Raw genomic sequence first — 57,671 nt, forward strand, 5'->3', positions numbered from 1 at the left:
ACCTATGAAATAAACCCATATTATTAGCTTAATAAATACTGAATTTTTCTTCTTTCAAATATTTCTATCAAAAGAAATTTCGTTACTTAAATTTTTAATTCTATGTGAATTCAAATCATCCTCTTTGTCAGTAATAGTGTAAAGAAAAAGAGTTGTCGCACTAAATGATTTTTAACTACTAGTTCGACAACCCTTTTTTTATCAAATTATTATATTGACTGTGCTCCATTATTTATATCAATTGTTTCTCCATTAATGTATTCTGGGCTTTCTATTGCTAACCACAATATGGTCTTGGCTACTTCTATTGGTTTTGCAATTCTTTTTAGATACGACCTCTCCTTTATCCTTTCAAATCTCTCATTGTGACCTGAATTGAGAATCATCTCAGTTTCCACTGGCCCTGGGGCAATTGCATTAATAACAATTCCTTTGGGCCCTAATAGATTTGCAAAACTTCTTGTAACATTCACTAACCCAGCCTTTGTTATTCCGTACCATATATCTGGATGTCCTACTTCAGCTGCTTGAGACGCAACATTTACAATCCGACCCTTTCCTTTTGCTAAAAATCCCTTTGAGATTTCTCTAATAAATGCAACTGGAGCTTCAATATTTATTTTTAAAATTCTATCAACTTGCTCCTGTGAATAATTCTCATAGTCTACCTTATTACTTATTCCTGCATTGTTCACTAATATATCAATGTCTCCTAATTTTTCTATTAAGGTTGGGATTTCATTTATATTACTTACATCAAACTGAACTTTTTCTACATTTTCGTTATTATTAAATTTAAAATTAGTAAAATCTCTTCCAATAACAATAACCTTATACCCTTCATTTAAAAAAAGTTCCGTAGTAGCTAGTCCTATTCCTTTATTCCCACCAGTTATCAATACTGTTTTTGACAAATCAAATTCCCCCTTATATTTGTTATTTAAAATTTAGAAGCTTTATTTTCTTTCTTATGATTTTTTATTCAACTAAAAAGTTGTAAATTAAACAAATTTTCATCCCAAACTTCTATGTTCATTGCAATATATTGATATCCTATAAAACTTCGGTTTATGTTCAAAGCTTACTTCTTGAATTACATGTTGATTTTCAGTTAAATAATATTTGTCATCATTTGAGATTATTGAAAACTTAGACTCTGGGTTCCAATAAATAGGGCTATATCTTCCACTTGATTTAAAACGGAATCCCGCTAGTATTTTTGACTCTACATATGTATCGAAATTCCAATCAAAGCAATCTCTAATCTGTTCTGAATAAGTATTTTCATAGCCATCTAATCTGGGCAATCCCTTTTCCTGTTAATCAGATTCTCTATTTGATATAACGCAGAATGCACCGTTTTCCTTATAGCCTATTACTCCTTTTACGGATGTATCCTCAACCACTCCTATAGGTTCTGATCCATCAACTCTAAAATTCTTTAAATCAATCTTCTCTATTGCTCTTTCATCCTGCTTTTCTAATTGTGGAATCCAATCATATGGGACTCTATAAGCCCTATAAACCATATTCATACTTGGTAGCTTTTTTTCATCCTTATATGGATTTATATACTCCCAGACGATTTCATGTTCTACTGTCACTTCAAAAATACGACCATCTGAGCCTTCTGTTATTAATGTGTTCCCATTTGGTAATCTTTGAACACTACTTACAAATGGACTATAAAATCTGCTAGAATCGAGTGGTTCAAGTAAACCTGCTTCCTTAGGTGTATATTGCCACACTATTTCTAATGTAACCGGATTAACTTCTAAAACCCTCGAATAATCCCTATGGGCATTCTGGCGTCCAGTTGGTGATACAGGATTAGTACTTCCATATCCAGCCCATCCACCATTATCAAAGATCAATATATTTCCTTCTCCTGGTAGTCCTTTTGGTATCAAATGTACATGGTGTTGGCCAATTATCCATCCTAACTTCTTAAGTTCTTCACTGTGGTCATAATTGGGTCCAAGCTTCCAAACAATTTTTCCACTCTTCTTTTCTACAATTGCTATAATATTAGCTTCTCGGCTATCCCAGATAATATTCTCTGGATTGAAGCGTTCATCACCTTCATCATACCATTTATTCGGTCCAAGTAATGATAAGGAATTTATATGGAGCCAATCTCCCATTCCGCCACCAGCAGGCCTCATGTTTGGATCTCTATAAAGTATATTTTTCGCACTTTCATCAAAACCTAATTCATCAAAACGCTCATTAGGGCTCCATTCCCAAATAATCTTTCCCTCCCAATTTACTTCTATAATTTTATCATCCAACAGTAACTTGTCTGTTATTTTAGTATTTTTTACATTCTCATGGGTAAGTATCAAGGTATTTCCTTTATCTACTAGTGGTTCCGATTCTGGTGCATAATAACCAACGGTACTGCCTTCTCTTTGATAATCATGATGTTGTCTTGCCATCCATTGTGGTATTTCTCCAGGATCAGCTATAAATTCTTTTTGGTCGAATTTCCAAACAATATTTCCATCCCAGTCCACCTGTACTAAGTCCAGCATATCTTGCATTCCATATGCAGTATTTCTTTCCCCTGTACTTCCTAGAACGTATCCACCTGGCAATATTTTATTAGGAAAGCCCTGCAGGTTTCTCCACAGCTTAACTTCCTTTCCATTCATATTTATTAAAAGTGCCCCTAATCCTTTTACTTGAAAAATCGTATAGCCACTCCAAGCCTTCTTTGGATTATAAAGAGTTACTCCTGTTGGATAAATAGTTGGATGTCCCATTTCAATCCCTCCTTTTATTATCTTCACTTTTCTTATATATTGTATTCAATATGAGTTTCTGCATCTTCGAAGAAATAAGAATATATTTTTTTCTTTATCCTAGCAAAATCTGCACTACCTCTATCTCTTGGTCTTCCTAAATTAACTGGAACTATTTCTTTTATTTTTCCTGGTCTTGCAGACATAACTACTATCCTATCAGCTAAAAATACAGCTTCTTCTATATCATGAGTTACCATGATCATAGTTGTTTTTTCTTTTTCCCATATCTTAAGAATCTCTTGCTGCATAGTGATTTTGGTCAATGCATCTAAAGCCCCAAAAGGTTCATCTAATAACAATACTTCTGGATTTGTAACAAGTGACCTAGCTATTGCTGCCCTTTGTGACATCCCCCCAGATAACTGACTAGGATACGCATTTTCGAAACCTTCTAACTTAACTAATTTTAAATATTTGCCAACAAGTTCCAACTTCTTTTCTTTTGCAACTCCATCAAGTCCAATCGCTACATTATCTTTAATAGTAAGCCATGGAAATAATCTATGTTCCTGAAATATCATCCCTCTATCTACATCAGGTTTTGTTATTATTTTGTCGTCTAAAATAACGTTACCGCTGTCGTAATCTAATAATCCTGAGATAATTTTTAGTAGAGTACTCTTACCACATCCACTATGTCCTACTATTACTAAAAACTCTCCTTCTTTTATATTTAAATTAATATCACTTAAGATATCTACATTTTCGCCTTGAACCTTAAAACTTTTATTTAAAGCATTTATCGCTAATTTATTTTCACTCATAGCCATTCCTCCGTTATTTTGTATTTTCCCATGGAGTTATCTTTTTTGATACCTTTGTTAAAACAAAATCCATTATTAATCCTATTAACGCAATAACGATCATTCCAACAAAAACAACCTCTGGTTGCATTAAACTTCTTGCATCGTTCATTCTATATCCTATTCCAGAACTTGCAGCAATAATTTCTGCTCCAACAACTGCCATCCATGATATTCCAAGTCCTAATTTGAGTCCTACAAAAATTGAAGGAAGTGCAGAGGGGAAATAAATTTTTCTAAACTTCTTCCATCTACTTAGGTTGTACATGTTTCCAACTTCAATAAGTCCTTTATCAGTTCTCTTTATTCCACTTACTGTATTCAATAGTATTGGGAAAAATGATGCTAAAATAATAACAATTATTTTAGATAATTCCCCTATGCCAAACCATAGTACTATCAATGGAATCCATGCAAGCATTGGGATTTGTCTTATTGCACTAAAAACAAAAAAGAAGAACTTATCTACTTTGCTATTCATCCCCATTATCACTCCAGAAAAAATACCTAAAACTGCAGATATAAGATAACCTTCAACTACTCTTTTTAAACTAATAGTTGCATCACCAATCAATTGCCCAGAGATTAGTTGAGTTTTAAATGATAAAAGTACTGTAGATATTGATGGTAAAATAGCAGATGAGAATATCTCATTTTTAGTTACATAATTCCAAGCTAATACAATAATCACAGGCAGTGCAATATAGTTAATATATTTTACTATTGATTTTAAACTTAATATTTTATTATCAGTTCCTAATTTTTTATCTTTACCTATAGCAGTTTTTTCAGTTCCTTCCATTCTCCTTACCTCCAAACTATATTTTTTCTTGATACCTATATAGAAAAAAAGCCTCTCAAAATACAGAGGCATATTTCTTCTATAGCTTAAAGTTGAAATTTAAATAATTAATGCGTTTATTTCTTTTCGAAGCTTTTCTTCTGACTTTCTATGATGATTTAAAAGTACAGTAGTTAAATCTTCTAATATGTTGATTGCTCCATTGAAGCCTATATAGCTTCTATTTAAAATAATATTATCTACTTCTGGGCATGAAACTACTTGCAAAGGAATATTTAAGGCTTCAGAAATACTTTTTTCCAAAGAACTTCCCAAAATCAATTCAATGTCATTAGCTTTTAGGATATCTTCAATCTCATCAAAATCTTCCGCATAATATACATTTTCTTCACTTTTCTCATTTTCTAAAGCTTCCTTCGCTTCTTCGCCTATTGGATCTGTAAAAACTTTCACTCCAGTAGATAATCCAAGGGTTTTGGTTAAGAAACTACTTATTCCGTTGACTATACTCTCATCACCGACAATGCCGTAAGTTTTATAAAAATTATAATCAACATATAAACTGAAAATATTATTAAGATAATATTCTTCTTTCTTCTTTTCATTATTGATAAACTCTCGGGCTTTTTCTTTGTCCAAATCTAATATCTCCACTACTTCACTAATAAACTTCGCAGTGTCATGTGCACCTACTGGATTAGCTTTTAGTGTTAAAAATGGAATCCCATAATTCTTTTTAAGGTTTTCTCCAACAGCTATTCCCCATTTAGAAAAAACTAAATTTAATGCAGCTGAAGGAACATCCTTCCACTGTTCTATTCCTTGTCCAAATCCAAATAGAATATTAGCTTTTAAACCTATAGCTTCAAGTATCCTTTTTAGTTCTTCTAGATTACCTATCCAATTTATATCTTGGCCTGGTATAATTCCAAATATATTTACTAACTTTAGATCTTTTTCAGTATTTACTTTAGTTACCTGTGGAAGCTGATTTATTATTGCATTTACAACTCCTTCATAACCTAAATGAGTTTTCCCTTTAAAACCTGGAGCCTTAAAATATATCACAGGCTCACCTTGTTCTTGTGCTTCCTTTGCCATTGTAATTACATCATCCCCAACAAGTTCTGAAGAACATCCACTTAAAGCAACATATAAATCTCCCTCAACAACTTTTACAGTATTCTTTATTTCCTCTCTTAGTCTTGATCCTCCACCAAAAATAACTTGTTTTTCTATGATATTCGTTGATGGAATATCAAAACCACTATGACTACTTACCCTATTGACTAGTGCTTGTTGAATAGTACAACCAGCTGTTGAATGTACTATAGGCACAACTCTATGGACTTCAGATAGCACATTAATAGCACCTTGCAGTGCACAACTATTGCGAGATTTTTCTAATCCTTGTGACATACTATTTCACCTCCTGTTTTATATACCAATTGGTGCTCTTCTTTAGCCAAGCTTCCTTGTATGGTAGTTGTTCTTCATATAATAGTGTTGCATTATTATCAGTAGCTTCCTTACCTCTTATAGCGGATTTAACTAACTTCACTAAGTTCTCATCTCCGTTAAATCCATAGAGTGCTGATTTACCAATAGATATAGGTATAACTCCAAGTTTCGCAGCCCATGAGGTTTTGTAAGGTGACCCAATATAAATATCTGGCTTTAACTTATATAAAATATTAGCTACTTCAAAAGTTTGTCCACTAGCAACATGAATAGGTAAATCATACTTTAACCCTTCCAGTTTGCCTTTATTAATTTCATCTACCTCATCCACTGTTAATCCTATAACGTCTCCCCCAAGTTCCTTAATCAAGGACACTAAACTGATTCCTATAGAAGTTGGCAAATCTATGTAAAACTTTAACTTTGATAAAGGCGCTTCTTCAATTAGTTTTCGTTTATTCAAAGCTTCCTTATCTATGATTTTTCTTGCAACATCTGTAACATTGAACAATTCAGAAACTAGCGAAAGCCACTTTTCTGTGTTTTTTCTTCCTATAGGAATTACAGAACTTATATACGGAACATTATAATGTTCCTCTAGACCTCTTCCGAGAAAATACCCTTCGTCATCATTTAATGCAATAGATACCTTTGCTCTTGAAGCTTTTTTTATATCCTCATATCTTGAAAACTTTGGAATAGTATTTGTATTTATCCCTAATTCTTTAAGAAACAAAAGAATCTCAATAAGATTTCTATTATTCTCTGATACAGAAATTAAATTTAAAAAGTTCTCCTTTTCGTCTTCCTTGTTTCCATTAACTAAATATTTACCGATGGCATGAAGCACCACATCATATCCATTTATTGCAGTTTTAGATTTAAATCCATCTGTAAAAATCGGTACTATTTTAGTTTCTAACTCTTCCTCAAGTTCTAAAACAACTGCACTAATATCATCATTATTTATTGCTACTACAGCAGTAGCTAAAACAAAGATTATTTTAGGTTCATGTTTCTTATAAGCTAAAGTAATAGTCTCTCTTAACTTCTCATCTCCACCTAAAATAGTATCTCTTTCATTTAAATTAGTTACATACCAGCTTGATTTACTTCCCTCTGCAAAGTAGTGGATTTTTGAGGTACTGCAACCTGCTGGACCATGAATCACTGTAACAGAATCCTCTATATCTAAAATTGCTTTTAATGCATAAATTACTTCATCATATGTAGCTTCTGAAAAAGTTCTTATATTTTGTCTATCTTCCTCTTCTTTAACAAGCTTATGAGCTGTTCCTACATAAGCACTTAAGGTACTTAATCTTTTCTCTCTTCCTTGAAGCTTATTACCATTAAACAAACTCATGAACATCACTCTCCTTATATACCAAGACTGCCCTCAACAACTCCTGTTTGGTTATCGTAAATTTTGTCGCCCCATTCTCTTGCCCAATCTCTCAACTCACTTACACCTAATGGATTTGGAACTACTAATTCTTCATTAGTTGCGATATGTTTTGCCAAGTCTCTGTATATATCTGCATGTTCAGCCTTTGGATTTGCTTCAATTACTGTTTTACCAAATAATTCACTCTGAGAAACCACTAAAGAGCGAGGTATATATCCAGCTACATTAGTACCTGTCTTCGATGCAAAATCATCTACTATTGCTTTTGAATATCCAGCTGTTAAGCCATTTGCAATAACTCCACCAAGCTTTGCTCCACCTGATGGTGCATATTTATTTATAGCTTTAAATAAATTATTAGCTGCGTAAATTGCCATAAAGTCAGATGAACTAACTACATAAGCTCTATCAGTAATTCCATCTCTTATAGGAACTGCAAAACCACCGCAAACAACATCACCTAAGACGTCATATAAAACATAGTCAGGTTTATATTCTTCAAAAAGATTTAAATCTTGAAGTAAGTTTACTGCAGCATTAATTCCTCTCCCTGCACATCCTACTCCTGGAACTGGTCCGCCTGATTCGATACAAAGTATTCCACCATACCCTACAACTGATACATCTGACAAGTGTACCTTTTTGCCTTCTCTCATACTATCTAAAACCGTTGGCAAATAATTATTTCCTCTAAGAGTATTAGTAGAGTCACTTTTTGGGTCACATCCTATTTGAATAACCTTATATCCAGCCTCTGCTAATGCTGCACTTATATTAGAAGTTGTAGTTGATTTACCAATACCTCCTTTTCCATAAATAGCTATATGTTTTCCTATCTTACTCATGATTGCTCTCCCTTCTGTGCTAAGTTTACTTCAATTACTACTTTTCACATATGTTTTGTATGTTATTATTGTATGTTGCACCCTATAAGATGTCAATTCATCTTACCTAATAGATATATTTTCACGTAGATAAAAGTAAACTTTATCCTATAGGGTTCTAAGTTCAAACCTTAATTTCTCATTGAGAATTTTTTTATCCTTATAATGTTTTCTATAAAAAACTTCCTTACGTACTCAAAGTATCAGAATTACGAGGATAAATAAATTTTTGAACATTAAACTCTTTGTATTTTTATTTTTTATTAAATTCTTCTAAGGCTTTTTCATAGTAGCTATTATCAACAAAATCATCTACATTTACATCCTTTGCAGTTAGATTTTGCTCACGTAAAAATTTATTTAGATTTTTCAGCTTTGCCACAGAACCTTCATCTATATCTAAAGTAAAGAAGTTAAATTTTCCTTTATCATAACTATACGCTTCTTTTATAGCTTCTACCGGATATCCTGCTTGAGCCATTATCTTATATGATTCTTCTGGATTTTTAATAACAAACTCTTTAGCTCTTAACAAGGCTTTTATAATTGCCACTGGAACATCTGGATTTTCCTTTATATAAGCAGTTTTCCCAACAAAGACTGTTTGGTTTGCATACTCTGGTTTATCGACGCTTGAAATTACAATTCTTCCTAGCCCCTCCTTCACAAGCTTTTGTGCTATTACATGGCTGGTTACATATCCATCTGCATTTTTAGATGAAAATGTTGATTGTGCTTCTGCAACTACATTTAATACTTCTACATCCTTCTCACTTACACCATGCTCTTTAATTATGTTTCCGAAATATTGTTGATAAATTGTTCCTTTTCCAACTATTATCTTTTTACCTTTTATGTCCTCTACAAATTTAATATCTGAATCTGGTTGCACAACAAGATCCATATTATACTCATTATTAGTAATTGCAAGGATCTTAACATCTTGCCCCTTTGACCTTAATACTGTTGGTGGTAAATCTCCATAATGTGCAACATCAATGCTTCCTCCAACAAAAGCTTCATTTACTGCAGGTCCTGCTGCTGGAAAATTTATATATTCAACTTTATATCCTTTCTTTTCTAATTCTTCCTCGATAAACTTCTTATCTTGTGCTACTCCAGCAAGTTCTCCTAAGAAATTACTTGTAGTTGCACTTCCTAATCTAACGACCTTTTGTGAACTTGTATCCCCTTGTTTTTTTACATTTGATTCCTGCTTCTGTCCGCAACCTACTAAAGCTAACGTTGACGTTGCCAATATTAAAATTGTTGCTATAACTTTTTTCATAATAATCGCTCCTCTATATATCTAATTATAAAAATCTTTCAACTTCTAGACTGACTTATTTTTCACCCTGAATACATATACAAAAATGTCTGTATATAGCTAACTCGACTTGAGCAATAACTTTAAATTAATGCTCAAGTCGAGTTCTTATTTCAAATATCTAGGTGAAAATTATAGATATTTATAAATATCTATATTTAACTTTTTAACATATTTCACTAAATAACACTTCATTATTTAAAGCTACTTTTACTCTCTAAAGTTACTTCTAGTAAGTACGCCTACTGAATTTATACTTCTATTATTCTGATTTTTTCATCTGGATTTTCTTTTGAAAAATCTAGAACCTTTATTTGCTTAGGTGTTATTTTATAGATATTATGAGTTTCTTTTGATGCCTTTAGTTTTGGTCTTCTTTCTGCTATAAATTTAAAACCTTCATTAAAAGCTTCTTCATCCTCCAAATTTTCTGCTATACCTTTTATTTCTACATTGATGAAATTAGGCATTTTTTGATTTTCATGTTGGAACAAAAGTGATATATTGTTATTTTCCTCAATCTGCTTTACTTTGTTACTTTTCTTAGCTGTTGAAAAATAAACTGTAAATTCATCTACTCCATACCCTCCAATGGCTCTTAAGTTAGGATTGTTTTCTGAATCCACAGTAGCTAATATGGCTGAAGGACTATTAGCTATATACTCTTTAATTTTTTTATTGCAACTTGACATTTTATTTCCCCCTTTTTTACATATTATAGGTTTTAAATGTTAAATCTTGATGTTATCCTAATATAGCTAGCTCAAATTTTTTAAATCATCTTCATAACCGCTAGTATCTATATTTCATAGTTTTATATCATACCCTAGAACTCTTTGCCCTTTGTTTTTTTATAGCTTATTAAAAACCTAGAAGAATTAATGGTTCATACATGTTCACTAAGTTTATTTGTATTAGTTAGACTTAATCATGTAACCCCATCAAAATAAAATGCTTTTATCTGAGGTGTAATTCTTTCCATTAATGCTATAACTTGATCCTGTAATTTTTATACTAAGCCTTCTTCCACTCTAAAAATATCGTGAATTAAGGTATCTGCACTAGCATTTGCATCATTTAATTCATCCCAAGTAACTCCATACTTTCTGTATATAGCAACAGTTTTAGTAGCTACCTCAAAATGCCACTCTGGTCTAGGTGTACGATGTCCCTCAAGAGCTGAGCCTACATTTACATTCCATTGGCTAGGGCTAGCTATTACACCTCTTGATACAAGATATTCAACAGCTTCAAGTATCGATGACTTAGGTTCAAGTCCTGATACAAAAGTTGATCTTACTTTAAATTTTCCAAAGACTTTTAATGCATATTCAATAGCATTTAACCAGTTTTCTCTTCCGCCACATTCTTCACTTTTACCTGGGCAAATAGTTTTAAATATGTTTTCATCCCAAACTTCTAAGTTAATTGCCACAGTTCTGTATCCAGCCTCTTTATATTTATCAAAAACACTAAAATCCAAAGGTGCACCAATAGTAGCTGTTCCGTTGAAGTCTTGTAATCCAGTGTATTCTTTTATAGCTTCAGCAACATCTATATAATAATCAACTTCTCTTCTTTCTGGTATGAATCCCCCACTGATTGTTACCTTATTATTTCCTTCTTTATATGCAGCAGCCACAGTTTCACCTATCTGCTTTGCAGTTTTCCATTTTATATTTTGACTCTCGGCATATAAATCTTTAGTGGCATTTATATTACAGAATAAGCAATCCTTACCTTTGTCCTTTAAGGCACATTCATTGCTATAAGCTACAAACACATGATTATATCCATAATCTTGCGCTACTGTTGCCATTGAAGTTCCATCAGAGGTCTTTAAACTGTAATAATTAGGTCTTTTCTCAAAGATGACCTTATCTATTATCAGCTTGTCTCCGTCAAACAACTGGAATCTTCCATCATTATATTTAAGAGAATATTGACTACCTTTATCCCAATGAAAACCAACACGGAATCCCTTTGGTAAGATTATACATGCTGGAAAATCAATTCCCGTATGCCCATGATGATCAACTGCAAATAAAGCATTTACCTGTTCCTTTATAGTGCCACCTAAATCTAAATTTTTAAATATATCAGGATCAACATTGATTCCTTCAACCAATAATTGATTCTTTAATCTTAACTCCTCGTAAAGAACTGTTTTTCTTTCATCTGTACTCATACTTCCACCCCTTATTATTTTTTATAATTATCTTACTTATTTATAATGTATTACTTAAAAAACTACTATCATATCTTTAAATATCTCTGAACAAACTCTCTTGTACTAAACGCATAATACTCGTACATAGTAAATACTTGTCTGCAAAATTTCAACACTCAGAAACTCAAATATATTTGCTACTTCATTCCACATAAAATAATTGAATTTAGCCAATTTATTTTTGAAAACATAATTAGCTCTAATGATTAAGAAATGTTTTTGACTGCCTTCATTTCCACTGCCCTACTTTTAGTTAAGAATAGATAACTTAACACCAATAAAAGTATTGGTATATAAGTTAGGAAAATAAACTTATAACTAAGCGCGTCTCCAATAAATCCACCAAACATTGGTCCAAAAGTAGTTCCTATTCCCGTACAAGCTGATAGTGCACTTGATACCTTCCCTTTTTTCCCCTTTACATTTCCTAAACTAGAATAAGTCACGATATTTAATAGCCCTGTACCAGCACCAAGTATTATTATGCCTAAAAAAATCACCCAAATATTTTGAGATGTTCCTATACCTAATAATCCTAATGCCATTGCTAAAAGACTTATTATATACAATGTCTTCCTACTATATCTGTATAACAGTCCTCCCCCTAAAAACACTACTAAAATATAAGCTACTCCTTCTGCTATCAAAAACCATGATGCATACTTAACATCTACCTTCAAAATGTTAACCATGTAAACCACAATAAATGTAAGAAATGATGAGAAGCATGCAGTGCTAATTCCCTCAATTATTACCGTTTGCCTTAAAACATTATCTTTTAATAACTCCTTAAACTCCTTTAATTGCTCCAAGATCTTAAATTTAACTATTATATTTTTTCTCTTTCTATCTTCCATAAGTATCAGAAGTAATAAAGGAACTATAGGTAGAAGAGTCAACATTGCAGTTATATTAAATATTGCAAAATAACTAAATGTACTTATAAAATACCCCCCAAGTAATGGACCAACAAAGGTTAATCCAATAGACATTGCCCCTCTATACCATCCTGACTTTTTTATTCCAATTTCATTTAACTTACTGAAAAATGCTGCATTTAATGATGTAAATCTTAGAGAGTTTGAAAAACCCTGAAGTGCCATAGAAATAATAATTATCAATGGCGATGATGAAAATGCTAATACAACTGTTGTTAGCGTACTAAAAATACTGCCCACAATATATAATTTCTTGGAACCGAAATTATCTACTAGTAAACCTGAAGGTAGCACCATAACCAAGGCTCCTATACCTGATATTCCCCTTATAATTCCAACCTCACTTGCAGTTGCTCCAATACTTACTACAAAAAGAGGTAAAACCATAGAAATAATTCCAGCGCACATACCTGTTAAAATATTGATTACTACAAACCCAAATAATAGGTTGCCTCCAATAATCTCAAACTTCTGCTTTTTCACATCATTACAGAATATCTTTTTAAACATTCTTTTCCTTAAAAATAGGCAAGCGCTGTTCTTCTATCCTATAAATATCATGAACTAAAAAGTCAGGTGATGGCGAAACATCAAAGTACTGTTCATAAGTGAATCCAGCTTTTTTAAATATCGCATAAGTCTTTTTCGCCATATCTAAATGCCATTCTGGAGTTGGTGTCCTATGTCCCTCAAGCTTTGATCCTGGATTAGGATTCCACGCATTTGTCAAACTTAAAATCCCCTTTGATGCAAAATATTCTACACCTTCTAAAGTTTTATTCTTAGGTTCTATCCCAGTAACAAAACCTGTTCTAACTTTTCCAAAACCAAAGACTTTTACTGCATATTCAAGGGCATCTACCCAATGTTGCCAGCCACCACATTCACTTTGTTTTCCTGGGCAAATTGTCTTGAATATATTTTGGTCCCATATTTCTAATTGAATAGCTATAGTTCTAAAACCAGCTTCCTTATATTTATCTATTACACTAAGATCCTCTGGTGCTCCTATTACAGCCGTCCCATTAAAATCTTCAAGTCCTGTATGCTCCTGAATAGCTTCAGCTACATCTATGTAATAATCAACTTCTCTTCTTTCTGGTATAAATCCACCAGTTATATTGACATGTTTTCCATTATCATATTTGAAAGCTGCTGCCACTGCTTCTCCTATTTGCTTTGGATTTTTCCACGTTATATTTTCTTTAGCTGCATAGGTATCTTTAGTAGCGTTGGCATTACAAAATAAGCAATCTAATCCTTTATCCTTAAGAGCACATTCATTACTATAAGCTACCCCAATAGTTCCTCCTGGGGTAAAACTTGCTACATGAGACATAGCTGTTCCATCTGAAGTTTTTAAGCTATAATAATGAGGTCTTTTATCAAATTCAACTTGAAAAAGTTCTTTGTCATCTTCAGCCAAATAATATTTTCCCTCACTGTATTTAATAGAAAACCTTGACTTAACATCCCAGCAAAAATTATATCTAAGGCCATTTGGTGATATAAATCCACAAGGAAAACTGATTCCAACATGCTCCTGATGATCCATTTCGAAAAGTGAGTGTATTTGTTCTTGATATTCCCCTCCTAAATCAAGATGCTTAAAGATTTTAGGATCAGCATTTATACCCTCAATATTTACCTTAGCCTTTAACTCCAACTCTTTATAGAGAATTTCTTTAATATCACTCATTTGTTTCCCTCCTTCGATCCTTTATTAGTTGATATAAACTAGTTGCTTAGTTTAATCAACCATTTTTTACTTCTTCATAATAACTTTTATTAATCCATTTATTGAAATCTACATCATTTTTTATCAAACTATTATTCTTCAAAAATTCTATAGTTGATTTTCCACTATTAATAGTTTCACTACTTATTTCTATTTCATCTACATAATCATTTTTAGGATATAAGTATTTATAAGTCTCCTCAGAATTCCCTGCTCTTTTCCATTGTTCTAAACTTGCAGTAGAATCTTGGTCACAAAGCTTTTTAGCTCTTACTAATGATTTTAATATTGCTTTAACTATATCTGGGTTATTCTTAGCAAACTCTGTTCTTACTATGGTGTAGCTAGCAGTATTCCACTGCGGATTGTCTCTATAATCTACTATCACCTTTGCTTGCCCATTCAGCACAAGCTTTCCTAAAGTAATTCCGCCAATAACTGCCCCGTCAACATTTCCTGAAACTAGCGCATCTGCTGAGTCTTGAGCATTCATGTTTACAAATTCAATATCTTCAACCTTAAGTCCATTACTTTTTAAAATATCAATAAGTACCTTGTGCATAAATGCTCCCTTTTGAGTAGCAATCTTCTTTCCCTTTAAATCTTTTACAGAGGTAACAGTAGAATTCTTTGGAACTATAAGAGATGCACCGTTAACAAGCCCTGCAGAGCTTATTAGTTCCGTATCTATTCCAGCTGCTTTACCAATAATAGCTGGTACATCACCTAAATTACCAATATCTAAATTCTTACTAGCTAAGGCTTCATTGATAGCTGGTCCTGCACCAGTCATAGGAACAAATTCTGCTTCTGCTCCTACCTTTTTTAACTCTTCATCAACAAATCCACTATCTCTAGCAAGACCTAATGTACTGGAGATTTGTCCTGTACCTGTAACATCTACAAAGCCTATTTTCACCTTATCAGCTGTTTTATTTATACTAACGTCTTTTGTTACTATTTTTTCATTACTATTGCAGCCCGTAACATTTATAAGAGTAATCCCTAAAATAGCTATAAGGCTAAACAATCTATTCTTTTTCATTTGCGTTACCCCCATCCTACTAAAGGTTTATAAATATTTTTTTATATCTTCAACCTTATTTAATTCTTCCCAAGGAAGTTCTAAATCCACTCTACCAAAATGACCATATGCTGCTGTTTGCTTGTATATAGGTCTTTTTAAATTTAAGGTTTCTATTATTGCTGCTGGTCTTAAATCAAATTCCTTACTTATTATTTCTGATATATCGTCATCACTAACTTTTCCTGTTCCAAAAGTGTCAACTGTTATAGATACTGGACTTGCAACTCCTATAGCATAAGATATTTGTATTTCTAACTTTTTAGCGACTCCTGCTGCAACTAAATTTTTTGCAATCCACCTTGCTGCATATGCACCTGATCTATCTACTTTTGTTGGATCCTTTCCTGAGAATGCACCACCACCATGTCTTGAATATCCACCATAAGTATCAACAATTATCTTTCTTCCAGTTAACCCAGCATCCCCTTGCGGCCCACCAATAACAAATCTTCCAGTTGGATTTATATAGTATTTTGTATGTTCATCTAATAATTCAGATGGGACTACTGCTCCTACTACCTCTTGTAATAAATCCTTTTGAATTTGTTCTAGTGTTATTTCTGGAGCATGTTGGGTAGAGATTACTATTACATCTACTCTTATTGGAGTATCGTTCTCATATTCAATAGTTACTTGCGTTTTACCGTCTGGTCTAAGATATGGAAGAGTTCCATTTTTCCTAACCTCTGATAATCTTTTTGCTAACTTTTGAGCAAGGGTTATTGGAAGTGGAAGATATTCAGCTGTTTCATCTGTCGCATAACCGAACATTAATCCTTGGTCCCCAGCTCCAGTTAAAGCATACTTGTCCTCTTCTCCTTCTCTTGCTTCTTTAGCAGTGTCAACTCCTATAGCAATATCTCTTGATTGTTCATCTATAGCTGTTTGTACTGCACAAGTTTTATAATCAAACCCATATTCACCACTTGTATATCCGATTTCCTTAATTGTTTCTCTAACTACCTTTGGTATATCAACATATACTTTTGTAGATATCTCACCAAAAACATTTATAAAACCTGTTCCTGTCGCCGTTTCACAAGCAACTCTTCCTTCTGGATCTTGTTTCAATATTTCATCTAAAATAGCATCTGACACTTGATCACATATTTTATCTGGATGTCCTTCTGTTACCGATTCTGAGGTAAATAATTTCCTACTCATTGTTCATCTTCCTTTCGCCTTTTAGTTAATATAGACGTAAATCGTTTTTCTTACTTTTCTTATTTGTTTACTGTGTTATCATTGTATGTTTCACTACAAATAATGTCAATTATTAAACCTTAACACATGTATTTTCACATAGGTAAATATAAACAATTTCATACATCTGCATAATAAATTTTACGTATAAACTAAAAATCCTATATATCAAAAGCCTATATCTTCGTTTTATAAGAAGATATAGGCTTTAATTTTTTTAATCTAAGTTTATAAAAATTTTTTAAAAAACTATTTAATTTCCTAATGTCTTTTATTTTTTGTGTCATTGAAACTTAACTGAAAAAAATGTTAACAATTAATTAAATCTTTATAAGAAATACATTACATTTGTATTTTCGGTGTAATATGTTATATATTAACTTTTATAAATATTTTTTCAATTAAACTCAACTTTTTATATAATTATTTATTTATAAAAGCTTAATTATTAAAAATATAATAGGCATCTTAAAACTATTACTTAAGTTAAGATACCTTATAGAAAAGGAGCATTATTATGGTTAATAAAATTTCATTATTTTCACTAGACCCTATTAATACTGAAAGACAAACTGAGCTTGATATCTTAAAAGGCTTTTCCATCTTATTCATGGTTCTAGTTCATTGTTTTGAGGAATTTAGTACTTGGCCTCTTGCTCCCAAAACATCTACATATGTTATTGAATTTTTAGGAAGTCCCCCGTCAGCACCAGTATTTATGTTTCTTCTTGGACTTGGCATTGTTTACTCTAGAAACAACGATGCAAAAGCGCTTTTTAAGAGAGGACTATATTTGTTTCTATTTGCCTATGCCCTGAATTTTTTTAGAGACTTTTTACCCAATATTATAGTGTATATTACTACGGGAAATATCGAGGATTATACCGAGGCAGTGGAACTTTTCTGGGGTGTAGACATATTACAATTTGCCGGAATTGCCTTTATGTTTTTCGGTATAACTAAAAAATATAGATTTAGAAATCTATATTATCTACTAGCTTCTATAGTATTTGCAGGGCTAAATCTTGTCCTTGCTGGGGCATGTACTGGCAACCATGTAATAGACTCACTTCTTGGCCTTCTTTGGAGTACTAATAAAGACTCTTGGTTTCCTTTCTTAACTTGGATAATATACCCTGTATTTGGATATTTATTTGGACAACTGCTCATATATTGCAAGGACAAGCAAGTACTTTATAAATTATCTTTCTATGTATCCTTTGCAGTTCTAATTCTTTTTGCTGAGTATTCATATCTTAAAGGCGTTGACTTTGGAGCTGTTGATGGTCTTTTTCAAGAAGGCTACTATCATCATGACATCATCGGCAATATCACTATTCTCGCTTTTGTAATTTGCTGGGCAAGTACAGTATATTTTATTACACCACATATACCATATATCATAAAAAGAGCACTTGTACGATGGAGTAAAAATGTTACAGAAATTTATTGTATACATTGGATGATAATAAGCTGGTCTCTAATTGTACTACCAACACTTTCTTTACCTGCAATATTTATATTTTATGCTATACTTTGTATTGTTAGTGATTTTATCTCAATACAATATATCAAACTAAAAAAAGGTGCCAATTTTCACTTTAAAAAAGAGTTACCTGAGTACCAATAAAACCATGTAATATTTAAGGATACTTATTATATGGAGACATGTGTACTTAACAGAAAAAATACAAATTAATAAAAAAATCTATGACTTTATAAAAAAATAGGAGTAAAACCCACTTCCGAGTGTTACTCCTACCTTTTCTTTATTAAAAGCTAAAAAAGAAAGTCTAATAGATAATATATAGTATATAGTGATTAACTTAGTCCTAATTATAAGAATATTAGAATTGTTTAAACATACTTTTATCAGTTCCACATATTGGACATTTATCTACATTAGCACCTATTTCAGTATATCCACAGACAGGACATACATAAATAGGTTCACCGCCCATGTCTTTTCCTTCCTTTGCTAAATTTTGAGCATCAGTAAATAACTTAGCATGGATTTTTTCAACTTCCAATGCAAATCTAAAGGATCTTTGAGCATCTTTTTCATTTTGGAAATTTGCTGTTTCAAGGTACACTGGATACATCTGTTCTACCTCATGTATTTCTCCATTGATGGCACCTTGAAGATTGTCAACCACTGTCTTTAGTCCAAATATTGCACCAGCTACAACAGTTTTATCTCCAAGTTCATCCTTTAAAACATTAAAATGATTCTTACCATGAACCCATTCTGCATAAGCTACTCCCCTAAAAAGTCTACCTATATTAGGAAAACCGTCCTTCTCAGCAGCTTCACCCCACACAAGATATCTTTGGTTAGCCATACTTTCTCCACCATAGGCTGAACGTAAGAAGTCCGCAGTCATCGCATTCTTAACTGACATAAAAAACACACCCTTTCAAATAGTTCTATCTTTTATATTATTGTATATAAATCCTCAATTCATTCAGTAGAATTTAATGAATTTCAAATTTGAAATTTAGGTATGTCTAATTTATACGATGACTGACATTCTTAACACTGTTATCTTATATAAAATATTACAGTGAAAACGCCGTTTATCTTAAAAATTTTCTTGATAAAGCAACAACAAAGCTTGATGTAAAGAATATTCCTAAAAGCCCTTCAAGTCCAGCCGCTGCTTTCATAAAACTTAGTGGAGAAATATCACCATACCCTACAGTTGTAAAAGTCATCATGGTAAAATAAAATACATTTCCAAACTTACTTATTAGTAAATGGAAATCAAAATTTGAGCTTTCTATCATTTTAAACAACATTTCAAATAAGTTCTCTGAATTTATTGGAACTTCTTTATACAATAGAAGATACGGGAAATTACAATAGAATATAAAAAAAATCATCATAATAAAGCCCATGGACATTAACGTCCTAGTCCAACTTGTATAATACTTTGTAGATTTTTCAATTAAAAAATCTAATATTCCAAGGCTTAACTTATTCTTTTGTCTTCTCTCTAATCTCTCATATTTTTTAAAATAATAAAAAGTTTCTAGATATTGTTCTATTTTTCCGTTAGATCTATATATCTCTGCTACATGAAAATAGTTTGACTTCGTTTTGTTATAATCACTTTTATCTATTAAAGGCTTGTACTTTTTATAATCCAAAAGTTCATAGTCTAAATAACATTTATCAGCAAAATTAGTCCTATATATTCCAAGTTTTCCATCAATCTTATCAAAATCAATTTCTGAAGTTCTATAGAAGGAACAGTGAGAAAATCTTAATTCTCCTGTCTTTTCTATTTCAATTTGATTAAACTTACTTAACCCTTCAAATCTACAATCTATAAAATCCAATGTATTGTTGATTTTTATTTTATCCAGTATAAAGTCCTCCATAATGTCTACTTCTTGGAATAATGATTCTCCTTCGTAGTTACACTGATGTATCTGAAAATTATAAAAGTCAGAACCCTTGATAGTAATCTTCTTTTTAAATCTATTATTATTTATAAATAATTTTTCACACTTAGAAAATCTTATATAAAAATTTCTGTTCATTATAGAATCATTGATAGCTATATAACTAAATTGTGCACTTGCTAAATCTAAGTTCTTCATAAAATAACAAAAACTAAAATTCAAATACATATCTTCTGTGATTTTCATTTCTGAAGAATAATCAATTTTAAATTTTTCTAAAAATATTACATCGTGAAAAGCCCCATAAATATTATTACATTCACAGGTAACTAATAACCCTAATCCCCGATCAAGGTAATTTATTAAGTTTGAAGAATACTCCTGTAATTTTTCTTTTGTATTTATGACTTTATACTTTTTCTTTTCACCATGTTTTACTATATAAATAAACTCTGCATTTTCTGGTATATTCTCCTGACTTAATTCATTAAAATCAATGGTTATCTCCCTCTCAGGAATAACGAATATATCATAGCCGTAATCAAATTCTGTCTCTAATTCAATTACTCTTTCCTCTTCACTCATCTCTCTACTCCATTATTCTACACAAATATAGGTTTATCTTACTTATTTTTAATTATATCACATTTATAACTAGCAGATATCCTATATTCTTATCGATAAGTGTTGTTGATTGATAAGTATTTATCATAAGTAGTAACTTATTATTTCATATTTTGGTCTATAAGTACCTCTATCATAGCATTAGTTTTATTTAGGAAGCTTTTCGTTATTATATAATTCTCTGTCTCTTGATATTGTACTTGTCTAATATCATCTTTTATTTCATAAATAATTGCATCGGGGTATGCCATTATTATAGGCGAATGAGTTGCAATAATAAATTGTGAGTCTTTTTCCACTAGTTCATGTATTCTTGAGATCATGGACATTTGCCTTGAAGGAGATAAGGCTGCCTCTGGTTCATCAAGTATGTACAATCCGTTTCCCAAAAATCTATTCATAAAAACTGAGAAAAAAGATTCACCGTGGGATTGTCCATGTAGTGACCGCCCTCCATAAGATTGAAGCAAACCTGGATCTTCTTTTTCTAAGTCTTCAACATTTGTAGCAAAATTATAAAAACTCTCTGCCCGAAAAAAGAATCCATCTTTAGGTTTTCTTAATCCTTTCACCAACTTAATATAGTGCCCTAAATCTGAGTGAGTATCTCTTGATGAAAAATTAAAGTTTTTTGTTCCTCCTTCTGGGTTAAAGCCATAATTAACAGCAATTGCTTCTAAAATCGTTGATTTTCCTGAGCCATTCTCACCAACTATAAAAGTGACCTTTGGATGAAATTCTAAGTTTTTTAAATTTATTATTGCTGGCAAAAAGAATGGATATTTTGAGAAATCTTCTATCTCTTCTCGTTTTAATTCTATACTCCTTAAATACTGATTTCTTTTTAGTATACTCATAAAATTCTCCCATCTACCTATTTACCCAAGATTGATCACTCTAACTTTGTTTTTGAACCATATTTTACTCTTAAAACCTACTTTACTCTTGAGAAATAATTTTCCCTTGAGACATACTTTATTCTTGGTGCATAATAATTTCCGATTGAAAAAATCTTTCCTGAAATTCTGTTAAAGCTAAAATTTGTTCTTTATTGTATTTATTTAAGTTTCTACAAACCACTAGCTTGTCTTCATTATCATTAATTCTGTGTATTATTGCTATAACATAGCCTTGAAAATTTTCTAGTGGTTGAAACTCACCAATAATGTAAGCATCTATTTCTTCACCATCTCCTGAGACTGTGTTAGGAATATACCCATAATTCAGTGGATATATAAAGCCATGTCTGGGGTGTTTTGATCCAATTTGTCTATCCATAATCACCTTGACTTTTTCCCCTAAATATTCTCTCATCTTCTTAACCCCCATCTTTTATAATCAATAGACACTTGGGATACCTGCTTTTTTATGGGCATTATAAAAGAATATAAACCGTTGTTTTTGAGTATCCTCAAGAGATTGCTGTTTTAAAAACTCCATATATTCTCTTAATAATTGATTTTCATGCTTTGCGGGAAAAGCACAATGCATTCCTGAAGAAATATTCATACCTTCAAAGGAAAATATCCTTGTAAATATCAACATATCAGAATTAGTAGTTTGGCTCATTACTATATCTGTTAGCCTTGTATTTTTCCCGTTGCCAAATAAATCCTTCATAAAAATAAGCCCTTTATTTTCTGAAGTATTTACTATTCTAAATAAAGATGTATATGAATTTTCTATTGCTTTTGAAAATTCAACTTCTTTTTCATTCTCTAGCCCTACTTGTTCTTTATATAATTGTATAATTTTTTTACCAGCTATCTCAACTTCGTTTATAGCATAGTCGAAAATATACAAAATCTCTTCTTTACTATCAACAGAAAACTTTTTTTTACCATATGTCATCCCTAATGCCTTTGCCGCAGCAAATACGGTCTCTTTTGGATAAACATCCTTCATAAAACCACTAAGCTTCTTATTAATGAATTCATAGCTATCTTTTTTAATATTTTTATATCTTTCTATGTGTTCATCCATAATATCTAATCCTTCCTTTAGCTTAAGGTTACTTCCATCTTACCACAGAGATCGTATTCTAATACAAATGGCTTTTTATAAAATCTATAATTTGATTATTCCTTGAAAATATTTTAAATAAAAGTTTTACTCTATATATTCTTATAAAATCAAATTTAAAGTACTATAAGTTCTATATTACTCCTTTTCCTTCAATGCTTCACCTATACTATTTCCATAATTTCTGCACCTATCTAAAGCATCACGATTTGGATTCCATAATTCTTTTATTCCATCTTTCATTATTTCAAATCCACCTTCTTCAAGTTGTTTTGTGATTATTTTTATGCCTTCACCACCCCAACCATAGCTTCCAAAGGCAGCAGCTTTTTTCTCTTTAAATTCTAAGCCCTTCATCATTTCTAATATTGCTGCTGTAGAAGAAAGGATTCCTTTATTTATAGTTGAAGACCCTACTAATATGGCTTTTGATTTAAATACCTCCGCTATAATATCATTTTTATCATTTTTTGATGAGTTATATATTTTTACAACAATATCTTCATTGACATCTTTTATTCCTTCTGCTATGGTTTCTGCCATTCTCCTAGTTGCATTCCACATAGTATCGTATATTATTGTAATTTGGTTTTCTTGATAATTATTTGCCCATTCCACATACCTATTAATTATCTGAATTGGTACTTCCCTCCAAATAACACCGTGACTTGGGCAAATCATATCTACTGGTAAATTAAAACTCAATACTTCTTGAATTTTTTTTACTACTAGAGGACTAAATGGTGTTAATATATTTGCATAATATTTTATGGCTTCTTGGAATAATTCTCCCTTATCAATTTTATCGTTATACATCTCTTCTGATGCAAAATGTTGACCAAAAGCATCGTTACTAAACAATATATTGTCTCCTGTTAGATATGTAAACATGCTATCAGGCCAATGGAGCATTCTCGCTTCTATAAAAATCAATTTATTTTTACCTATTTCTAAAGTATCTCCAGTTTTAACCTCTATAAAGTTCCAATCTTCGTGATAATGAGCCTTTAACATTTTTGCTCCATTTTTAGTACAATAAATCGGAGTTCCAGGTATCTCTTTCATCAACTCTGGTAGAGCACCACTATGATCCACCTCTGAATGATTTGCAATAATATAATCTATCTCATCTAAATTAATCTCTTTTTTTAAATTAGCTATAAATTCTTTAGTAAAAGGTTGCCATACAGTATCAATAAGTACTGTTTTTTCATCTCTAAGTAAATATGAATTATAGGAAGAACCCTTGTGAGTAGAATACTCTTCTCCATGAAAATTTCTAAGCTCCCAATCGATTTTTCCAACCCAAGTAATCGTATCATTGATTTTAAATGCCACAATTAACAGCCTCCTAACATATTTTAAATTACACTAGCCGCTCTCTTCTTATTATGTTTATATTTTCACAGTTCATTCACTTTTAATTACATGTAAGATATTTAAATGATACAGCGACCAACTGCAAAATTTCCACATATTCATTACTACGAGAAGTTGTAAAGAAAATATCTATACTTTAGGCACTAAACAAAAAACTCCTACTGTAGAATAACTATATCTACAGAGGAGATTTTTTTTGCTTGTCCCTTTATATATAAAGAATTTTTAATTTTTTTATATTTCTTACCAACGTGCTCTATAGCCTCTAACGTCTACGTGAGTAAATGTGCTATATCTTCCTAAACCACCATCTCCAAAGATTGTTTCTGCATTACTTGCAACAGTTGATGGAGCTACACCAGAAACTTGGATATCAGCAGCAACACTCTTCATGTGGTATGAATTGTCTTCTCCACCAACTTCCGCATTGTGTTTTGCGCATCTGTATCCAGAGTTAACTGTAGTAGATTTTCCACCTAGTTTTGCTCTTAAAGCTTCTAATCTAAGAAGTAATGAAGTTTTCATACCTCCTCCTAATGAACCACAGCAAGAACACTTAAATTCTGATTGAGAGAAGTGTGCTGTACTTGCACCATAAGCTGGTTTTGATAACCATTCTGTAATTTTAGTATTGGTTGCAGATCCAACAATACCATCAGTTGTAATTCCACTAGCAGATTGAATACCTTTTACTGCATCCACAGTATATTGTCCAAAGTCTCCATCTGCACCTGAAGGTCCTAAATAAAATCCTAATCTAATTAGCTTTTGTTGTAATGCTGTTACCTCTGCTCCTGTACTTCCACTTTGAAGAACTGCTGCTTTAGCAACATTGGCTGGTGCTATTAATAATGCGAAGACAAAAAAACTCATTATTAATAGTTTTTTTCCATGAAATAGTTTCATTTTCATTTCCCCCTTACTATTTTACAGTTTTTCACTGCTTAATTTGAATTCTACCAATTTTTTCATTAAAAGTAAATATGCCTTGCATGTTTTTGCATAATTTTAACATATATTTAATATTATTCATTTCGTATATCTTAGTTCAATTGTATGGTTGTATATAAATTTTCATTATTTAAATGGTAAAATCCTTATATTTATAGTTTACAATGGAAAAAAAATTTGCTATCATATACCTAGATATACTATGTATAGTTATTCTAGGTAAAGGGGTGAAAACATGCAAATCAACAAAGAACTATTAAAAGGAAGCACTACCATACTTATATTGAGTCTTCTCAATCGTAAAGATATGTATGGCTATGAAATGATTAAAGAAATGGAGCTACGTTCAAAAGGAATATTTTCCTTTAAAGAAGGCACACTTTATCCGATACTTCATGGATTAGAAAATGAAAATCTTATAGATGCCTATTGGGATGCTGGTGAAAGTAAACGAAAGAGAAAATATTATAAAATAACACAAGATGGCAGAAAACTTTTCGAAGAAAAAGAAAAGGAATGGAAATTATTTACCAACACAGTAAATAAAGTATTGGGGGATGAGACTTTATGTCAGTTATAAGAGATGAAAAAATTAATGATTACCTCACAAAAGTTTGCTTTCTCGTAAAAAACAAAAAAGTGCACGGAAACATAAAAGAAGAACTATACAATCATATAGATGAAATCATTGAAGAATATATTGCTCAAGGAAAATCAGAAGAAGTTGCTATTGATGAGGCTTTGCTTCATATGGGTGATCCTAAAATTGTTGGAAAAAATCTTAATAAAGTACATAAAGCTACTCCAGATTGGGTTCTACTAGCGATGACTATTGCATTTGTTCTATTTGGAATCTTTACAATAGGATTTATGGAAAAAAGCAATGCTATAAATGAATATGGATCTAGTAACTATTTATTTAAAACGCTTATCTTTACGGTTATTGGCTGTGTATTATCATTTATCATCTTAAAAATAGACTATAGAAACTTTAAGAAATACTCTAAATACGTTTATATAGGTACAATAATTTTTTCTTTCTTTAGATTATTCACATCTAGATCTATATTGGGTGGTTACAATATATATGAATACAGCAACTGGATAAACCTAGGACCTATTACTATCAATATTTATAATGTTGTTCTATTTATATTAATTCTTTCTTTGGCTGGAATTTATGCAAACTATAATTGGGGCAGTTCCAAAGAAACCCTTAAAGGCCTTGTATTAGGTTTTATACCTTGTATCATTTTTATTTTAGTTCCTTCAGCAGATAAGCTTACTATTTATACACTATCATTACTATCATTACTAATATTTTCTAGTCTTAAACTAAGATATATAATAGCTACAATAAGTACTTTAATGCTATCCTTTGTTTATTTTATCTTTAGTGAACCTTACAGGATTGAAAGATTTTTTATTTTCCTAAACCACTCAAAAGATCCTAATGGTTCAGGGTGGCTTTTCAATCAATTAACTGCCTTGAGAAGCTCTGCAAACTTGATTGGACACGATTTAAACTCTAGTCATGATATAGTATCAAGATTACAAATGAATAATGATTTTATATTTGCTTATATTCTTTACACCTTTGGATGGATAGCTGCAATTCTGCTAATTGCTACAGTTTTAGCATTTATAATTAGGATTGGTTTTATTGGTATAAAAACTAAAGATAACTACGGAAAACTACTTGTAAGTGGACTATGCGCATTTTTCTTTGGTCAATTTGCTCTTAATATATTAATGAATTTTTCAATGACGCCAGTCTTTGCTATAGGCTTACCATTTATTAGCTACGGTGGAAGTAGCCTTGTAATAAATTTAATATCTGTTGGTTTAATAACTAGCGTATACCGCTGGAGAAACTCACCATATAAAATTGCTTAAAAAAACTTAGTTATTAACATAGCAGTAAACGTAGTATTGGGGGATGAGGTTTTATGCCTGATGTAAGAAATGAAAAAATAAATCACTATCTAGAAGAAGTTTGTTTATTAGTAAGAAATAAAAAAGTACACGAGAACATAAAAGAAGAATTATTCAATCATATAGATGAAATCGTTGAAGAGTTCATTGCTCAAGGAAAAGAAGAAGAATCTGCTATCGATGAAGCTATCCTTCAAATGGGTGATCCTAAAGTTATCGGAAAGAGTCTTAGCAAGGTACATAAAGCTACTCCTGATTGGATTTTGCTAGCAATAACTGTTTTATTTGTATTGTTTGGATTTTTCACTTCACGTTTTATAGAAAATACTGTCTTTAGCCACCCATTCGGGCCAACTTTTATAGGTAGAATACTTCCTCATGCCATTATTGGAAGTATTGTAACCTTTGTAATGTTGAAAATTGACTATAGAAGTTTAAAGAAACATTCTAAAAAGATGTATATTGTCTCAATACTTATTTCTTTACTTAAACTAATCACTTATGGCTATTTAATCGGAAATAAAAATTGGATATGTGTTTTTCCGCTTTACTTTGATGTATTTTATATATCTTCATTTGTTTTAATCCTTTCATTAGCAGGCATTTACTCTAATTATAAGTGGACTAGTATTAAGGAGATAATTAAAGGTTTTGTTTTAGGGTTCGGACCTTGTTTCATATTTTTAACAATCCCAAACTTTGGTCTTCTGGTTACTTATACAATAGCTGTACTAACTTTAATGATACTTTCTGGGCTTAAACCAAAGTATATTATAATGGAATCAGGTTTATTAATTGCATTTTCTGTGCTTTGTTTCATTAATAAGCAATATAGACTAACAAGACTTGCAGCTTTCCTTAATCCATCAGAATACCCTTATGGTGCTGGATGGTTTTATATTCGTCTGAATTCAGTAAGAAATTCCTCTGGATTATTTGGACACAGAACTGGATTCAAGGATGGCATGCTTCCAGAGTATTATAGTAATTTTATACTCACTTATATCATTTATAGCTTTGGCTGGATAGTTGGGATAGTACTAATTGCTACAGTTCTAGCTTTCATAGTAAGAATTGGTTTTATCAGTATGAAAACTAAAGATAACTATGGAAAGTTACTAGTAAGTGGATTTTGCTCACTATTTTTCGTTCAATTTTTTATAAATATATTAATGAATCTTTCGTTATTTCCAGCTTTAAGTATTAGTTTACCTTTTATAAATCTTCGTACAGATGGACTTATAATTAATATAATGTCCGTTGCCTTGATAACTAGTGTATATAAGTGGAGAAACTCGCCATATAAAGTAGCATAAATTAAGAATTAAGCTTAAACTTTTACAACTAACAAAAACTCCAAGTGTTTATAAAATGAACTGAATACTAATAAGTAATCAGCTGAAAACACTTGGAGTTTTTTCAATAAAATTATAAAATTTTATTTAGTATTCGTGTTATATGTTGTTTAAACATCAGAAATTTTTAATCAAAAACAACCTTCCATTCCTCATTCTTATATGCCTTAAAGCACATTTCAATTTGACTCTTAGTGTTTCTTGTAATAGATAACGGTGGAAGTTCCTCAAGGCTAAAAAAGCCACTATCAGAGGTTTCTATATTAGGCTTAAATTCGCCATCTATGATATCACATAGTACAAATACCTTACATATCCCATGAGCAATTATAGGAATATTGTGTTTGTTTCTATCCAACAGTGCAATTACTCTATTAGGTTCAACATCTAAACCAGCTTCCTCTTTTACTTCCTTAACGACATTTGATTTTACCGTTTGATTAACATCCATCCAACCACCTGGCAAAGACCATTCCTTAGTTGCAGATTCTTGTACTAATAATATTTTATCATCTTTGAAAATCGCTGCTCTAGTATCTAACTTTGGAGTTTGATACCCTGTTTCATTACAAAATACATCTTTAACTTTATCAAGATTAAGCCCTGACTTAGCACTGACAATCTCTGCTGAAAGTTCACGAATTCTTTCAAATCTCTCTATATCATATTTATCTTTAGAATAAAAAAGTATATATACATTAATAGAATTTATTAGAAAATAAGAAGTAATTCACTTTTTATTAAAGTATGTCCTAGATGTTTTTAGGCGATAATTGACTACATTTCTGCCGTTTCATCTGCCGTCACAAAAACCCCCTCCCCTACCGCTTAAAATGTGCACACATTAGGAGGGTAATGTATCAAAAAGTTTTGATTTTTTAGCTATTAATACTGAAAAAGGAGAGTAGGGATGAAAACTTTTGCTTACGGTTTAGCAAGTGATCTTAGTGCAGAAGATGAAATCAAACCAAAAGAAATTGAAGGAAGAAAACCCATTGATAAGATTAAATATGAAAGAATAGTTTTTAGGGTTACCGAAGAAGAAAAACTAATATTTGAGCAATTAGCAAAAGTAAACGGCATGACCGTTAGCGCATATATAAGATACCTAGTGCTTTACCAAGAATTTAATAAAACTATTAAAGAGGTGTAGAAAATGTATAATGTAAATCTTGAAAGAGATGAAATAGTCTATCTTATATCTAAGCTTGAACCAATTGTGGAGGAATTAGAATCATTGCTAAAAACTTGTAAAGATTCTAGTGAATTTTCTAAAGAAGAGTTTGAAAAACTCGTAAAATATAAAAAGCGTACCCTACAAAAATTGCGTGGTGCAATTGGACTTTAGGAGAGAAAATGATATGGATAATTATGAAGCTGTAGCTTACGCTGTAGTAGCTATAAAAGAATTAGATATAGAAGGTCAAGAAGTGAACGAAATCACATTAAAAGGACGTATGTTAAAACTTATGGATAAGTATTCAGAAGAAGAGATTTATAAAAAGCATATTGGAAATAATTAAATACAAAAATGCCCTCAGATAATTCTGAGGGTTTAACTTTTCATATATCTAGTAATGAATTAACTTTTGGTTCCTGATTTTCTCGTTTTTCTTGCTTCACTACTGCTTTTGTTATTCCTTGCTTTTCTTCAAGCATTTTTGCCTTTAAGATGTCTTTTACGAATCCGCTATAATTAGAATGTTCTCTAATCCATTGTTCTAGCTCTGTTTCGTCTTTTTTAAAACTTAAGGTAACTAGACCCATAGAAGTTCACCAACCTTTTTGAAGCCCCTTACGTTCGCTAGTACAGGGTTTTGCATTATACTTATATCTTCGTATCTATTTACAAAAGCTTTATGGAATAATGCAGCTCCTCCACCAGTTAGCATAAGTTTTTCTGTATGTGCTGAGAATTTAAAATCTAGATCAGCTTTAATCTTCATAAAATTTTCCCTTAGAACAGAAGAAACAAAGCTAATATCCACAGTTTTATTATCTATGCTTAAATAACCTTGCTTAATTATCTTCTCAGCTTTTTCAACGTCTATATCGATAGAGAATTTTGAATTTAACTGATCTGCTATATTCTTATATATATTTAAAGTACCTACATTAACTGTAGAAGTTGTCTTTAGTTCTCCATTAAAGATATACGCTATATCTGTTGTTCTCCCTCCTATGTCAATTATTATCATGTCCTCCTCGCTATCAAGGCTCTGATAAGCTCCTACACCCTCTGGATATACTTTAAACTCAGTTATGGTTAAAGTTCTTTCTTTATCATTTAAGATTATTTTTTTATTAGATTCTTTACTAATTTTATTTTCAATTTCAGCCTTTCTACTTTTATATTGATTTATAGGCAACCCTACCACAACCTTGTTATATTGTGCAGGACTACTTAAAGCTATAGCTGAATAAAGAAGAGGTAAAAAACTTTCCTTACTAGCTTTATCAAGTTCAGTATCTCTATTACCCTCTCCTATGTAGAATGTTTTATTATCAAACTCTATCTTGATTTTTGAGCCTAATAAATTTTCTTCTGTGCTTACTAAACTCTTAAAATTCACTCCTGTGCTTGTCTTAACACTATAGTTTCCAATATCAATTCCTAGTATCATTATAAACCCTCCGAAAACTTAATTAATTCTTATGAAATTTTATAAAATATCATAAGTTTTTTATACTTAATTCTATGTGAGAATTTTATAAATATTTCATGTTTTTATAAATTTTGTTAAACTGTATAAAAGTTTATGAAGTTGACTATAATTAAAAATAAAAAATAACCCCCAGAACTAAATCTGAGGGGAATATCTATTCAATATTCTTTACTACTGCCTTTGACTTTTTATCCATAACTACAAGTGATTCACCATTGCTGTTTTGAGCTGAAACATTGTCTATAATATATGATGAGTTACTAATTACCACACCTTCACTTTTACCTTTAGGAGAACATTTTATATTGCCTATTGTAACACTTTTAGTATTTTTATCTTTTCCTACTTCATCTAAAAATACATCACATTTCACATTAGGCCTTAAAGTATTTGCGTTGTTCACTATTATATTTTTAATTTTTGTGTCGCTGCACCTATTTAACCAAACACCTTTTAATTCTTGACTTTGCTTTATGCCATCGCTATCTTCTAAACCATTTTTTAATTTATATTCATCTGCTCCAAATTCATCAATTTGAATTTCACCAATGTTATGTCCATTTCCTGTAAGGTACACTCCATGTACATCTGACTTCTTAACCCAAATTTTATCTATTTGCAAATTACTTGGATTCTTTATCCACCCATCAACTTCTACTGCCGCAACATTATTTAAACCATTTGAATCCAAATCATCTACTTCGATTAATTTACACTTCATATTTGTAGTACCTGGGGATAAATGAACCCCTCTCCCCCTTACACCTGGATAATCTGTAGCTTTTGAACCATCAGATTTAACATGTATAGCATCTACTGTAAGTCCATCAATATTACGTGTTCCAAATCTATCATATGTAACTATAGTTCCTTTTATAGTTAGGTTCTTAATCTTTTCTTTGTTATCTTCAACAAATACATGTACTAAGCCTGTTAACTCCGCACCTTCCTCAAATCGTATAGTTACATTGCTTTGAGATATATTTAATTGTGTTTTATATAAACCTGTAGGGAAAAATACTTCATAGCCTAGAGTACTTGCATTATCTAATACATTTTTCATAAGCTTATAATTGTTCAATAATGAATTATCATCTGGAAACACTCCGTACCTTCTTACATCTCCATAACTGTAACGTTCATCAGTAACTCCAATCTCATTTTCTTGTATCGGATAATTTCCTAATGCTCTAGATACCGTTTCTTTTTCTTCTGATTTTACTTCTTTTTTATCAGCAATATATGTACTTATCTGTTCTATTGCCTTGCTACTTTCAACTTTACTATGCTTAGTATCTATATAGCTATAAACGCATGTAAAGCTAAAAAGTAGCAAGCTAAAAATTAGAAATCCTATTTCAAATTTCTTCTTATCCTTATTCCTTATTCTTACCATTTACCCACTTCCTTAATAAAATGATATCTTATTTACTGTATCTAATTGAGATTAATTATAAAATATGCAAATACATAAGTCAATTGGATATATATATTACTGGATATTGCCATAATTTAAATGCATCACCAAAAATGACTTGCACAAAAAAGAAAAAAGGTAGTAAGCTAGAATTTATCTAACTCACTACCTTGCTTTTATTTAACTAGATTTTCTATATCATTAACTTGTTTTTTCAGTTGCTCCACCATAGCTTTGACTTTAGTATCAATTTCAGACTGAGGCATTGCATCGACTAGTGAATAAGTAAACTTTCTTCCTTCTCTCCATCCAAACTCATAATAGTGATCTAAGCCTGAAACAAAAATACCTTTATTTACTGCAGCAGCAACATCAGGATTACATATTAAATATCCTGAATCTGTGTATCCTGTTGGAATTGGTGGTAATGGTTGTCTACCTTCTTTCTTGCCATATGCTAAATAATGCTGATATGGATCAATTCCATTCTTTGCAACATCTTGATATTGTGACAAGTACCAGGTTCTACTAAATGCTCTTATCTTCATTTCTTCTTCCTCCACTTCATTTACTATCTTATCTTTAAAATCTGCCCACCTTGTCCAATTATTACAACTAAAAGGACTTGGGCAATTCTTTCTACTAGCATCATAATGTCTCACAACTCTATCTATAGGTACACCATATTTATTCATCAGTAGCCTTATTAAATCTCTAGCGTTTTTTGCTGTCTTTTCTGAAATGTCTCCATTGGTTCCACACATTTCTATTCCGATGGAATTATAATTTGATATTCCATAAGCTCCATTACCATCGCCACAATGCCAACTAGCATTAAAATCTTCTACCACTTGATAAATAACATTATCATCAACAAAATAGTGTGCTGAAGCTTCTCTATCGCACGCATTGAAGTAATTTGCATTGCCTTGTGCTGAATCGTTAGAATTACCTGTAAAATGGCATACTATGTATTGAACATTGTTACCATCTTCATAATTGTAATTACTTATTTGTTTTATAATTGATACCACCTATATCACTCCTTCTTTGTATCCCTAACTGTTGATTGTCCAAAATAAAAAGCAACAACAAGTGAAAATACAGTAAGAAACTGCTCACTTGAAATTGCTTCTCTTAAAGCCATTATGCAGAATACTAAAGTCAAACCTAATGCTATAAGTTTTTTAACTTGCATTAGTTCTGATAATCTTTTTAACATAAAATCACCTCTTATTTTGATCTCATAATAGTTAATATAGACGAAACTACAGCACCTATAATTACACCTATAGTAGTTGTTATGATCTGCATTTTTACACTGTTTGCATTTTTCTTTTGCATATTATCAAAGTTCTTCCAATTGTCATTAAGAGTATTGATTTTTTCAAGTATATTTTTATTACCTTCATCTATCCTTGCTAAGGTTTCATTAACATCACCTAATTTATTTTTTAGACTTGAAACTTCTTCTTTAAGATTTTTGTTTTCTTCTGCTAATTTATCATATTTTTCTTCTAGTCTAATTAATTTTTCTTCTGTAGTATCCATCCTACTTCTCCTTTTTCCTTCTCAAAATATTTAATATTCCACCAACCCCACCTCTTGGTAGGAAAATCTTTCTGAACCAATCCAACATTATCTGCACCACTTTCATTTTGTATATTAAAGTTTCCTGTACTGTTTTGAATATTTGAATAATACTTAGTTAAATATGGAGTTGTAAAATAACAATAAACCCATATGGAGCCAAAAATACTTCCACATATCGCAAGTATTCTAAAAGTAACATTTAACATGTAAAAATATTTATCTAGTCTTTTAAAAAATTCTTTTTGCTGTATCTTTTGTTCGTTGTAATGTTTCTCTTCAAATTCTTTTGTAATTTCTTTTGCTATAACTTTAGCTAAGTCAATTACTTCATTATTCATCACTTACTCTCTTTCATTTTGATATAGAAAAAGGCATTAGATTTATTCTAGTGCCTAATACTTAATTATGTAATTTAACGCTAAATAAGGCTGCGTGATATTAAAAGGTTGTCCGCCACCAGTATAAGTAGTGTCCTCAATTCTGTTAGTTTCGTCGGTGGCGTTTCCGTTATTGAAAACACCTTCTAACTCTTGTACCCCGTATGTGTCGTCAACTTGGTGTTTGTGCGGTGTTAATTCTTGCAAAGTCAACAAATGTGTTTCTTCTCCGCCAATTTGCCCGATGGTTCTATTTGTGCCAGTAATATTTAATGTATGTGTACCAGTTCCCACGTTTGTTATATCTACTACAGTGCCAGCTAATGCATTTTGGGTAGTAGTAGCTAGTTTAATATTACTAGCATTAGTGCCAGCTGCTATATAGTAAGTTATTCCACTTACTATTCCTCCTGGCATCGTACCACTGGTAGTTATTTTTACAGGCATACCTACATAAAGTGTTGTTGCACATCCAATTATATTTATTTGATTATTAGTTATATCAACACTCGTTGTAGGGAAATTAAACTTATAAGATAACTAGCCAGAACCTATTGGAACTCTACCACGCATATCTGGTAAATTAAATGTAGTTGTTCCATCTCCATTACCGTAAGTTGTGCCTATTGCTGTATATAGATTAGCATATGTTTCTCTTGATACAGCACTACCGTCACAAATCAACCAGCCTTGTGGTGCTGTAGTTGTCGCTGTCATATCAATTTTACCTGGGAAAGTTCCACTACTACCGTTTAATTTTTCTTGGCACATGAAATATAAATACATATCTGTTCTACTTGAATATTCATTTATCTGAGGTAAATCTTCAAAGGTAATAGTATTTATACCATTTAAAAAAGCCATGTAGATATCTGTCTTGCTTACATGCGTAGGCAAATCATTTATATCCATTTTATCAACCCCTTTTTTTAGAATAAAAATAGAGACTAGAATTTAATCTAATCTCTATAAACCATCACAATTTCTAAATTTTATATTTTCATAGTTATTTACAGCTCGTCCACTTGCGCTACCAATACTTACAAATTCGCAATCCTCAAAAGTTATATCTATATTATTATCCAATGCATTAAATACATAATTCCCATTTACAATTCGAATCTTTAGTTTTTTTATATTACAATGAATCATATTTTCAGATGTATAGACTCTAAAAATATCATATCCTTCCGTATTGCTCATATCTGTATTTTCGTAATTTATCATTGCAGCTTCATTGCCCGTAGATTCAATATCTACATAATCTTTTAAAGTTATATTGCACTCATTATATTCATACCCACCCTCTATTTTTATTAGATATCTTTTGTCGGGTCCACTACGAGTTATGCTCTCCATTGCTGATTTTAAAGTTGGAAATGTTAAGCCATCATCAATCCCTGGATGAACATATATAACGTTTGTGTATTTAGAGTAAGGTGGGTTTTTGCTTAATATAACCACTGAAGAAAATGAACAAATAAAAAATGTTATAATTAAAAACTTATATATCTTTTTCATTTAATTTTCCTCCTACATCGTATATTAACAATTATAACACTTTTTTAGTTTAATACTAGTAATTTAATGCTAATAATACAGTTGCAGTACTGTTGGCAGTTGTTGTCATCAACGCTACACCAAATGCATCTTTGATATCTGTAACCTTCTCTGCTTTTCCAGCGTTTGTTATGCTGTTTCCTACCAAATCTTGTCCCACAAGCGATGAAGTAGTTGTTACTTTTGCAAAACCTTTTCTTTGAACTACAACCTTCTCACCTGTTACAGCTGAATTAAGTGCAATTCCTACGACTGTTTTGTAATGTGTTGTTGTAGGTGCAGTTTGGATTTTATATCCACTTAGATCCGCGTAAACAACTACATCACCTTTAGTTATAGAACTATAGGCAATATAGTTTGCTGAATAATGTCCACATTCGAGCCTATACTCAGTTGCAAGTGTCTCATTGAAATTATAAAACACTGTATCAATCTCATTACCTTGTCCAATGACCCTCCCCCACCACTTAGTGGTTGTAGTATTGTTTAAAACTAAATAATCTCCGTCAATGCCTTTGAACTTACAATGGTTAATCTCAACAGTATCATTTTGAGTACTGTTGTAAGAAACTAACCTAGCGCCAAAATTTCCACCTTCACTATAACAAGTTTCAAGTTTTAAGTAACATGATTTCTCCTGTAAATCTCTGCTGTGCCATATCAATCCAGCGAGTTGTTTACCTGTATATGTGTAAGCGTGAAAATTACAATTAATAAATCTTATATCTTGACCTCCATATTCTCCGATACCTACTGCATAGCCAAAATCAGTTGATGAAGTGTTCCCCAAGTGCCAAAATTGACAATCCTCAAAAGTAATATTTATGTCAGAATTTTTATTAAAGTCGAGATGAACACAATAATTACCATCCTTAATTTTAAAGCATATCCCTTTTATTTTGCAATGTATTGCAAAATCTGCTAATGGCGCACTGTGAATAGGAATTCCTACAGGGGCAGGGTTTGTTCTTAATATGTCATATAACATGTTGTTGTTAGCAGGACATGAATAGCTTATTGTCGTTGTATCTGTTCTCCAATCTTTTAAGGCTTCAATGTCAACATAATCCTTTAGGGTTATATTAATGTCCTCTTCGTATAGTCCGGGAAAAACATATATCACATATCTTTTATTTACCCCATTATCCGATATACTTTCAACTGCCGTTTTTAAATTTGGGTAAACGGGATGATTATTTATCTCTTCAGTTATTGTTTTATGTACATAAATAATATTTCTCTCCAATGCTTTAAGGGACAAAATATCCCCACCTTGAATAGCTTGTAGTAAATTTTCATAAGTTATATTTGCATTATCATTTGCAATTCCTAATTCCTCTATAACAGTGGCTGTATTACTACTAATTTCTTGATTCTGCAACACACTACCATTTATGTTTAAAGATAATTGAAAAGTAGTTTCTTGTTTTGAGGCGTTTGTTATAACTAATTCAAACTTAGCTACGCCAGCGGCACGTGTACAATCTCTTGGTAACACCACTGTAACGATATTATCGATAAATGAAATATTGTCTCCGCTTACTATTGCTATAGTATTATCAGGTTTAATCCAATTTAACATCAAAGTGTTACCAACTAGATTATGAGGTACTCCATTTTCTGTTAGTGTGAGTTTTAAAGTAAGATCATCATTCTGAACACACTCTCTATAATCATAATTTTGTGAGTAACTATCTACTTTTATATTGATTGTTCGCATTTGCTCACCTCTTAAAATCTTTCAAATAATTATCTTCTGTTTTCTCTTCAAAGTTTTTTCTCATGCCTTCTATTTTGTACTTAAATTTTATTACTTGATTTGATTCAATGATAAAATAACCAGGATAAGTATTCGCAATCCATAGATCGCCTTTTCCTAGTTTTGAAAGCCAAACATTATATTCTGTTTCTGTATTGATACATTCTCTAATAAAATCAGATATTTTTATTATGCACTTATAACTGTTAGTTTCTTCATAATATTTAGTTTCGTGAATTTCATTTACTGGTGTTTTAGTGAGTAGTGAGTTGATGTCTTCATTAGCATAAAAGGGAACCTTGCCATAGTTTTCAGTTCTTTGAATACAATTCTTATTACCAAGTACTGATAAGTTTTGAATTTCTAGTGTCTTAGTTGTCATATCTACAGAAAACACAACTGACTGACCTATTCTAGAGCCATATAGTCGGTCACATTCTAAGTTTAATGTATTTAAATTTGATCCTCTAAAAGATTGTGCTGTAATTGTATTTCCATATAAATAATCTACATCTACATCACCGTATAACTTTATTTCTTCTACAGAATCACCAAATACATTATATTTATCAAATCTCATATATGGTTGCAGTCCATTGCTTGGTGTTTGATAACCTATTTGTATCGCTCCACCAACATCATTCCAGATACCTAAGCTTGGTTTATTTGGAGTGCTAGCATTACTCAAAGAACCTATACTTCCTACGTAGTCACCATTCAATGCCCAATTATACATTTTTAATTGATTATTAGACATTTCCATAGCTATTTTGCCATTGTTATAATATTTTGCTCCACCGGCACCGCTTAAATCTATTTTAAAGCTACCATCAGCATTTTGTATTACTATAGTTGATAATATTCCAGCCTTAATTAAAGTTGCATTTAAAGTTCCAGCTTTAATTAAATCAGCATTTAAAGTTCCAGCTTTAATTAAATCAGCATTTAAAGTTCCAGCTTTAATCAAATCTGCATTTAATGTTCCAGCCTTTATCAAATCTGCATTTAAAGTTCCAGCTTTAATTAAATCAGCATTTAAAATTCCAGTGCTTATCAAGCTTGCATTAATAACTCCATCTAAAGTAAAACCATATTTATATGTTCCATAGTAGCCTGTAGAAGAAAATCCTATTCCTTGTTTATTTAATCTTGTTACCACTGTTGCAGTATTTATATCTTTAGTATCCATAACAAGTATCTCATTGTCTCTTACGACAACATAACTATCTTTCATACCACTTTTGATTATGCTATCAATATATTGTGCTATAGAGTTGTTTCCACTGCCTTCGTATTGTTTTCTTAGATCACTAATTATGTCATTCATATTCATACTTTGAATTTGCACTGCATTACTAAGTGTTAATTCTTTAGTTTTTTGTGCCAATACATCGTATTTTTTAACTACTGCCCTAACCTTTATATCAGTGTCAAGCTTTGATATATAAACTCTAAGGGTATCACCTAAAAAAACTCTTTCAGCTATGGCATAATTTTTATATTCTTCTGTTTTTTCAAGCTGAACAAAGTTAACATCGTAAGTAGCCTTTATTTTATCAATGTCATTTTCGCTATATTCAAGAGTGATCCTTCTATCTAATTCAGCTTTTGCTAAAGCTTCTGTTGCATAACCTTCTGTGTCGCTATCGCTCTTGACCTTAACATCTTGATATTCAATAGTTTTTGTATAAACCCGTGCATAATTATTAATCAAAGGACTATCTACCCAGTTTCCTTTGATTCCGTTAAATCCTTTCCCTCTTGCTCTTGTAACAAGGCTATCAATATTAGATGTTCCATTGAATCCTATTAGGTTCTTACCTTCTCTAATAGTCACACCTCTATCAATACCGATTGTTTGATTTATAGTAACGTTGTACGCCCTTCTGAGGACTTCTCCACCCCATACTTTAAGAAAACTATTATCACTATCTTGCAATGCTTTATATAGGCTCATATCCTCATAATAAGCTGTTGCTGTTGTAGTTATATCTGAGGCAAATGTTATTTCTTTTATGCCTGTAGAACCAGTTAGTAAATGACTTAATGCCGCTTGCCCATTTGCATCCATTGGTCTAACATCGCTAAGATAAAGATTAAGTGTTTCGGCTATAGTTATTTGCCTAGCAACAACATCAATATACCTAGTACCTTTAGTAACTTTAGATATACGAAAAACTTCATCACCATAGTCCATTTTTACCTTCAGTATATTTTCTTCTTCAAGATACTGCTGCACATCAAGAAGAAAAGTAGCATCTAGAGTATAGCCACCAGTATTTAAGTTTTCTTCTGTTTCACATTTAGTACAGTAATTATCTAGAGTTGTTCCGTTACTAGTTAGTACTTTACTTTTAAGGGCAGTAGAAGGGAAATAAGCTATTTTAATTTCTTTTTTCATGCTGTCCTCCTACTTATATTTAGTGGCATATTCCACTATTATTTTTGTTATTGAGCCTGTGTAATTTATAGTATTTTGACCATAACCAAACAAAGGAAAATCCCCTAAAACATCATTATCCTTAGAAGTTCCGTTTTGATTTCTAACTTGCATCAATTTACTATCAATTTCAACATAACTAGAAATACTATTTATTTGCATTGTATCGCCATTTACAGTTAGTTGAACATTTCCATTACCATAAACCTTAAACAAAGGTTCTGCTTCTGCATTTCCCTTATAATTAAATTTAAAACCACTTGAAGTAATGGCATATATTGTAGGTTGCAAATCACTTCTAAAAGGCTCACACACAAAGTCAATATTAAACCCTCCAATGGTTCTAAACTCCTTGCTTAAGTCTCCAAAAATTATCTTTTTAACTATAAAACATTTGTCTTTTCTTCCAACTACAAGTCTATTATCATTTATTTCAGTTAACCATTTATAAACTTCATCAAAATCTATTTCTATCTGATCTGATAGAATTGTGAAGTTGAAAGAAATTTTTCTATCTGAGTACGTCCCCTTGTTAACATACAAACTTCCGTTTCTACCTTCAACTTTCATCTCTTCATATTCCTCGTTAGCAATAGGAATAGAAGGATACTCTTCTAAGAATAAATTCATTCCTAAGCTAGTTCTATTATTAAAATAAATTTCTCCTTCTTTTATCATCCTTATTACCTTCCTAAATTGTAGTTATCAAATTCATTTTGAAAAGGAGCTACAGCTTTAGCTACTTCTCTACCTTCGATATCTACATGAATATGGTTTTCTATTATTTTATTTTCGCCTTTAAGGGCATCACTAGAAACACTATCTTTTGATACAATAGTGTTATTTGCTACTATATTAGCTGTTGTTTTAGCTGTTTCTAAATTTACAGCAGTTTGCATTTTTGATGTTATGCCATCTATACTAGAACCTATATCTTTTTCTAAATTAGGTCTTTCTACATCGATACCAACACCTATGCCTTTGACTATATTAATACCTACTAAATCTCTCATAACTCTCGAAGGGGAATTGATATCTAATGCATCTGTAAAACCAGATAAAACACCATCTACAAATTCGCCTATTTTGTCAAATAACCAATCTTTTGCACCCATTATGCCGTCATAAATTCCATAAACTATATTTTCTCCTACCTCAACCAAGCGGTCCGGTAAAGCTTTGAACCAATCAATTATGTTATTAATCAAATCTCCAACATATTGTTCAGCCTTAAGATTCATGTCTATGCACCAATTTACAAAGTCATTAACTGTATTAGTCAACCACTCCCAAATTCGACCAGGCAAAGAAGTAAACCAATTTACTATGTCATTAATTAAGTTACCCATATATTCTTCAGCTTTGAGATTCATGTCAGTGCACCAGGTAACAAAATCATTAATTGTATTGGTTAGCCATTCCCATATTCGATCTGGCAAGGTTTTGAACCAGTTAATTATTTCATCAATTATTTTTGGAATTTCTGTTGTAACCCAATTATAAGTATCTTGACCAAACTTTAATAGTTTTCCTAACGTAAAACCTATGAGATACCCTATTTTTTCTGGCAAAGATTCAAACCAATCTATTATTCCATTCAGTGTATCAATAACAAAATTAACAAACTGATCATTAACATCTTTTGCCCATTTCAATAATCTAACTATTACATCTTTCAACCAAGTTTCAATTTTGCCAGGTAATGATTTAAACCACTCTGGTATGCTTTCGAACCACTCAACAACATCATCAATCCATTTAGGTATTGTTTCTGTAAAGAATTTAACTATCCCATTCCACACATCTTTAAAAAATGTTGAAACTTTTTCCCAGATAGCCGTTACAGCATTTCTAAAATCTTCATTTGTATTCCACAGAACAACCAAGGCGACTATTAACCCAGCTATCAAAGAAACTATTAGAATTATAGGGTTAGCCATCATTGTTACATTTAATTCACCTTCCGCAACAGTAGCAGCATTAATAGCGATCTTGACACCCTTAAAGGCATCAACCAACTCCATTATCGCCCCCGCAACCTTCATTGTACCTAATGCAGTACCTATTCCAGCTATACTTGCTGCAATTATATCTGCATTGTCTAAAATCCATGCCAAACCATCTAGAATTGATGGTAAATTATTTGCAATAAAATCGGCAACTTTTTCGATAACTTTACTTATACTTTCAGACAAGGTTTTAAGGCTTGCTTTCATTTCTTCACTTGAAAAAGATTCTTTAAGTTTGTTTGCCATATCATTAAGCGCAGGCAATGCTTTTTCTGAAATTGGTAATAATACATTTGTTTCTAGTTGCCTTTTAAGTCCTTGCAAAGCCTCACCAAAACTGTTGTATTTAATATTGTTTAGTTGCTGAGCACTATCCAATGTCATATTAAAAGTATCTGTCATTGTGCCTAGTGATGTTACGACCTCTGGACCTAAGTCTTCCCACATCGTACCCAGTAAGTCAACTCCAGCAGTATTTTTAGCTAATGGATCCTGTACCGAATTTAATGCCTGTAAAGTTTGATAGAAAGCTTCTCTTGCAGATTCTCCACCAGAAGCAAATTTCTTAGCCATTTCATCAGCGTTAAGACCAATTAGATTAAATCCATCGATAGTTGTTTTTGAACCATCTACAACTCTTATACTTAATTCTTTTATAGCATCGCCAACTTTGTCTAAGTTAAATGCTCCTGAAGCTGTTCCGTCATAAAATACCTTAAACATATCTTCAGCACTAAGTCCAAGCTTTTTAAACTGCACAGAGTATTCGTTTATTGTATCTATAAATTCACCAGAAAAGTCTAGTCCTTGTTGTTGACCTTGTGTCATTAAATTAAAGGCCTGTTCAGCGCTTATTCCAAAGTTGTCCATAAGTGCTTTGGCTGCTCTTGCGGATTCATTAACTTCAACACCAAAAGTATCTCTGAAACCAATAGCTAGTTCAGTAATTTTCTTTAATTCATCACCAGACAAACTTAGATTTTTAGATACTTCACTTACCGCATTTGCTACATCTTCAAAGCTCTCGCCAAGATTATCAGCATAAACACCTTTGACTACTTCTGATAAATTTTTCATTTCTTCCGCGCTTGCTCCTGTACTTGCTTGTAATTGGTTCATAGCGCTTGAATAATCATTGCCTAACTTAACAGTGTAGCCAGATAACCCTAGCACGGCAGCACCAGCAGCAGTAGCGGCACCAGCAAGACCTATCATGCCAACATTAGAAATCGACTTTAATGCACCAACTTTCTCAGTTTTTTCTGAAAGATCTTGAACTTTTTTAATAGCCTTATCCGTGTTAGAAGTTACTTCGTTCATTGCCTTTGAATAGTTCTTATCTAATTTATTAGCCGATTCTGACAAATCTGATACTGCAACTTCTGCATCACTAAAGGCATCGGAAAAGCTTTTTAGTCCTGTCTTTGCTGTGCTACTAAGTTTTTTTACTCCATACTCTAAACCTTTATTATCTAATTGTGTTTCGATTATTATTCTGCCGTCACTCAATGCTCACCACCTCAATTTTAAACAAATAAAAAGCACCTAGTTTTACCTAAGTGCTTTTTATTTTATAATACATTATCTACGTTTTTACTATTGCTTAAAGCTTCTCGTATTGCATCTAACTTCTCTTTTTCGTCTTTAGTTAATACACTTGGTATCTTGTACATTTCCTTCAATTTTTTATAGTGCTCTCTTTGAGCCTTATCTTTAATTTTAGAAATATCTATAGCACGATAACCCATGATTTTAACTATCTCATTATCTTCTTTTAAACTTTTAAACATTGCTTTAAACTTCCACCAATGAAGAAACTCAATATCTTGAAGGTCAACTCCATACTGATCTAAAAATGCTGAATAAATATATTCTGCATCATAATCATATGAATATATATTTACTGCCTTTAAATTACCTTTTGCCTTTAAAGAATCCTCTTCCTTCCCACATTTATAAAACCATAAAATTTCATCTATGGCCTTTTCAACATTGCATGGAATTTTAGAATAGTATAAATCAAGAGCTTGAACAATTTTAGATTTATCATCTAGGTCTCTGTCTTGCATCATAATTTCAAAAAGAATAGAAGTACGGAAATCTGAATTGATTTCATATTCAACGCCATCTATTCTAACTTTTGCAGGCAATAAATCTATCAAGATATTCATTATTTATTTCGCCTTTGTGCCCTATTAGGAGAATATTTATTGGCAATGTTGTCTAGTTCTTTCTTTTGCTCATTAACCTGCACTACAAGTTCCTCAAAAGCCTTGATACAAACTAGTAAATTTACTTTATCTCCAAATATCTTCTTATCTGTACCTTCTCCAAATAAAGTATTAAATACATTAAATATAGCATTGCATTGTTTTCTAATGCTATCAGCCATACCTAAGTTTTTAACTTCTGCTGCTATGTTCTCAATTTTCTTCAAAGCATTTTCATACTTTTCAGCTACATCAACATCAAATATATCTAAATCAATCAACTCAACATTGTTTATTTTCATAACTTCATTCCTCCCTAAGAAATAGTCCATGAACTGCCAAGCGTAGCAGTTTTAGTTGTTGTTCCATCTTTAAATGTAAAGCTAACAGTATCACTAGGTAGACCAACAAATTTATCATCAGTATCATTAAAAGTAACTCCAGCAATAGAAATAGCAGAAACTGTTCCTGTATTTGTATAAGGCACTTCAATAGTTTTGTCAGTAAACCCTGCTGTGAATGTCTTAGTAGTTGTATCAAAAGTTCCTTCTACAGGGTCACCTTTTCCAAGAAACGAACCAGACATTCCAAGTTCTCCGTCATTGTCATCTATAGAATCTACTTGAACAGCTATATTAAACTTTCTTGCTCTGAAAGTGTTAGCGGCTGTTCCTGGTCTATCCAAGTCAACAATAACATACTCGGTTTCTGTATCAGTACCTAATTTAAGCATTTCACCAATACCACGAATATAAGCAATAGCCACTTCACTATTTATCTGATCTGCATTAAACGAACTTGTCCACTCATACCCAGTAATTGATTGGGTAGCACTTGCTTCGTGTATGTACCTTTTTGAAGTTACTTGTGCTCCTGGAGATTCATTAAGTTCTGTAAAACCTACTCCAAGAAACTCAAAATCATTATTAACTTTTAAATAATTAGCTTGCGTTTTTCTCTTGCGTATAGCCAATTAAATCACTTCCTTTTCATGTATTTTAATCTTAGATCTATTTGATATCTTGCAGTATCTTCACTTACTTGTACTGCATACCCATTAGTTAAAACCTTAATTTCTGTAGCTTCAAATTTATTTGCCAATAAAGGTAAGTTTTCATTATCATTTTGTTCCTCTACCCAATTAGCAAAATCTTCATAAAACTTACTATTAGCTATATTCTGTAATACATCAGCACTATAACTCTCCCTACTGCAGAACGTAAACTGAAGTTGTCTTAAGCTGTCACCATTTATGTATTGTTTCAAAACTTGTTCTGTAGGTATTTCCTCAATGGAATACATAACTGATTCGCCATCTAGGTAATTTACATTAATTCTAATGCCACCCTCAAACTCTTCGAGATAAGGGCAAGTCTTTATAAAATCCTTTATTGCTTCAATAATCATTTTGCTTTACCTCCAACAAACTCAGCTATTGTTTTAATAATGCCATCACCACGCTGTGACCACATTCTTTTATCCCATTGCTTACCTCTTAAGCCACCATGTGCAGTTCCTTGCTTTCCATTGCCTTGATTAGTATAATACTGCTTCTTTGCATACAGAGCATTATAAATAACTTTATCAGCTTGCAATTCAACACTCATATCCTTTAATCTACCATGCAAAAATGGTACATAGTTATTCATCCACTTAGCACATTCTTTAGTGAGTTTTATTTGTGCCTGACCATTATTATTTAGATATCTTTTAAGCAGAATTTTTTGAGTAGGTTCCGTATCGATTTTTATATTTATACCCATGCTAAACCCCCTCAATTTCATAATGTCCACTTAAATTTGTATTGGCTGATTTAATAGTTATAACTTCATCAAAGTTTTTATCTAAATCAGCTAAAGAAAAAGGCTTAGTTCCTGTTATTTCAAAAGAAACTTCGCCTTTTACAATCTTATCTCCAATAGAAAAAGTAAAGAAGCTTGTTCTTTTTGCATCGGACAAACTTCTAAAGTGTTTTGGAGATATGTATTTTTCAGATTTATTTACAAAAATCAAAACACTATCAGCCAACAATAAACCTTTATCACTAACAGTACTGTTTCTTTTGCCTTTCCAATCGCAACCTTCAATAACTGTGCGTTTGTATTTATCTATGTTATTAGCATTGTCAAAATAATGATTATATATTGTTATACTAGTGTTAGGAAATAACACTGCCATAATATCACCATCCCTAATAAAACATCTTTATAAAAGGCTTTGGCAACATATTTTTAACATCATCAGTTATTGACCAAGAATTAAAACCAGGCTCAAAAGTAACTGATTGACCACCTTCACTAAGACTTAATATGCCTGTAGAAGGTTTAACTGTACTTAGATTTGTAGCATTTTCAATAATTTGATCAACCACAAAATCATAATTAGTCATTATGTAGTCATCTGTCCAAATTTCATTATTTACTACATTTAAATAGTTTTTAATAATGGCTACAGCCTTTCTTTGATCTGTTGTTAGTGCCATACTAACACCTACTCTTCAATGTTATCTTTGATAAATTTAATTAACTCATTTTTCTTTAAGTCACTGTAGCCAGTTAAATTATTTTCTTTGCAAAATGCTTGTAACTCTGCAACTGTCGTTTCAGAATAGTTGATTTCATTCTGAATTACTACCTTTTCAGTTTTCACAGGCTTTTCTTCTTCAACAAGTTTAAAACCTTGTGCAATGTATTTGCTTTTTTTATTTTCATCATCTGTCATGCGAATAACATTTAATCTTTCCAATTTATACAAAACTTCACTCCCTTTCTAAGAAAGAAGTATTGGTTTTAGCTTTAACTAAACCAATGCTTCTTTAATATTTACTCTACACAATTTTAATGCTTCGTCCATTATCCATAAATCATGATACTTGCGGTAATCAAGTTTCCAAGCATCTGCATCTTGATTTGTAGCAGGATCAAATATCCTAACTTTATCAGTTTTATTTACTGCTATAGGCGCTGTTTGAGGAGTTATTAACCAGTTTATATTCTTAGCAGTAGCATCAGCTACAAATCCACCAGCTGTTTGCCCAGAAGTCACTCCATCGTTGAAAACATACTTTGTCTTTAATCTTGCTGAAGGTACTGGTATTATAGGGATCATGTCTATTGATTTTACTTTAGTTGTAATTCCGCCTTTTTCAAAGTCCATAATACTTATATTTTTATTAATTTTATCTGACTGATCTAAGTAAGATGAAATTATAGCAGACATTGAAATTACTAAAGGCACATCACCACCTACAATATCCTGTATTGCTGCAATATCTGCCTTTAAAAGTTCCAATACATTAGCCGCTGTTATGGTGTTTCCTCCAGTAGCTAAAACTTGCGTAGAAGTTGTTGCATCTATACATGATGTAGCGATAGTTGAATATCTATAAGCATCAATTTCTGGAACAACCTTGGTTGCTTGAAACTGTCCCATTACATTACTTGCGCTAACTACAAAGTTAGTTTCATTAACATCCATACTATCAAGCAAGAAAGTTCTACCTCTGTCCATAGTCATAGTCTTTGTTTCATAATCCAAGGTAACTGCACCTTGTGTAAATCCAGTTGAACGATTGTAGTCTGCCAACCCATCCATACTGATTTTAGGTATTTTAATATCTTTTCCTCCATTATAAATTACTTGCCCAGCATTAGCATCCATCCAACCGGATGTAAGCTTTGCTACTGCTTGTTTGTCTAAAGCTTGTTGGAACAATGTTACATATGCACTAAAATTATTTCCCATTTAAAATCACTCTCTTTCAATAATAATTATTTTTTATCCCATCATTTTCGCTAAATCATCAACGGTTAATTCTCCGCCGCCGCTTTCACCAGGAGGAGTATATGAACCATCAGCAACCTTAGCTTTTACACCTTTGCCGACTAATTCATCGACATAGGTTTTAAAATTATCAATTCTTTTATTTGTTATCTCTTCATTGTCAGCTAAGAAATATTCAATCATTTCCATTGGTATTTCCTTTTGAGCCAAAACATCTTTGTATTTAGCTATTGTTTCAGCCTTTTCAGCTTTTGCCTTTTGCTCATTGAATTGTTTTTCAAGTTCCTCAATTTTAAGTTGTTCTGGGGTTTTCTTCTTTCCAGTAGCTTTTAAGACTTCATCGTTAATTAAAGTTTGAAGATTATTTGTTTTCCAAGTTTCTAAAGCCTTATTTGCGTGTGTATCCTTCTCTGAATCCATAAAAGACTTAAAATCCTTATCAGAACTTAGCTTAGCCTTAAACACATCCAAAGTTGGCTGTACTTCTGTCTTAAAAGATGTCTCGACATCAGTTCCTTTCAAAACTTCATTAATATCTTCATCATCCTTCATTTTTTCAATAAGTTTTAATATATCTGCCTTTTTCATTTTTAAATTCCTCCATATCCTCTAGACCATTACTGCCCTAGAACATAAATATTTTTAGATTAAGCAGTTTATCGCCATGCTTAAGGGCAAAATAAAAAGCCTTATAATCAAGACTTTAAAACCTACGATAAATTTAATTGATTTGCAATAGAATGAACTATTAATACAGTTCCTAGTACATCGCAAATTAATGCTAATTTTATTTTCAAATCATTGCTACTATCTCCGCCAAGAGTTATGTCATAAAATCCATATAAAAACCTTGACGCTATAACAATTATCACTCCAATTGTTATAAATATACCATTTAACATCATGTAATTTCCTCCAATTTTAAAACATAATAAAGGTTTTATTTCTAAGACTTACTTAATACCTTTATACGCTGTTTGTAACAAGAATCCTAATAGCATCCATATCTTATCTTTAATCTTTTTCATACAGCATTCAGCGCCTATATTTTCATCATAATTACTTTTGTCTACACAAGCTGAACTTTCAATAATTTCAAACCCATTCACAAGAACAACTCTAACCAAGGTTGTTTTCTCACCTATAGTAGATATGTGCTTTTCCTTTATAAAATTCTCTACCATTTGAGGACCTATAGAAACTCCACTAAATAAATTAGGGTTATCATCTACTTTTAGATACGCTTTTTCAAATACACATCCTGGACTCCATGAAACATATCCATCTGGATACTGTACTCTGTAACCATCAATAGTAGGGTCTTCATTAGGTGTAGTTGCATACCCCATACATTCGTTGTATTGCCCTTTAGTCATTGGTTCTGCTTTAATTAATTTTGTTCCAATGTAATAATTCATTATCTCTATCCCTCACTTCTTTTTTTATTTTTCCATAGAATAAAAAACACCTACAAACTGGGTGTCTCATTAACTGTTTTTTTCAAATGTTATTCCATTATCATTTTCATAAGGAATATTATGGTCAACTTTTCCTTCTAAAATTTCTTTTGGAATTCCATTAGGATAGGCTTTACAGTTAGCTGTGAATTTTATACGGTGCAAACAATTATTGCATAGCTTAACTGTGTTGATTAAGATTCCATCATCCATTATAGTTCCTCCATTTCAATTAAGACTCCACCAAGTTTATCATTTTTTATACTATTCACTATAAACTTACTGTCTCTACCAAACAAGACTTCTTCTTCCATTTTGTGCTGAGAGTAATTTGAAATATCCTTACCACTTTTACTCTTTATTGATAATTTTATTGAATCTTTACCTAAGAATTTATTCCCGAAGACATCATCTGCCTTGGAAGTAGAAGTGTATTGAACATAGTTTACAATATCCCCTTCTTTATGATTGTTTAAAAATTCATCCATACCTTTTTTATTGAAAGAAAAATCTAAATTTCTATATACTTTACCTTTGTAATCCGGCAACTTACTTAATGAGGAATCTAATCCTTTTACTGCAGTATTCATAGTTGAATCTAATTTTTTTCCTTCTCTTAATGTTTTATTTAACTCCCTGAATCCATCATTAGTGTAATAATCGAGTGACCATTTTTCAGTTTCATTTAATTTTGGAATTTTGTTTGTATTGCTAGATTTTTTTATATTATTTTTTTCTATAGTAGTTTCAGGTTCATTCTTAGCTTTTGAATTGTTAATATTTTTGTTTTGAATTTCCTTTTCAATGTTTCCCTTTTCGATATTGTTTTTAACAATAATTTTATCATTTTTAACCTTAGTTATTTTTTCATTATCATTAACTTGAACGTCATTTTTAGTTATTTCTTCATCATCAGCAGCTATTGTATTAAATCCCCTACACAAGGCATGAATTGAGCCAGGAGCATCTTCTAAGTGAAAAATCTTTCCGTTGAGTGGAGCGCATTTTGAACAAGTCTTAGAATCAAGGACTTCATTTCTAGTTACTTTTTTTACTCCTGTTTCTCTGCAAAATTGTTTAAATGCTAAATCTTCACAAATATTAACCTCTGTTTCTACAAGTCTTTTAACCTCATAAGCACTATTATTATAGGTATCTTTGATTTCCTTTTGAATTTGATTTACATTAATCTTGCCTTTAAGGAAGTCATCGAGTTGTTGATTTAATTTCTTAGCTACGGCTTGTTCATTTTCCCAAACCCTGCTAGAAAAATGTTTGCCTTTGTATTCCTTATTTATAATATCCTCAACATCTTTAAATTCTGCATTGTAACTATAAAAATCAAAAGTTTTATTAACAGTATCTTTTAAAATATCTGTTGTTTTAGTTACGGCAACTTCAGCTTCTGCATTGCAAAGACCGATTATGGTTTTAAAAATCTTAGCATACTCTTTTTCATACTCCTCTTTAGTCATATTCATAACATTATCCATAATCATATATGTAAGCATGATATTTGCTATGATCTGCAGTAATTCATCCCTGTTTTTCTTTTGCTCTTTATAAATCTCCTTCTGAGCCTCTTCTGCATCGTCATAGAGACTTTGAATAAACTCAACTTCATCATTCTTTGTGTAATTATCCATTATAAAACACCTTCTATTATACTTTGGGCCTCTTCTTTACTTATTCCTACAGCAGTAGAAACAATTTTAACTGCTTGCCCTAAAGTAAGTTGATTTTGCGCATACTGTGACATAACAGCAATCAAAGATTGTGTTTGAGCTCCATTTAGGGTTTTGCCCCCCCATCTAAACCAATACCATCTAGATCAATTTTAGGGGCGTTAGCTTCCTTTTCTGCTTTAATAAGTTCAATCTCTTTATTAGGATTACTAACAAAACTTAATTGCGCTAAACCAGTTTGAAGCGATACATTTTCGCCTATGCCCAATTGAGAAAGAACTTGCGCAACAATTAAATCATCTTGTGGAATATTTAGCGTGAACTTTTGAGTAACATCTCTATAATCATAATTACTTTCATTGAGTTTATTAAACAATAAGAACATAAAATATAATCTATTTTGGATTAGATCTTTCAATGCTCCTTCGCTATCTCTTACCCTTTGTTCAAGTCCAATTAATCTATTTCTAAGGGCACTTCCAGAAGTATTTGACTGCAATTTTTCATTAGTATCTATATGGCTCGATAACTCATAGATGTTCTTCTTTAAAGTATTTAAAGTATTCTGTACAAAGGTGTCATTGATGTCTTTAGTTAAAAATTTCATTACAATATCCTTGTCACTTACATTAATGATGCCTTTAGATTTCATATCTGCAATTATTTTTTCATCCATTGTACATCCAGCTGCTATAAAATAAGCTAATCTATAGTCGGATATTTCATTTACTAAGTCACTTAGATTAGTTTCGTAAGCATCTTGTAAATCTTTTAATTCATTATAAAGCGTATCTAATTCTTTGTACCTGCTTACTTCAGCAACCGACACCGGAACTTCTCCAAATGTGTTAGGAGTTGGGACATCAATTTGTGTAAAATTTTCATCACAATGAAATATAAAGTTTTTAGTATATAAATCTATATACTGTTTAGTTGTATCAAATTTGCGTTTAAAAAAACGCATAAAAAGAGTTATATTCCCAAAATCATCTCTGTACACATATCCCTCTCTTGGTGATACTATTATAGAGTTAAACAACATTTCATTATTTTGTTTCTTAGTATAATAAAGTTCGAATGTTTGCCCATAAGTAAGTAAATCTCTAAGCAGATTTTTATCATGATTTTCGCTCCAATGGAGGGTTTTAAATTCTATGAAATTTAATTCCTCTTTATTATCTGTTCTGCTAATGTAAGTGATTTTGTTAGAAAGAAGGTAATCTCTTTCTTCTTTTATAAACTTCTTTATAAAATTAGTTTTGACTTTTAAGTTTGCACGATTAGGATTATTTTTATATTCTTTACGCGCATCACTCTCACCAACTATTGCATAATCATACATTTTGTCATACAAATCTTTCTTAGTCTTAAAATCAGCTAAGCAATTATCCAAGAACTCTCTTTTAAAAGGTATTTCAATTGTATTTTCCAAGTAAATCCTCCTTTCTAAAATAATAAACTTCTATCAAATGTTTGTATTATTACAGGGTTTTTTATTTGATCTATTCTTAAGAAAAATTCTGCTGCAACGTCGGCAGCATCGTCATGAAGAGTATATCTTTGACCACAGAATTCCATAAACTGCTCATTGAATTCTTTATCTTCTGAGCAAAAAATAAATTCCCCTCGATTAACAAAAGGAACTATTGTTGAGATTTTATCATCTTTATTTTTTCTTTGAGTTTCATTGATGATAACTATATTTCTAAATTTCAATAGCGGATGCTCTTTAAGTTTTTTCTCAAGCTGATTTGCATCAGCACCATTAAACGTATTTTTTTCAATAAAAACATGCGTGATACTTGGGTATTCTAAAAGCAAATCAATCATATGGTCCACATATTTATCAAACTCTTGGCGAGCATTTATTTTTGCAAGTTCGCCTTTTCTGCAGTATTTAAATCCATTATCAGCAGTTGAACCAATCATATAGGCACTATAGTCATTTTTTCGACCTCCACCAGAAGCAGGGTCTACAATAAGCATTGTTTTTGTGAAATTATGACTTTCAATTTCTTTTCTAGTTTCAGTACGTTGATGCTTAAACCATTTTTCGCCTATAGAATTAACATCACCTTGAACCTCTTGTTTAAATGAACTAGGGTTCTCAAAGTAATCTAAGGCCAACTCTAAGCAATCCCAGAACTCACTCCATAATATATCATATTGCATTTTATCTTGATTTTTGTAATAAAACTCTTTGGCATCTGCAAGCCTATCATTGTTTTTGAAATCATTCAGTATGTTTTTAAATTCTAGCCATAGTCCAGAGTTAAAGTATTCATCAACATCATTCACTAGGACACCTTTTTCTTTTTTAAATGCCCATGTAGTAGTTTTAATTAACCTTGAATAGAAACACTCTTTATGTTGCTGAGTTCCCCAGGCCATAAGCACGGTACCTTTTTTAATTACTTTGCCATCACGCTTTACAGGCCTTTGCTTTGCAAACTTAACATCATCAGAATATTTCTTCCACTTCTTTTCTCTAGCTTCTTCAGTACGGCAATCTTCTTCACTTTGATAATCATCAAGGATTATTAAATCTGGGCGGACATTTTTATATTTTCTACCTCTCATTGGAGAAGTTGAAGAAATAGCTTCAACAAATGTTTTGTTTGTAAATTCTAATTGAGTAGCATTACAAATAAAGTCCCTATTCTTATCATCAAGTACTTTTCCAAAAGCACTTTCAATATATTGATTTTCAATCATATTGTCCTTAATGTCTTTGATAAACTTTTCAGCAGTAGAACCTATGTCTGAACATATCAATACATAAGTTTTATGTTTATAAGCAACCGCCCAGCACGTAGGTCCAAGAGTTCCAAAGGCTGATTTTCCTGTACCTCTCGGAAGTACTCTTCCAAGTTGTTCTGGCCCATTGCCTATAATGGATTCCTGTATGTCGTGCCACAATTCCTCATGCACAGCAGCAAGTGGAGCGGCGGCATTGTCTTCCTTAGGTAAATAGATATCCTGTAAAAAGTACAAACAAAAAAACTCCAGGGAAATTTGTCCCAACTTCCAGGCTAAGCCATGAAAACCAAACAAATTCTTAGAGTTTTCTAAAATTCTTTTTTCAGTTAAATCCTCGGCATCCTTTTCAGAAATACCAGTATCAGTATATGACTTTTTAAGAAAGTGATAAAGCAGCCATTTATTACGCACTTCATCACTAGGGAAATTCAAATGGTATTTTCAAGCTTTATCACCTCCGTTTTTTTTGAATATTTATACGCAAATCTAAAGAGAATGTTTTTTACTATTGCCCTGCAAAAGAAAGGTCGATTTTACATCTAGATTCTTCTTCGAATATAGTTTTCTCAACAGTAAGTTCGTTATTTTCAAGCACGCATCTAAAAGATAAAAGAGTAAATATAATATCATTTCTTCTGTAAATAAGTTTTCTAAGTTCTTTAATTACCATCTTAGCATTAAGAATATAGATTTCTTCGTTTTCTGAAATAATGCATTTTGGCTCAGTTTTTATGTAATGCAACAGTATTTGTGGCAACAAATCAGTTATATATGATTCTGTTTGACCTGTTCTTGGTCGAAGCTTGCAATTTATGACGTTCTTTCTGTGTATGTAATCTTCATAAGGTTTCAGCTGTCTTTCAAGATAATTAATTTCCGCATCCTTTGACATAAGATCACTTCTACATGACTTTATAGTATCTAGCATCCTCTCTTTATCTCTTAAAAGTTCCTCAGTTATATACAGTCCATATTTTCGAATCGAAGGAATAACATCTTTAGCAAGCCACATTTGAAACTTTTGAGCAGTCTCATTATTAGCTTTCATCCCAAGCAAATAAAATAGAGTTTCCGGAATAAAATCTCCTTCACCCACTTGTGGGTGAAAACCAAGTTCATTAATAAAAGCGTTCATTCTCTCCCATCTAATTGACTCATAATCTTTACCATTGATACTCTGAATTCTTGACCATCCAAACCCTCTAGCAACATCTTCAGCGTTAACTGATATACTTCCATCGTCATTTAATATGGTTCTAACCTCGCCAATTTCACTATTTTGGAAAATCTTAATTTCGTTATTCATAATATCTCTCCTTGTAATCTTGCTTTTTTATTTTCGCCACTTGCGGGTGAAAGTTTCGCCTCTAAAAAGTCATCCTAAAATATTATTTCTTACACTTGGCAATGCAATCACTAAGCAAAGTCAATAATTCCATCTGCTTCTTTGAAATATTCTTACCTCACTTATTAGCATTTCTTAAAATTATTTTAGCATTTGTTAATATTTATTGTCAATAATTTATTTTAACTTTCGCTAATATTTTTTTATTTGACGTTAATATAACATTAATGTTACAATACATCCGAGGTGATACAGTGATTAAATACTATAAATTATTTGATTTACTCAATAGAAAAGGTATGAAGAAAACAGATTTACTTGAAATCATATCCTCTCCAACTCTAGCTAAGCTTTCTAAAGGCGAAAATGTAAAAGTTGACGTCATAGAAAAAATATGCATCTTCCTCAATTGCCAGCCTGGAGATATTATGGAATACGAAAAGACCATAGATTGATTTCTAAGGTCTTTTTTATTTATTTGTAATAATGTCATATGCCCACAGAATCAATTCTAAACAACTTTACCATGCTTTTCAGTGTAATTGCTTGTCCAGTTATGTTTTGTAAGATTTAAAAGCTAATTTTGAGAGTTTTAAAAAATTTCTAAAAAATTTCAGAAAAAAATTAAATCAATCAAAGTATTTTCAAAATTACATAGAAATTCTGTGACTAGCTGACAGGGTTTTGGAGGATTCCAAAATTAGAACCCACCCCCACCTATGTTTTAGATCACAATTTTACCACTTACAGGCATCTAATAAGACATAACAATTATTATGTCCTATTTGTTAAACAAGCTTAAACCGTTGATATCACTAGCTTTGTGATTATTTAATTACACAACTTGAAAGTTTTTTATGTTAGTTATGTCTTCTTTAATCTCGTTCTTATCCTTATTGGAATCATCATCAGAAGCTTTTAAGTTATCTTCTTTTCTGGCTGAAGCTATACCTAAAGCGTGCTCTATGAGGAACTTATTAGCTGAATACCTGGTTCTATTATCTGTCTTCTGATTAGCTAACTCTATCATATTGTCTATGTAACTACATACATTGTTCTCAATTTTATTTTGCGCCGTCTTTTTTAACTGCTGCCTTCGTCTTTCTAACTCAGCCTCAACCAACGTTTCTTTCTTCCATGCATATATAGTTTGCCTTGATACCTTTAATGTTTCAGCAATCTCAGTAATATTAATACCTGAAAGCAACATATCGATCATTCTATCCTTATCAACAGTGATTACGTCCATATATAAAACACCTCCTAACTATTTGACACTCTATTTTACACTACACACTCTATAGACAAGCTTTAATATCTTTCTAAAGTAAATATACCTTTGGCTTTTATCTTTCTCTAATAAGCATACAGCGTAAATTAAAAGACACCTACCAAACTTAATTAGTAAGTGCCTTTTGTTTAATTCTCTATGATACTATTCTAACACTGTTTTTGCCTATAAAAGCGATAATTAACAGTTAAAAAAACGGTACTTTAACGGTATAAAAACGGCATAAAAGAGTTATGGATATATTAGACTACTAAGCTTGTCTATGATGTTATTTCTCATCTTAATGCAGTGATCTTTATCAAACCCTAATTCACTGCTTACTGCTATCCATGTTTTTTTCTCTTTACTGAAGTATCTTAGCTTAACTAAATCCAATTCAATCTTGGTTAGTACTGTTAGTGCTCCATCTATCTTTCTTTTTAGATTGGACTTACATCTTCTCTCTGCATCTAGTTCTTTGATTCTTACATTAACCTTTTCATCTCTTCTAATGACTTCATTCTCTACACTGGAGCGAAAATCATTAGTATGGATAGCTTCTTCAAAAGTAGATGCTTTAATAGTTATATCATTTTGCAAATCTTCTATATCTAAGAGAAGATTATTTATTATCACATCTAAAGAACTATAATTATATAAAGTATATTCTGTAAGTTTGAATTTCTTATCATCCTTCTTACTCATAAATCTCTCCTTCTTCTTAACTTTTGCTTAATTTTAATGAAAAAGTACTCATTTTTGCTGATTTTCTATACTTTAATTCCATCTTATTACACACTCTACAAAGTTAGTTATATCAACGTTTTGAGTTTATTTTTATTTAGTATTTTAAAAAAGGTTACATTTTGAGTATTTTTAAGATGTAACCATAGAAACTTAGTGATACCAATACTTAATAATGATTTTTTAAAAGTTACATTTTTTAAAATATAATACGTGCATCTCTATGTATATAT

At 31.5% G+C, this 57,671-nt stretch carries 65 protein-coding genes; 8 read left to right on the forward strand and 57 right to left on the reverse strand.

Annotated elements, in window-relative coordinates:
- Positions 1–209: 209 nt before the first annotated feature.
- The 15 genes from CLOCEL_RS17415 to metK all read right to left on the reverse strand — a co-directional run bounded on the left by CLOCEL_RS17415 (position 210) and on the right by metK (position 16,649).
- Positions 210–914, reverse strand: coding sequence for an SDR family oxidoreductase (locus CLOCEL_RS17415; protein ID WP_010073568.1), 705 nt, complete (start codon positions 912–914; stop codon positions 210–212).
- Positions 915–1,013: 99 nt separating this feature from the next.
- On the reverse strand, positions 1,014–1,307 hold the full coding sequence (locus tag CLOCEL_RS17420; RefSeq protein WP_010073569.1) for a hypothetical protein: 294 nt from the start codon (positions 1,305–1,307) through the stop codon (positions 1,014–1,016).
- Positions 1,308–1,319: 12 nt separating this feature from the next.
- The gene (locus CLOCEL_RS17425) at positions 1,320–2,765 is read right to left on the reverse strand and encodes an aryl-sulfate sulfotransferase (protein ID WP_010073570.1); all 1,446 of its coding nucleotides are present in this window, start codon (positions 2,763–2,765) and stop codon (positions 1,320–1,322) included.
- Positions 2,766–2,797: 32 nt separating this feature from the next.
- A complete protein-coding gene (locus tag CLOCEL_RS17430) occupies positions 2,798–3,571 on the reverse strand; it encodes an ABC transporter ATP-binding protein (protein WP_010073571.1) in 774 nt (257 codons plus the stop codon).
- A gap of 13 nt (positions 3,572–3,584) precedes the next feature.
- On the reverse strand, positions 3,585–4,412 hold the full coding sequence (locus tag CLOCEL_RS17435) for an ABC transporter permease (RefSeq protein ID WP_010073572.1): 828 nt from the start codon (positions 4,410–4,412) through the stop codon (positions 3,585–3,587).
- A gap of 99 nt (positions 4,413–4,511) precedes the next feature.
- A complete protein-coding gene (locus tag CLOCEL_RS17440) occupies positions 4,512–5,831 on the reverse strand; it encodes a nitrogenase component 1 (RefSeq protein WP_010073573.1) in 1,320 nt (439 codons plus the stop codon).
- Position 5,832: 1 nt separating this feature from the next.
- Positions 5,833–7,239, reverse strand: coding sequence for a nitrogenase component 1 (locus CLOCEL_RS17445; protein WP_010073574.1), 1,407 nt, complete (start codon positions 7,237–7,239; stop codon positions 5,833–5,835).
- A 14-nt stretch (positions 7,240–7,253) separates the two neighbouring features.
- Positions 7,254–8,126 (reverse strand): nucleotide-binding protein, encoded by an 873-nt coding sequence (locus CLOCEL_RS17450; RefSeq protein ID WP_010073575.1) that lies wholly within the window; start codon positions 8,124–8,126, stop codon positions 7,254–7,256.
- A 292-nt stretch (positions 8,127–8,418) separates the two neighbouring features.
- Entirely contained in the window at positions 8,419–9,453 is a 1,035-nt protein-coding gene (locus CLOCEL_RS17455) for an ABC transporter substrate-binding protein (RefSeq protein WP_010073576.1), read from the reverse strand.
- A gap of 290 nt (positions 9,454–9,743) precedes the next feature.
- Positions 9,744–10,184 carry a pyridoxamine 5'-phosphate oxidase family protein gene (locus tag CLOCEL_RS17460; protein WP_010073577.1) on the reverse strand — a complete coding sequence of 147 codons (441 nt, stop codon included), beginning with the start codon at positions 10,182–10,184 and terminating at the stop codon, positions 9,744–9,746.
- A gap of 317 nt (positions 10,185–10,501) precedes the next feature.
- Entirely contained in the window at positions 10,502–11,680 is a 1,179-nt protein-coding gene (locus CLOCEL_RS17465; RefSeq protein WP_010073578.1) for a radical SAM protein, read from the reverse strand.
- A gap of 248 nt (positions 11,681–11,928) precedes the next feature.
- Positions 11,929–13,170 (reverse strand): MFS transporter, encoded by a 1,242-nt coding sequence (locus CLOCEL_RS17470; protein WP_010073579.1) that lies wholly within the window; start codon positions 13,168–13,170, stop codon positions 11,929–11,931.
- The gene (locus CLOCEL_RS17475; protein WP_010073580.1) at positions 13,163–14,359 is read right to left on the reverse strand and encodes a radical SAM protein; all 1,197 of its coding nucleotides are present in this window, start codon (positions 14,357–14,359) and stop codon (positions 13,163–13,165) included. Before CLOCEL_RS17475 ends, CLOCEL_RS17470 begins: the two co-directional genes overlap by 8 nt.
- 55 nt (positions 14,360–14,414) lie before the next feature.
- Complete coding sequence (locus CLOCEL_RS17480) at positions 14,415–15,443, reverse strand: aliphatic sulfonate ABC transporter substrate-binding protein (RefSeq protein ID WP_010073581.1); 1,029 nt, start codon at positions 15,441–15,443, stop codon at positions 14,415–14,417.
- Between the two features lie 27 nt (positions 15,444–15,470).
- Positions 15,471–16,649, reverse strand: a complete 1,179-nt coding sequence (metK, locus tag CLOCEL_RS17485) for a methionine adenosyltransferase (RefSeq protein ID WP_010073582.1) — start codon at positions 16,647–16,649, stop codon at positions 15,471–15,473.
- A 556-nt stretch (positions 16,650–17,205) separates the two neighbouring features.
- Here metK and CLOCEL_RS17490 point away from each other — a divergent pair.
- Positions 17,206–18,318: an acyltransferase family protein gene (locus tag CLOCEL_RS17490; protein WP_010073583.1), complete on the forward strand. Its 1,113-nt coding sequence runs from the start codon at positions 17,206–17,208 to the stop codon at positions 18,316–18,318.
- Positions 18,319–18,535: 217 nt separating this feature from the next.
- On the opposite strand, the gene CLOCEL_RS17495 is transcribed toward CLOCEL_RS17490, so the two are convergent.
- The 7 genes from CLOCEL_RS17495 to CLOCEL_RS17525 form a co-directional block, all read right to left on the reverse strand.
- Complete coding sequence (locus CLOCEL_RS17495; protein WP_010073584.1) at positions 18,536–19,090, reverse strand: rubrerythrin family protein; 555 nt, start codon at positions 19,088–19,090, stop codon at positions 18,536–18,538.
- A gap of 175 nt (positions 19,091–19,265) precedes the next feature.
- Positions 19,266–20,681, reverse strand: a complete 1,416-nt coding sequence (locus tag CLOCEL_RS17500) for a potassium channel family protein (RefSeq protein WP_010073585.1) — start codon at positions 20,679–20,681, stop codon at positions 19,266–19,268.
- A 140-nt stretch (positions 20,682–20,821) separates the two neighbouring features.
- Positions 20,822–21,577 carry an AAA family ATPase gene (locus CLOCEL_RS17505; protein ID WP_010073586.1) on the reverse strand — a complete coding sequence of 252 codons (756 nt, stop codon included), beginning with the start codon at positions 21,575–21,577 and terminating at the stop codon, positions 20,822–20,824.
- Between the two features lie 118 nt (positions 21,578–21,695).
- On the reverse strand, positions 21,696–22,034 hold the full coding sequence (locus tag CLOCEL_RS17510) for an inorganic diphosphatase (RefSeq protein ID WP_010073587.1): 339 nt from the start codon (positions 22,032–22,034) through the stop codon (positions 21,696–21,698).
- A 24-nt stretch (positions 22,035–22,058) separates the two neighbouring features.
- Positions 22,059–22,703 (reverse strand): DUF7986 domain-containing protein, encoded by a 645-nt coding sequence (locus tag CLOCEL_RS17515; protein ID WP_010073588.1) that lies wholly within the window; start codon positions 22,701–22,703, stop codon positions 22,059–22,061.
- Positions 22,704–22,880: 177 nt separating this feature from the next.
- Positions 22,881–24,080 carry an anaerobic nitric oxide reductase flavorubredoxin gene (locus CLOCEL_RS17520; protein ID WP_010073589.1) on the reverse strand — a complete coding sequence of 400 codons (1,200 nt, stop codon included), beginning with the start codon at positions 24,078–24,080 and terminating at the stop codon, positions 22,881–22,883.
- 285 nt (positions 24,081–24,365) lie between these two features.
- Complete coding sequence (locus CLOCEL_RS17525; RefSeq protein WP_010073590.1) at positions 24,366–25,028, reverse strand: D-Ala-D-Ala carboxypeptidase family metallohydrolase; 663 nt, start codon at positions 25,026–25,028, stop codon at positions 24,366–24,368.
- Between the two features lie 280 nt (positions 25,029–25,308).
- Here CLOCEL_RS17525 and CLOCEL_RS17530 point away from each other — a divergent pair, with 280 nt between their 5' ends.
- Genes CLOCEL_RS17530 through CLOCEL_RS17540 form a run of 3 tightly spaced genes read left to right on the forward strand, consistent with a single transcriptional unit; the run spans position 25,309 to position 28,324 of the window.
- Positions 25,309–25,653, forward strand: a complete 345-nt coding sequence (locus tag CLOCEL_RS17530; RefSeq protein ID WP_010073591.1) for a PadR family transcriptional regulator — start codon at positions 25,309–25,311, stop codon at positions 25,651–25,653.
- On the forward strand, positions 25,641–26,969 hold the full coding sequence (locus CLOCEL_RS17535) for an FtsW/RodA/SpoVE family cell cycle protein (protein ID WP_010073592.1): 1,329 nt from the start codon (positions 25,641–25,643) through the stop codon (positions 26,967–26,969). The genes CLOCEL_RS17530 and CLOCEL_RS17535 overlap by 13 nt, the downstream gene beginning before the upstream one ends.
- A 53-nt stretch (positions 26,970–27,022) precedes the next feature.
- A complete protein-coding gene (locus CLOCEL_RS17540; protein WP_010073593.1) occupies positions 27,023–28,324 on the forward strand; it encodes an FtsW/RodA/SpoVE family cell cycle protein in 1,302 nt (433 codons plus the stop codon).
- 166 nt (positions 28,325–28,490) lie between these two features.
- Here CLOCEL_RS17540 and CLOCEL_RS23725 read toward each other — a convergent pair whose 3' ends face one another.
- Complete coding sequence (locus tag CLOCEL_RS23725; RefSeq protein ID WP_013291852.1) at positions 28,491–29,093, reverse strand: NUDIX hydrolase N-terminal domain-containing protein; 603 nt, start codon at positions 29,091–29,093, stop codon at positions 28,491–28,493.
- Positions 29,094–29,273: 180 nt separating this feature from the next.
- Here CLOCEL_RS23725 and CLOCEL_RS17550 point away from each other — a divergent pair, with 180 nt between their 5' ends.
- From CLOCEL_RS17550 to CLOCEL_RS23330, 3 genes are read left to right on the forward strand one after another with little or no spacing between them, the layout of a single operon-like run.
- Positions 29,274–29,516, forward strand: a complete 243-nt coding sequence (locus CLOCEL_RS17550; protein ID WP_013291853.1) for a plasmid mobilization protein — start codon at positions 29,274–29,276, stop codon at positions 29,514–29,516.
- A gap of 3 nt (positions 29,517–29,519) precedes the next feature.
- Entirely contained in the window at positions 29,520–29,711 is a 192-nt protein-coding gene (locus tag CLOCEL_RS17555) for a hypothetical protein (protein WP_013291854.1), read from the forward strand.
- 13 nt (positions 29,712–29,724) lie between these two features.
- Positions 29,725–29,886 carry a hypothetical protein gene (locus CLOCEL_RS23330; protein WP_013291855.1) on the forward strand — a complete coding sequence of 54 codons (162 nt, stop codon included), beginning with the start codon at positions 29,725–29,727 and terminating at the stop codon, positions 29,884–29,886.
- 40 nt (positions 29,887–29,926) lie between these two features.
- On the opposite strand, the gene CLOCEL_RS17560 is transcribed toward CLOCEL_RS23330, so the two are convergent.
- The 32 genes from CLOCEL_RS17560 to CLOCEL_RS22100 form a co-directional block, all read right to left on the reverse strand.
- Positions 29,927–30,130 (reverse strand): hypothetical protein, encoded by a 204-nt coding sequence (locus CLOCEL_RS17560; protein WP_013291856.1) that lies wholly within the window; start codon positions 30,128–30,130, stop codon positions 29,927–29,929.
- Entirely contained in the window at positions 30,121–30,987 is an 867-nt protein-coding gene (locus CLOCEL_RS17565) for a ParM/StbA family protein (RefSeq protein ID WP_013291857.1), read from the reverse strand. Before CLOCEL_RS17565 ends, CLOCEL_RS17560 begins: the two co-directional genes overlap by 10 nt.
- A gap of 196 nt (positions 30,988–31,183) precedes the next feature.
- Positions 31,184–32,425: a hypothetical protein gene (locus tag CLOCEL_RS17570; protein WP_013291858.1), complete on the reverse strand. Its 1,242-nt coding sequence runs from the start codon at positions 32,423–32,425 to the stop codon at positions 31,184–31,186.
- Between the two features lie 197 nt (positions 32,426–32,622).
- Positions 32,623–33,480 carry a peptidoglycan recognition protein family protein gene (locus CLOCEL_RS17575; protein ID WP_013291859.1) on the reverse strand — a complete coding sequence of 286 codons (858 nt, stop codon included), beginning with the start codon at positions 33,478–33,480 and terminating at the stop codon, positions 32,623–32,625.
- Between the two features lie 5 nt (positions 33,481–33,485).
- Complete coding sequence (locus tag CLOCEL_RS17580) at positions 33,486–33,668, reverse strand: hypothetical protein (RefSeq protein WP_013291860.1); 183 nt, start codon at positions 33,666–33,668, stop codon at positions 33,486–33,488.
- An 11-nt stretch (positions 33,669–33,679) separates the two neighbouring features.
- Positions 33,680–33,997, reverse strand: a complete 318-nt coding sequence (locus CLOCEL_RS17585; protein ID WP_013291861.1) for a hypothetical protein — start codon at positions 33,995–33,997, stop codon at positions 33,680–33,682.
- Positions 33,973–34,377, reverse strand: coding sequence for a hypothetical protein (locus tag CLOCEL_RS17590; protein WP_013291862.1), 405 nt, complete (start codon positions 34,375–34,377; stop codon positions 33,973–33,975). Before CLOCEL_RS17590 ends, CLOCEL_RS17585 begins: the two co-directional genes overlap by 25 nt.
- Positions 34,378–34,431: 54 nt before the next feature.
- Positions 34,432–34,863 (reverse strand): hypothetical protein, encoded by a 432-nt coding sequence (locus tag CLOCEL_RS17595; protein ID WP_013291863.1) that lies wholly within the window; start codon positions 34,861–34,863, stop codon positions 34,432–34,434.
- A gap of 93 nt (positions 34,864–34,956) precedes the next feature.
- Positions 34,957–35,328 carry a phage tail protein gene (locus CLOCEL_RS23335; RefSeq protein ID WP_013291864.1) on the reverse strand — a complete coding sequence of 124 codons (372 nt, stop codon included), beginning with the start codon at positions 35,326–35,328 and terminating at the stop codon, positions 34,957–34,959.
- A gap of 54 nt (positions 35,329–35,382) precedes the next feature.
- Positions 35,383–35,937, reverse strand: coding sequence for a hypothetical protein (locus tag CLOCEL_RS17605; RefSeq protein WP_013291865.1), 555 nt, complete (start codon positions 35,935–35,937; stop codon positions 35,383–35,385).
- Positions 35,938–35,992: 55 nt separating this feature from the next.
- On the reverse strand, positions 35,993–37,696 hold the full coding sequence (locus CLOCEL_RS17610; protein ID WP_013291866.1) for a DUF2190 family protein: 1,704 nt from the start codon (positions 37,694–37,696) through the stop codon (positions 35,993–35,995).
- A gap of 4 nt (positions 37,697–37,700) precedes the next feature.
- Entirely contained in the window at positions 37,701–40,136 is a 2,436-nt protein-coding gene (locus CLOCEL_RS17615) for a phage tail spike protein (protein ID WP_013291867.1), read from the reverse strand.
- Between the two features lie 9 nt (positions 40,137–40,145).
- Positions 40,146–40,853 carry a phage tail domain-containing protein gene (locus CLOCEL_RS17620; protein WP_013291868.1) on the reverse strand — a complete coding sequence of 236 codons (708 nt, stop codon included), beginning with the start codon at positions 40,851–40,853 and terminating at the stop codon, positions 40,146–40,148.
- Between the two features lie 5 nt (positions 40,854–40,858).
- Positions 40,859–43,693 (reverse strand): phage tail tape measure protein, encoded by a 2,835-nt coding sequence (locus CLOCEL_RS22095; RefSeq protein WP_013291869.1) that lies wholly within the window; start codon positions 43,691–43,693, stop codon positions 40,859–40,861.
- Between the two features lie 62 nt (positions 43,694–43,755).
- Positions 43,756–44,355 carry a bacteriophage Gp15 family protein gene (locus tag CLOCEL_RS17630; RefSeq protein ID WP_013291870.1) on the reverse strand — a complete coding sequence of 200 codons (600 nt, stop codon included), beginning with the start codon at positions 44,353–44,355 and terminating at the stop codon, positions 43,756–43,758.
- Positions 44,355–44,696 (reverse strand): DUF6673 family protein, encoded by a 342-nt coding sequence (locus CLOCEL_RS17635; protein WP_013291871.1) that lies wholly within the window; start codon positions 44,694–44,696, stop codon positions 44,355–44,357. The genes CLOCEL_RS17630 and CLOCEL_RS17635 overlap by 1 nt, the downstream gene beginning before the upstream one ends.
- Positions 44,697–44,710: 14 nt before the next feature.
- A complete protein-coding gene (locus CLOCEL_RS17640) occupies positions 44,711–45,367 on the reverse strand; it encodes a hypothetical protein (protein WP_013291872.1) in 657 nt (218 codons plus the stop codon).
- Positions 45,368–45,372: 5 nt separating this feature from the next.
- Complete coding sequence (locus CLOCEL_RS17645) at positions 45,373–45,801, reverse strand: chloramphenicol resistance protein (RefSeq protein ID WP_013291873.1); 429 nt, start codon at positions 45,799–45,801, stop codon at positions 45,373–45,375.
- The gene (locus CLOCEL_RS17650) at positions 45,798–46,157 is read right to left on the reverse strand and encodes a minor capsid protein (protein ID WP_013291874.1); all 360 of its coding nucleotides are present in this window, start codon (positions 46,155–46,157) and stop codon (positions 45,798–45,800) included. Before CLOCEL_RS17650 ends, CLOCEL_RS17645 begins: the two co-directional genes overlap by 4 nt.
- A 1-nt stretch (position 46,158) precedes the next feature.
- Positions 46,159–46,572, reverse strand: coding sequence for a DUF6751 family protein (locus tag CLOCEL_RS17655; RefSeq protein ID WP_013291875.1), 414 nt, complete (start codon positions 46,570–46,572; stop codon positions 46,159–46,161).
- 13 nt (positions 46,573–46,585) lie between these two features.
- Positions 46,586–46,876 carry a hypothetical protein gene (locus tag CLOCEL_RS17660; protein WP_013291876.1) on the reverse strand — a complete coding sequence of 97 codons (291 nt, stop codon included), beginning with the start codon at positions 46,874–46,876 and terminating at the stop codon, positions 46,586–46,588.
- An 8-nt stretch (positions 46,877–46,884) separates the two neighbouring features.
- Positions 46,885–47,148 (reverse strand): Rho termination factor N-terminal domain-containing protein, encoded by a 264-nt coding sequence (locus CLOCEL_RS17665; RefSeq protein WP_013291877.1) that lies wholly within the window; start codon positions 47,146–47,148, stop codon positions 46,885–46,887.
- A 45-nt stretch (positions 47,149–47,193) separates the two neighbouring features.
- Positions 47,194–48,138 carry a hypothetical protein gene (locus CLOCEL_RS17670; protein WP_013291878.1) on the reverse strand — a complete coding sequence of 315 codons (945 nt, stop codon included), beginning with the start codon at positions 48,136–48,138 and terminating at the stop codon, positions 47,194–47,196.
- A 33-nt stretch (positions 48,139–48,171) separates the two neighbouring features.
- Positions 48,172–48,765 carry a DUF4355 domain-containing protein gene (locus CLOCEL_RS17675; RefSeq protein WP_013291879.1) on the reverse strand — a complete coding sequence of 198 codons (594 nt, stop codon included), beginning with the start codon at positions 48,763–48,765 and terminating at the stop codon, positions 48,172–48,174.
- Positions 48,766–48,887: 122 nt separating this feature from the next.
- Positions 48,888–49,082, reverse strand: a complete 195-nt coding sequence (locus CLOCEL_RS17680) for a hypothetical protein (RefSeq protein WP_013291880.1) — start codon at positions 49,080–49,082, stop codon at positions 48,888–48,890.
- 48 nt (positions 49,083–49,130) lie between these two features.
- Positions 49,131–49,595: a Gp49 family protein gene (locus CLOCEL_RS17685; RefSeq protein WP_013291881.1), complete on the reverse strand. Its 465-nt coding sequence runs from the start codon at positions 49,593–49,595 to the stop codon at positions 49,131–49,133.
- Between the two features lie 69 nt (positions 49,596–49,664).
- Positions 49,665–49,847 (reverse strand): hypothetical protein, encoded by a 183-nt coding sequence (locus CLOCEL_RS17690; RefSeq protein ID WP_013291882.1) that lies wholly within the window; start codon positions 49,845–49,847, stop codon positions 49,665–49,667.
- Positions 49,847–51,280, reverse strand: a complete 1,434-nt coding sequence (locus CLOCEL_RS22445; RefSeq protein WP_013291883.1) for an ADP-ribosyltransferase — start codon at positions 51,278–51,280, stop codon at positions 49,847–49,849. Before CLOCEL_RS22445 ends, CLOCEL_RS17690 begins: the two co-directional genes overlap by 1 nt.
- Positions 51,280–51,405 carry a hypothetical protein gene (locus CLOCEL_RS23730; protein ID WP_278184401.1) on the reverse strand — a complete coding sequence of 42 codons (126 nt, stop codon included), beginning with the start codon at positions 51,403–51,405 and terminating at the stop codon, positions 51,280–51,282. The genes CLOCEL_RS22445 and CLOCEL_RS23730 overlap by 1 nt, the downstream gene beginning before the upstream one ends.
- 20 nt (positions 51,406–51,425) lie before the next feature.
- Positions 51,426–52,751 carry a phage portal protein gene (locus CLOCEL_RS17700; RefSeq protein WP_013291884.1) on the reverse strand — a complete coding sequence of 442 codons (1,326 nt, stop codon included), beginning with the start codon at positions 52,749–52,751 and terminating at the stop codon, positions 51,426–51,428.
- Between the two features lie 14 nt (positions 52,752–52,765).
- Positions 52,766–54,511: a hypothetical protein gene (locus CLOCEL_RS17705; RefSeq protein WP_013291885.1), complete on the reverse strand. Its 1,746-nt coding sequence runs from the start codon at positions 54,509–54,511 to the stop codon at positions 52,766–52,768.
- Between the two features lie 73 nt (positions 54,512–54,584).
- On the reverse strand, positions 54,585–55,385 hold the full coding sequence (locus tag CLOCEL_RS22100; protein ID WP_013291886.1) for a BRO-N domain-containing protein: 801 nt from the start codon (positions 55,383–55,385) through the stop codon (positions 54,585–54,587).
- A 266-nt stretch (positions 55,386–55,651) separates the two neighbouring features.
- Here CLOCEL_RS22100 and CLOCEL_RS17715 point away from each other — a divergent pair, with 266 nt between their 5' ends.
- Entirely contained in the window at positions 55,652–55,879 is a 228-nt protein-coding gene (locus tag CLOCEL_RS17715; protein WP_041707193.1) for a helix-turn-helix domain-containing protein, read from the forward strand.
- Positions 55,880–56,259: 380 nt separating this feature from the next.
- On the opposite strand, the gene CLOCEL_RS17720 is transcribed toward CLOCEL_RS17715, so the two are convergent.
- Positions 56,260–56,673, reverse strand: a complete 414-nt coding sequence (locus CLOCEL_RS17720) for a helix-turn-helix domain-containing protein (RefSeq protein ID WP_013291888.1) — start codon at positions 56,671–56,673, stop codon at positions 56,260–56,262.
- Between the two features lie 273 nt (positions 56,674–56,946).
- Complete coding sequence (locus tag CLOCEL_RS17725) at positions 56,947–57,399, reverse strand: hypothetical protein (RefSeq protein WP_013291889.1); 453 nt, start codon at positions 57,397–57,399, stop codon at positions 56,947–56,949.
- Positions 57,400–57,671 lie beyond the last annotated feature (272 nt).

The organism is Clostridium cellulovorans 743B (assembly GCF_000145275.1).
In the GTDB taxonomy this organism is placed as follows: domain Bacteria; phylum Bacillota; class Clostridia; order Clostridiales; family Clostridiaceae; genus Clostridium_K; species Clostridium_K cellulovorans.

Coding starts and splice junctions, on each gene's coding strand:
- CLOCEL_RS17425 (WP_010073570.1), bottom strand. CDS start 2,765: ATGGGACATCCAACTATTTATCCAACAGGAGTAACTCTTTATAATCCA.
- CLOCEL_RS17430 (WP_010073571.1), bottom strand. CDS start 3,571: ATGAGTGAAAATAAATTAGCGATAAATGCTTTAAATAAAAGTTTTAAG.
- CLOCEL_RS17435 (WP_010073572.1), bottom strand. CDS start 4,412: ATGGAAGGAACTGAAAAAACTGCTATAGGTAAAGATAAAAAATTAGGA.
- CLOCEL_RS17440 (WP_010073573.1), bottom strand. CDS start 5,831: ATGTCACAAGGATTAGAAAAATCTCGCAATAGTTGTGCACTGCAAGGT.
- CLOCEL_RS17445 (WP_010073574.1), bottom strand. CDS start 7,239: ATGAGTTTGTTTAATGGTAATAAGCTTCAAGGAAGAGAGAAAAGATTA.
- CLOCEL_RS17450 (WP_010073575.1), bottom strand. CDS start 8,126: ATGAGTAAGATAGGAAAACATATAGCTATTTATGGAAAAGGAGGTATT.
- CLOCEL_RS17455 (WP_010073576.1), bottom strand. CDS start 9,453: ATGAAAAAAGTTATAGCAACAATTTTAATATTGGCAACGTCAACGTTA.
- CLOCEL_RS17460 (WP_010073577.1), bottom strand. CDS start 10,184: ATGTCAAGTTGCAATAAAAAAATTAAAGAGTATATAGCTAATAGTCCT.
- CLOCEL_RS17465 (WP_010073578.1), bottom strand. CDS start 11,680: ATGAGTACAGATGAAAGAAAAACAGTTCTTTACGAGGAGTTAAGATTA.
- CLOCEL_RS17470 (WP_010073579.1), bottom strand. CDS start 13,170: ATGTTTAAAAAGATATTCTGTAATGATGTGAAAAAGCAGAAGTTTGAG.
- CLOCEL_RS17475 (WP_010073580.1), bottom strand. CDS start 14,359: ATGAGTGATATTAAAGAAATTCTCTATAAAGAGTTGGAGTTAAAGGCT.
- CLOCEL_RS17480 (WP_010073581.1), bottom strand. CDS start 15,443: ATGAAAAAGAATAGATTGTTTAGCCTTATAGCTATTTTAGGGATTACT.
- metK (WP_010073582.1), bottom strand. CDS start 16,649: ATGAGTAGGAAATTATTTACCTCAGAATCGGTAACAGAAGGACATCCA.
- CLOCEL_RS17490 (WP_010073583.1), top strand. CDS start 17,206: ATGGTTAATAAAATTTCATTATTTTCACTAGACCCTATTAATACTGAA.
- CLOCEL_RS17495 (WP_010073584.1), bottom strand. CDS start 19,090: ATGTCAGTTAAGAATGCGATGACTGCGGACTTCTTACGTTCAGCCTAT.
- CLOCEL_RS17500 (WP_010073585.1), bottom strand. CDS start 20,681: ATGAGTGAAGAGGAAAGAGTAATTGAATTAGAGACAGAATTTGATTAC.
- CLOCEL_RS17505 (WP_010073586.1), bottom strand. CDS start 21,577: ATGAGTATACTAAAAAGAAATCAGTATTTAAGGAGTATAGAATTAAAA.
- CLOCEL_RS17510 (WP_010073587.1), bottom strand. CDS start 22,034: ATGAGAGAATATTTAGGGGAAAAAGTCAAGGTGATTATGGATAGACAA.
- CLOCEL_RS17515 (WP_010073588.1), bottom strand. CDS start 22,703: ATGGATGAACACATAGAAAGATATAAAAATATTAAAAAAGATAGCTAT.
- CLOCEL_RS17525 (WP_010073590.1), bottom strand. CDS start 25,028: ATGAAACTATTTCATGGAAAAAAACTATTAATAATGAGTTTTTTTGTC.
- CLOCEL_RS17530 (WP_010073591.1), top strand. CDS start 25,309: ATGCAAATCAACAAAGAACTATTAAAAGGAAGCACTACCATACTTATA.
- CLOCEL_RS17535 (WP_010073592.1), top strand. CDS start 25,641: ATGTCAGTTATAAGAGATGAAAAAATTAATGATTACCTCACAAAAGTT.
- CLOCEL_RS17540 (WP_010073593.1), top strand. CDS start 27,023: ATGCCTGATGTAAGAAATGAAAAAATAAATCACTATCTAGAAGAAGTT.
- CLOCEL_RS17550 (WP_013291853.1), top strand. CDS start 29,274: ATGAAAACTTTTGCTTACGGTTTAGCAAGTGATCTTAGTGCAGAAGAT.
- CLOCEL_RS17555 (WP_013291854.1), top strand. CDS start 29,520: ATGTATAATGTAAATCTTGAAAGAGATGAAATAGTCTATCTTATATCT.
- CLOCEL_RS23330 (WP_013291855.1), top strand. CDS start 29,725: ATGGATAATTATGAAGCTGTAGCTTACGCTGTAGTAGCTATAAAAGAA.
- CLOCEL_RS17560 (WP_013291856.1), bottom strand. CDS start 30,130: ATGGGTCTAGTTACCTTAAGTTTTAAAAAAGACGAAACAGAGCTAGAA.
- CLOCEL_RS17565 (WP_013291857.1), bottom strand. CDS start 30,987: ATGATACTAGGAATTGATATTGGAAACTATAGTGTTAAGACAAGCACA.
- CLOCEL_RS17570 (WP_013291858.1), bottom strand. CDS start 32,425: ATGGTAAGAATAAGGAATAAGGATAAGAAGAAATTTGAAATAGGATTT.
- CLOCEL_RS17580 (WP_013291860.1), bottom strand. CDS start 33,668: ATGTTAAAAAGATTATCAGAACTAATGCAAGTTAAAAAACTTATAGCA.
- CLOCEL_RS17585 (WP_013291861.1), bottom strand. CDS start 33,997: ATGGATACTACAGAAGAAAAATTAATTAGACTAGAAGAAAAATATGAT.
- CLOCEL_RS17590 (WP_013291862.1), bottom strand. CDS start 34,377: ATGAATAATGAAGTAATTGACTTAGCTAAAGTTATAGCAAAAGAAATT.
- CLOCEL_RS17595 (WP_013291863.1), bottom strand. CDS start 34,863: ATGCCTGTAAAAATAACTACCAGTGGTACGATGCCAGGAGGAATAGTA.
- CLOCEL_RS23335 (WP_013291864.1), bottom strand. CDS start 35,328: ATGGATATAAATGATTTGCCTACGCATGTAAGCAAGACAGATATCTAC.
- CLOCEL_RS17605 (WP_013291865.1), bottom strand. CDS start 35,937: ATGAAAAAGATATATAAGTTTTTAATTATAACATTTTTTATTTGTTCA.
- CLOCEL_RS17610 (WP_013291866.1), bottom strand. CDS start 37,696: ATGCGAACAATCAATATAAAAGTAGATAGTTACTCACAAAATTATGAT.
- CLOCEL_RS17615 (WP_013291867.1), bottom strand. CDS start 40,136: ATGAAAAAAGAAATTAAAATAGCTTATTTCCCTTCTACTGCCCTTAAA.
- CLOCEL_RS17620 (WP_013291868.1), bottom strand. CDS start 40,853: ATGATAAAAGAAGGAGAAATTTATTTTAATAATAGAACTAGCTTAGGA.
- CLOCEL_RS17630 (WP_013291870.1), bottom strand. CDS start 44,355: ATGAATATCTTGATAGATTTATTGCCTGCAAAAGTTAGAATAGATGGC.
- CLOCEL_RS17635 (WP_013291871.1), bottom strand. CDS start 44,696: ATGAAAATAAACAATGTTGAGTTGATTGATTTAGATATATTTGATGTT.
- CLOCEL_RS17645 (WP_013291873.1), bottom strand. CDS start 45,801: ATGATTATTGAAGCAATAAAGGATTTTATAAAGACTTGCCCTTATCTC.
- CLOCEL_RS17650 (WP_013291874.1), bottom strand. CDS start 46,157: ATGGGTATAAATATAAAAATCGATACGGAACCTACTCAAAAAATTCTG.
- CLOCEL_RS17655 (WP_013291875.1), bottom strand. CDS start 46,572: ATGGCAGTGTTATTTCCTAACACTAGTATAACAATATATAATCATTAT.
- CLOCEL_RS17660 (WP_013291876.1), bottom strand. CDS start 46,876: ATGGCACTAACAACAGATCAAAGAAAGGCTGTAGCCATTATTAAAAAC.
- CLOCEL_RS17670 (WP_013291878.1), bottom strand. CDS start 48,138: ATGGGAAATAATTTTAGTGCATATGTAACATTGTTCCAACAAGCTTTA.
- CLOCEL_RS17675 (WP_013291879.1), bottom strand. CDS start 48,765: ATGAAAAAGGCAGATATATTAAAACTTATTGAAAAAATGAAGGATGAT.
- CLOCEL_RS17680 (WP_013291880.1), bottom strand. CDS start 49,082: ATGATGTTAAATGGTATATTTATAACAATTGGAGTGATAATTGTTATA.
- CLOCEL_RS17685 (WP_013291881.1), bottom strand. CDS start 49,595: ATGAATTATTACATTGGAACAAAATTAATTAAAGCAGAACCAATGACT.
- CLOCEL_RS17690 (WP_013291882.1), bottom strand. CDS start 49,847: ATGGATGATGGAATCTTAATCAACACAGTTAAGCTATGCAATAATTGT.
- CLOCEL_RS22445 (WP_013291883.1), bottom strand. CDS start 51,280: ATGGATAATTACACAAAGAATGATGAAGTTGAGTTTATTCAAAGTCTC.
- CLOCEL_RS22100 (WP_013291886.1), bottom strand. CDS start 55,385: ATGAATAACGAAATTAAGATTTTCCAAAATAGTGAAATTGGCGAGGTT.
- CLOCEL_RS17715 (WP_041707193.1), top strand. CDS start 55,652: ATGTTACAATACATCCGAGGTGATACAGTGATTAAATACTATAAATTA.
- CLOCEL_RS17720 (WP_013291888.1), bottom strand. CDS start 56,673: ATGGACGTAATCACTGTTGATAAGGATAGAATGATCGATATGTTGCTT.
- CLOCEL_RS17725 (WP_013291889.1), bottom strand. CDS start 57,399: ATGAGTAAGAAGGATGATAAGAAATTCAAACTTACAGAATATACTTTA.